57 protein-coding genes (2 of these 57 only partly in view) are annotated in these 55,753 nt (G+C 64.0%); 17 read left to right on the plus strand and 40 right to left on the minus strand.

Annotation, left to right across the window (positions count from 1 at the left end; genetic code table 11):
- The 3 genes from omp10 to AC1D08_RS19730 all read right to left on the minus strand — a co-directional run.
- On the minus strand, nt 1-266 hold the 5' portion of the coding sequence (gene omp10 / locus AC1D08_RS19720) for an outer membrane lipoprotein Omp10 (protein WP_457154080.1). The gene continues 112 nt to the left of window position 1, outside the view; only the first 266 of its 378 coding nucleotides appear in the window; the start codon lies at nt 264-266; its stop codon lies beyond the left edge, outside the window.
- Nucleotides 267-353: 87 nt separating this feature from the next.
- Nucleotides 354-1,799: a homospermidine synthase gene (locus AC1D08_RS19725; RefSeq protein WP_095084565.1), complete on the minus strand. Its 1,446-nt coding sequence runs from the start codon at nt 1,797-1,799 to the stop codon at nt 354-356.
- 184 nt (nt 1,800-1,983) lie between these two features.
- Nucleotides 1,984-2,730 (minus strand): SDR family NAD(P)-dependent oxidoreductase, encoded by a 747-nt coding sequence (locus AC1D08_RS19730; protein ID WP_095084564.1) that lies wholly within the window; start codon nt 2,728-2,730, stop codon nt 1,984-1,986.
- A 108-nt stretch (nt 2,731-2,838) separates the two neighbouring features.
- Here AC1D08_RS19730 and AC1D08_RS19735 point away from each other — a divergent pair, with 108 nt between their 5' ends.
- Nucleotides 2,839-3,717 carry a LysR family transcriptional regulator gene (locus tag AC1D08_RS19735; protein WP_457154081.1) on the plus strand — a complete coding sequence of 293 codons (879 nt, stop codon included), beginning with the start codon at nt 2,839-2,841 and terminating at the stop codon, nt 3,715-3,717.
- Nucleotides 3,718-3,723: 6 nt separating this feature from the next.
- Here AC1D08_RS19735 and AC1D08_RS19740 read toward each other — a convergent pair whose 3' ends face one another.
- The 6 genes from AC1D08_RS19740 to AC1D08_RS19765 all read right to left on the minus strand — a co-directional run bounded on the left by AC1D08_RS19740 (nt 3,724) and on the right by AC1D08_RS19765 (nt 9,876).
- Nucleotides 3,724-4,656 (minus strand): heme-dependent oxidative N-demethylase family protein, encoded by a 933-nt coding sequence (locus AC1D08_RS19740; RefSeq protein WP_477395349.1) that lies wholly within the window; start codon nt 4,654-4,656, stop codon nt 3,724-3,726.
- Entirely contained in the window at nt 4,653-4,940 is a 288-nt protein-coding gene (locus AC1D08_RS19745; protein ID WP_477423789.1) for a YciI family protein, read from the minus strand. Before AC1D08_RS19745 ends, AC1D08_RS19740 begins: the two co-directional genes overlap by 4 nt.
- Before the next feature lie 13 nt (nt 4,941-4,953).
- Entirely contained in the window at nt 4,954-5,616 is a 663-nt protein-coding gene (locus AC1D08_RS19750) for an aminotransferase class IV family protein (RefSeq protein WP_457151439.1), read from the minus strand.
- A complete protein-coding gene (locus tag AC1D08_RS19755) occupies nt 5,565-6,710 on the minus strand; it encodes an aminodeoxychorismate synthase component I (RefSeq protein WP_457151438.1) in 1,146 nt (381 codons plus the stop codon). Before AC1D08_RS19755 ends, AC1D08_RS19750 begins: the two co-directional genes overlap by 52 nt.
- Nucleotides 6,711-6,913: 203 nt before the next feature.
- Nucleotides 6,914-7,669, minus strand: coding sequence for a proton-conducting membrane transporter (locus tag AC1D08_RS19760; protein WP_457151437.1), 756 nt, complete (start codon nt 7,667-7,669; stop codon nt 6,914-6,916).
- A gap of 374 nt (nt 7,670-8,043) precedes the next feature.
- Nucleotides 8,044-9,876, minus strand: a complete 1,833-nt coding sequence (locus tag AC1D08_RS19765; RefSeq protein ID WP_457151441.1) for a M3 family oligoendopeptidase — start codon at nt 9,874-9,876, stop codon at nt 8,044-8,046.
- A 178-nt stretch (nt 9,877-10,054) separates the two neighbouring features.
- On the opposite strand from AC1D08_RS19765, the gene AC1D08_RS19770 reads away from it, so the two are divergent.
- The 3 genes from AC1D08_RS19770 to AC1D08_RS19780 all read left to right on the plus strand — a co-directional run bounded on the left by AC1D08_RS19770 (nt 10,055) and on the right by AC1D08_RS19780 (nt 14,324).
- Nucleotides 10,055-11,596, plus strand: coding sequence for a sigma-54-dependent transcriptional regulator (locus AC1D08_RS19770; protein WP_457151436.1), 1,542 nt, complete (start codon nt 10,055-10,057; stop codon nt 11,594-11,596).
- A gap of 493 nt (nt 11,597-12,089) precedes the next feature.
- Nucleotides 12,090-13,949 (plus strand): peptidoglycan L,D-endopeptidase MepK, encoded by a 1,860-nt coding sequence (locus AC1D08_RS19775; RefSeq protein ID WP_457151435.1) that lies wholly within the window; start codon nt 12,090-12,092, stop codon nt 13,947-13,949.
- A gap of 180 nt (nt 13,950-14,129) precedes the next feature.
- A complete protein-coding gene (locus AC1D08_RS19780) occupies nt 14,130-14,324 on the plus strand; it encodes a hypothetical protein (RefSeq protein ID WP_457151434.1) in 195 nt (64 codons plus the stop codon).
- Nucleotides 14,325-14,397: 73 nt separating this feature from the next.
- On the opposite strand, the gene AC1D08_RS19785 is transcribed toward AC1D08_RS19780, so the two are convergent.
- Entirely contained in the window at nt 14,398-15,036 is a 639-nt protein-coding gene (locus tag AC1D08_RS19785; RefSeq protein ID WP_457151433.1) for a 2-dehydro-3-deoxy-phosphogluconate aldolase, read from the minus strand.
- A 189-nt stretch (nt 15,037-15,225) separates the two neighbouring features.
- On the opposite strand from AC1D08_RS19785, the gene trhO reads away from it, so the two are divergent.
- The 3 genes from trhO to AC1D08_RS19800 all read left to right on the plus strand — a co-directional run bounded on the left by trhO (nt 15,226) and on the right by AC1D08_RS19800 (nt 18,094).
- Nucleotides 15,226-16,155, plus strand: a complete 930-nt coding sequence (gene trhO / locus AC1D08_RS19790; RefSeq protein WP_457151432.1) for an oxygen-dependent tRNA uridine(34) hydroxylase TrhO — start codon at nt 15,226-15,228, stop codon at nt 16,153-16,155.
- Nucleotides 16,156-16,285: 130 nt separating this feature from the next.
- Nucleotides 16,286-17,023, plus strand: a complete 738-nt coding sequence (locus tag AC1D08_RS19795) for a tellurite resistance TerB family protein (RefSeq protein WP_457151431.1) — start codon at nt 16,286-16,288, stop codon at nt 17,021-17,023.
- A gap of 315 nt (nt 17,024-17,338) precedes the next feature.
- Entirely contained in the window at nt 17,339-18,094 is a 756-nt protein-coding gene (locus tag AC1D08_RS19800) for an SDR family oxidoreductase (RefSeq protein ID WP_095084551.1), read from the plus strand.
- A gap of 33 nt (nt 18,095-18,127) precedes the next feature.
- Here the strand turns inward: AC1D08_RS19800 and AC1D08_RS19805 are convergent, their stop codons facing one another.
- Both AC1D08_RS19805 and AC1D08_RS19810 read right to left on the minus strand, forming a co-directional pair.
- Nucleotides 18,128-18,502, minus strand: coding sequence for a YciI family protein (locus tag AC1D08_RS19805; RefSeq protein WP_457151430.1), 375 nt, complete (start codon nt 18,500-18,502; stop codon nt 18,128-18,130).
- 52 nt (nt 18,503-18,554) lie between these two features.
- Nucleotides 18,555-19,739, minus strand: a complete 1,185-nt coding sequence (locus tag AC1D08_RS19810) for a pyridoxal phosphate-dependent aminotransferase (RefSeq protein WP_477423793.1) — start codon at nt 19,737-19,739, stop codon at nt 18,555-18,557.
- An 83-nt stretch (nt 19,740-19,822) separates the two neighbouring features.
- Between AC1D08_RS19810 and AC1D08_RS19815 the strand changes: the two genes are divergently transcribed.
- From AC1D08_RS19815 to denD, 4 genes are all read left to right on the plus strand, one after another.
- Nucleotides 19,823-20,509: a GNAT family N-acetyltransferase gene (locus AC1D08_RS19815; RefSeq protein WP_457151428.1), complete on the plus strand. Its 687-nt coding sequence runs from the start codon at nt 19,823-19,825 to the stop codon at nt 20,507-20,509.
- Between the two features lie 30 nt (nt 20,510-20,539).
- Nucleotides 20,540-21,520, plus strand: a complete 981-nt coding sequence (locus AC1D08_RS19820) for a cation diffusion facilitator family transporter (RefSeq protein ID WP_457151427.1) — start codon at nt 20,540-20,542, stop codon at nt 21,518-21,520.
- A gap of 83 nt (nt 21,521-21,603) precedes the next feature.
- Nucleotides 21,604-21,816, plus strand: coding sequence for a hypothetical protein (locus tag AC1D08_RS19825; protein ID WP_457151440.1), 213 nt, complete (start codon nt 21,604-21,606; stop codon nt 21,814-21,816).
- 11 nt (nt 21,817-21,827) lie between these two features.
- Entirely contained in the window at nt 21,828-22,805 is a 978-nt protein-coding gene (gene denD, locus AC1D08_RS19830) for a D-erythronate dehydrogenase (protein ID WP_457151426.1), read from the plus strand.
- A gap of 25 nt (nt 22,806-22,830) precedes the next feature.
- Here denD and AC1D08_RS19835 read toward each other — a convergent pair whose 3' ends face one another.
- From AC1D08_RS19835 to AC1D08_RS19850, 4 genes are all read right to left on the minus strand, one after another.
- A complete protein-coding gene (locus AC1D08_RS19835) occupies nt 22,831-24,072 on the minus strand; it encodes a nickel/cobalt transporter (protein ID WP_477423796.1) in 1,242 nt (413 codons plus the stop codon).
- On the minus strand, nt 24,069-24,737 hold the full coding sequence (locus tag AC1D08_RS19840) for a DUF1007 family protein (RefSeq protein WP_457154706.1): 669 nt from the start codon (nt 24,735-24,737) through the stop codon (nt 24,069-24,071). Before AC1D08_RS19840 ends, AC1D08_RS19835 begins: the two co-directional genes overlap by 4 nt.
- Before the next feature lie 112 nt (nt 24,738-24,849).
- A complete protein-coding gene (locus AC1D08_RS19845; protein WP_457154707.1) occupies nt 24,850-25,749 on the minus strand; it encodes a LysR family transcriptional regulator in 900 nt (299 codons plus the stop codon).
- A gap of 2 nt (nt 25,750-25,751) precedes the next feature.
- Entirely contained in the window at nt 25,752-26,948 is a 1,197-nt protein-coding gene (locus AC1D08_RS19850) for an amidase (RefSeq protein ID WP_477423797.1), read from the minus strand.
- Between the two features lie 540 nt (nt 26,949-27,488).
- Between AC1D08_RS19850 and odc2 the strand changes: the two genes are divergently transcribed.
- Both odc2 and AC1D08_RS19860 read left to right on the plus strand, forming a co-directional pair.
- The gene (odc2, locus tag AC1D08_RS19855; protein WP_095084541.1) at nt 27,489-28,622 is read left to right on the plus strand and encodes an ornithine/lysine decarboxylase; all 1,134 of its coding nucleotides are present in this window, start codon (nt 27,489-27,491) and stop codon (nt 28,620-28,622) included.
- Between the two features lie 97 nt (nt 28,623-28,719).
- The gene (locus AC1D08_RS19860) at nt 28,720-29,322 is read left to right on the plus strand and encodes a GNAT family N-acetyltransferase (RefSeq protein WP_477414239.1); all 603 of its coding nucleotides are present in this window, start codon (nt 28,720-28,722) and stop codon (nt 29,320-29,322) included.
- Between the two features lie 90 nt (nt 29,323-29,412).
- Here the strand turns inward: AC1D08_RS19860 and AC1D08_RS19865 are convergent, their stop codons facing one another.
- The 6 genes from AC1D08_RS19865 to AC1D08_RS19890 form a co-directional block, all read right to left on the minus strand.
- Nucleotides 29,413-29,697 carry an SCP2 sterol-binding domain-containing protein gene (locus AC1D08_RS19865; protein ID WP_095084978.1) on the minus strand — a complete coding sequence of 95 codons (285 nt, stop codon included), beginning with the start codon at nt 29,695-29,697 and terminating at the stop codon, nt 29,413-29,415.
- A gap of 185 nt (nt 29,698-29,882) precedes the next feature.
- On the minus strand, nt 29,883-30,398 hold the full coding sequence (locus AC1D08_RS19870; protein ID WP_095084540.1) for a hypothetical protein: 516 nt from the start codon (nt 30,396-30,398) through the stop codon (nt 29,883-29,885).
- A 67-nt stretch (nt 30,399-30,465) separates the two neighbouring features.
- Entirely contained in the window at nt 30,466-30,891 is a 426-nt protein-coding gene (locus AC1D08_RS19875; protein WP_095084539.1) for a hypothetical protein, read from the minus strand.
- 97 nt (nt 30,892-30,988) lie between these two features.
- Complete coding sequence (locus AC1D08_RS19880; protein WP_457153235.1) at nt 30,989-31,597, minus strand: rod-binding protein; 609 nt, start codon at nt 31,595-31,597, stop codon at nt 30,989-30,991.
- A gap of 220 nt (nt 31,598-31,817) precedes the next feature.
- The gene (locus AC1D08_RS19885) at nt 31,818-32,258 is read right to left on the minus strand and encodes a lipid-binding SYLF domain-containing protein (protein WP_457153236.1); all 441 of its coding nucleotides are present in this window, start codon (nt 32,256-32,258) and stop codon (nt 31,818-31,820) included.
- Nucleotides 32,259-32,409: 151 nt separating this feature from the next.
- On the minus strand, nt 32,410-34,389 hold the full coding sequence (locus tag AC1D08_RS19890; RefSeq protein WP_457153237.1) for a BTAD domain-containing putative transcriptional regulator: 1,980 nt from the start codon (nt 34,387-34,389) through the stop codon (nt 32,410-32,412).
- 225 nt (nt 34,390-34,614) lie between these two features.
- On the opposite strand from AC1D08_RS19890, the gene AC1D08_RS19895 reads away from it, so the two are divergent.
- Both AC1D08_RS19895 and AC1D08_RS19900 read left to right on the plus strand, forming a co-directional pair.
- Nucleotides 34,615-35,613: a DMT family transporter gene (locus AC1D08_RS19895; RefSeq protein ID WP_477423799.1), complete on the plus strand. Its 999-nt coding sequence runs from the start codon at nt 34,615-34,617 to the stop codon at nt 35,611-35,613.
- 136 nt (nt 35,614-35,749) lie between these two features.
- The gene (locus AC1D08_RS19900) at nt 35,750-36,529 is read left to right on the plus strand and encodes a DUF1194 domain-containing protein (protein WP_457150824.1); all 780 of its coding nucleotides are present in this window, start codon (nt 35,750-35,752) and stop codon (nt 36,527-36,529) included.
- 58 nt (nt 36,530-36,587) lie between these two features.
- On the opposite strand, the gene AC1D08_RS19905 is transcribed toward AC1D08_RS19900, so the two are convergent.
- Genes AC1D08_RS19905 through flhA form a run of 3 tightly spaced genes read right to left on the minus strand, consistent with a single transcriptional unit; the run spans nt 36,588 to nt 39,810 of the window.
- Nucleotides 36,588-36,971: a hypothetical protein gene (locus AC1D08_RS19905; RefSeq protein WP_457150821.1), complete on the minus strand. Its 384-nt coding sequence runs from the start codon at nt 36,969-36,971 to the stop codon at nt 36,588-36,590.
- A 2-nt stretch (nt 36,972-36,973) separates the two neighbouring features.
- A complete protein-coding gene (gene fliR / locus AC1D08_RS19910; protein WP_457150820.1) occupies nt 36,974-37,726 on the minus strand; it encodes a flagellar biosynthetic protein FliR in 753 nt (250 codons plus the stop codon).
- Nucleotides 37,723-39,810 (minus strand): flagellar biosynthesis protein FlhA, encoded by a 2,088-nt coding sequence (gene flhA / locus AC1D08_RS19915; protein WP_184876557.1) that lies wholly within the window; start codon nt 39,808-39,810, stop codon nt 37,723-37,725. The genes fliR and flhA overlap by 4 nt, the downstream gene beginning before the upstream one ends.
- A 122-nt stretch (nt 39,811-39,932) precedes the next feature.
- On the opposite strand from flhA, the gene AC1D08_RS19920 reads away from it, so the two are divergent.
- On the plus strand, nt 39,933-40,232 hold the full coding sequence (locus tag AC1D08_RS19920) for a putative quinol monooxygenase (RefSeq protein ID WP_457150819.1): 300 nt from the start codon (nt 39,933-39,935) through the stop codon (nt 40,230-40,232).
- Between the two features lie 176 nt (nt 40,233-40,408).
- On the plus strand, nt 40,409-42,190 hold the full coding sequence (locus tag AC1D08_RS19925) for a chloride channel protein (RefSeq protein ID WP_457150818.1): 1,782 nt from the start codon (nt 40,409-40,411) through the stop codon (nt 42,188-42,190).
- Between the two features lie 27 nt (nt 42,191-42,217).
- On the opposite strand, the gene AC1D08_RS19930 is transcribed toward AC1D08_RS19925, so the two are convergent.
- The 15 genes from AC1D08_RS19930 to fliF form a co-directional block, all read right to left on the minus strand.
- A complete protein-coding gene (locus AC1D08_RS19930; protein WP_457150817.1) occupies nt 42,218-43,861 on the minus strand; it encodes an MFS transporter in 1,644 nt (547 codons plus the stop codon).
- 210 nt (nt 43,862-44,071) lie between these two features.
- On the minus strand, nt 44,072-44,338 hold the full coding sequence (gene fliQ, locus AC1D08_RS19935) for a flagellar biosynthesis protein FliQ (RefSeq protein WP_095084529.1): 267 nt from the start codon (nt 44,336-44,338) through the stop codon (nt 44,072-44,074).
- Between the two features lie 22 nt (nt 44,339-44,360).
- Nucleotides 44,361-44,768, minus strand: a complete 408-nt coding sequence (gene flgD, locus AC1D08_RS19940; RefSeq protein WP_095084528.1) for a flagellar hook assembly protein FlgD — start codon at nt 44,766-44,768, stop codon at nt 44,361-44,363.
- Nucleotides 44,768-45,211: a flagellar biosynthesis repressor FlbT gene (gene flbT, locus AC1D08_RS19945; protein WP_457150816.1), complete on the minus strand. Its 444-nt coding sequence runs from the start codon at nt 45,209-45,211 to the stop codon at nt 44,768-44,770. The genes flgD and flbT overlap by 1 nt, the downstream gene beginning before the upstream one ends.
- Complete coding sequence (gene flaF, locus AC1D08_RS19950; protein ID WP_477228045.1) at nt 45,208-45,555, minus strand: flagellar biosynthesis regulator FlaF; 348 nt, start codon at nt 45,553-45,555, stop codon at nt 45,208-45,210. The genes flbT and flaF overlap by 4 nt, the downstream gene beginning before the upstream one ends.
- Nucleotides 45,556-45,586: 31 nt before the next feature.
- Complete coding sequence (locus AC1D08_RS19955) at nt 45,587-46,630, minus strand: flagellar hook-associated family protein (protein WP_457150814.1); 1,044 nt, start codon at nt 46,628-46,630, stop codon at nt 45,587-45,589.
- Between the two features lie 3 nt (nt 46,631-46,633).
- Nucleotides 46,634-48,088, minus strand: a complete 1,455-nt coding sequence (gene flgK, locus AC1D08_RS19960; protein ID WP_477423802.1) for a flagellar hook-associated protein FlgK — start codon at nt 48,086-48,088, stop codon at nt 46,634-46,636.
- Between the two features lie 27 nt (nt 48,089-48,115).
- Nucleotides 48,116-49,372 carry a flagellar hook protein FlgE gene (locus AC1D08_RS19965; RefSeq protein WP_457150812.1) on the minus strand — a complete coding sequence of 419 codons (1,257 nt, stop codon included), beginning with the start codon at nt 49,370-49,372 and terminating at the stop codon, nt 48,116-48,118.
- Nucleotides 49,373-49,472: 100 nt separating this feature from the next.
- Nucleotides 49,473-50,141 (minus strand): response regulator transcription factor, encoded by a 669-nt coding sequence (locus AC1D08_RS19970; RefSeq protein WP_111547800.1) that lies wholly within the window; start codon nt 50,139-50,141, stop codon nt 49,473-49,475.
- A 221-nt stretch (nt 50,142-50,362) separates the two neighbouring features.
- Complete coding sequence (locus AC1D08_RS19975; RefSeq protein WP_457150823.1) at nt 50,363-50,950, minus strand: transglycosylase SLT domain-containing protein; 588 nt, start codon at nt 50,948-50,950, stop codon at nt 50,363-50,365.
- Nucleotides 50,880-52,304 (minus strand): flagellar hook-length control protein FliK, encoded by a 1,425-nt coding sequence (gene fliK, locus AC1D08_RS19980; RefSeq protein ID WP_457150811.1) that lies wholly within the window; start codon nt 52,302-52,304, stop codon nt 50,880-50,882. Before fliK ends, AC1D08_RS19975 begins: the two co-directional genes overlap by 71 nt.
- Complete coding sequence (locus tag AC1D08_RS19985; protein ID WP_457150810.1) at nt 52,301-53,680, minus strand: chemotaxis protein MotC; 1,380 nt, start codon at nt 53,678-53,680, stop codon at nt 52,301-52,303. The genes fliK and AC1D08_RS19985 overlap by 4 nt, the downstream gene beginning before the upstream one ends.
- On the minus strand, nt 53,677-55,077 hold the full coding sequence (locus AC1D08_RS19990; protein WP_457150809.1) for a MotB family protein: 1,401 nt from the start codon (nt 55,075-55,077) through the stop codon (nt 53,677-53,679). The genes AC1D08_RS19985 and AC1D08_RS19990 overlap by 4 nt, the downstream gene beginning before the upstream one ends.
- Complete coding sequence (locus AC1D08_RS19995; RefSeq protein ID WP_457150808.1) at nt 55,074-55,700, minus strand: hypothetical protein; 627 nt, start codon at nt 55,698-55,700, stop codon at nt 55,074-55,076. The genes AC1D08_RS19990 and AC1D08_RS19995 overlap by 4 nt, the downstream gene beginning before the upstream one ends.
- A 3-nt stretch (nt 55,701-55,703) precedes the next feature.
- Nucleotides 55,704-55,753: the 3' portion of a flagellar basal-body MS-ring/collar protein FliF gene (fliF, locus tag AC1D08_RS20000; protein WP_477423805.1), read on the minus strand. Its footprint extends 1,597 nt past the window's final position; the window shows 50 of its 1,647 coding nt (coding positions 1,598-1,647); the start codon falls outside the window, past its right edge — the gene reads right to left on this strand; it ends in the stop codon at nt 55,704-55,706.

The following is a 55,753-nucleotide window of genomic DNA, read 5'->3' on the forward strand; positions in this document are numbered from 1 at the left end:
GTGCCATTGATCTGCACCGACGTGGCGCCGGTCATGGTGTAGCTGCCATCGGCAAGCTTCTGGCCGGTGTCGGTGGCGACGGTCGTGAAGGTGCCGCTGGCGAAGGTCGAAAGGCCGGTGCCCTTGGCGTCGATCCAGGAGCCTTCGACGCCTTTCGGCGAAGCCGCCATCGGCGGTCCATCCGGGCCGCTGGTCGTACAGCCAGCAAGCCCCACTGCAGTGGCTGCCGCAACGCTCATCCAAACAATCTTGCGCGCAATGTTCATTTTAAAAAATCCTCTCCTCAGTCCGCATCCCTTCAATCGCCTGATTTCCGGGCGATTGCAAGGCAACGAGGCATGCTGACGGGGCTGCTATCGGACGAGGATGTTGCGGAATTGCCACGGGTCGCTGCGGTCGAGGTCTTCCGGGAACAGGCCGGGGCGGTTATCGAGCGGCGTCCAGTCGGTGTAGTGGCCTTCGACCGGTCCCAAATATTGCGACTGCACTTCCAGGCAGCGCTTGTAGTCCATCTCGTCGGCCTCGACGATGCCGGCTTCAGGGTTTTCCAGTGCCCAGACCATGCCGGCGAGAACCGCCGAGGTGACCTGCATACCGGTGGCGTTCTGATAGGGCGCCAGCTTGCGCGCGTCGGCCAGCGAAAGATGTGAGCCGTACCAGTAGGCATTCTTGTCGTGGCCGTAGAGCAGCACGCCGAGTTCGTCGACACCATCGACCAATTCGTTCTCGTCGAGCACGTGGTGCACCGGCTGAGGCTTGCCAGCGGCGCCGAACATCTCGTCTAGCGACAGCATCGCGTCATTGCAGGGATGATAGGCATAGTGGCAGGTCGGGCGGTATTGAACCTTGCCCTTCCTGGAGCGCACGGTGAAGAAATCGGCGATCGAGATCGCCTCGTTGTGCGTGACAAGGAGGCCGTATTGCGGCCCTGGCGTCGGGCACCATGAACGCACGCGCGTGTTGGCGCCGGGCTGCTCCAGGTAGATGGCGGCCTTCGAACCGTGCTTGTGCTTCTTGGCGTTCTTCGGCATCCACGTCTCATGCGTGCCCCAGCCGAGCTCGGCAGGCTGCAGGCCCTCGGAAATGAAGCCCTCGACCGACCATGTGTTCCAGAACACAGCCATCGGCTTCGGCTTCTTGGCGCGCTGGGTGTCGCGCTCGGCGATGTGGATGCCCTTGACGCCGGCCTTCTTCATCAGCTTGGCCCAGCCCTCGCGGTCATCCTGCGTAGGCTCAGAAAACTCGAGGCCAAGATCGGTAGCGAGGTTGACCAGCGCCTGCTTGACGAACCACGAGACCATGCCGGGATTGGCGCCGCAGGTGGAGACCGCCGTCGCGCCGCCGGGCTTGTCGTGCTTTTCCTTGATCATCGCTTCGCGCAGCGCGTAGTTGGTGCGGCTGGCATTGTCGGCCTGGGCATCGAAATAGAAACCGAGCCATGGCTCGACGACGGTGTCGATGTAGAGCACGCCGAGCTTGCGGCAGAGCCGCATCAGGTCCACCGAGCCGGTATCGACCGATAGGTTGATGCAAAAGCCCTGGCCGCCGCCATTGGTCAGAAGCGGCGTCAAAAGCTTCTTGTAGTTCTTCTCGGTCACTGCGTCCTGGACGAAGGCGATGCCGCGCTCGTCGAGCAGCTTGCGGTCGGTGTCGCGTGGGTCGAGGACCGTCATGCGCGACTTGTCGAACGTGAAATGGCGTTCGATGAGCGGCAGCGTCCCCCGTCCGATCGAGCCGAAGCCGATCATCACCACAGGGCCGGTGATCTCACCATAAACGGGCCAGTTTTCATTCGCCATTTTATCGAGCACTCCTCAAAAAACACTCCGGAACAGCCGCTTGGCCGCGGCGCGACAAACCATAGATCATTGTCACAATAAAGGGAAAAGCAGCGAAACGCCTGGGAACGCCGCTGTGGAAGTGCTCGGCGATGCCACCGGGAGGCCATGGCCGCCCGATGGCGGATGTTAAGCCGGCGTCGTATCAGCGAGCGCCGCCGGACGCGTTGATGCGTTCGCCGGTCAGCCACGCCGCCTCGTCCGAGGCGAGGAAGGCCACCGTCGGGGCGATGTCGTCCGGCTTGCCGAAGCGCTGGCCAAGGGGGACGCCAGCGATCAGCATATTGCCGAAATCGGTGCCAACCATACCTTCGGTCATTTCGGTATGGGTATAGCCAGGCGCCACGATGTTGACACGGATGTTGCGGGCTCCGAGTTCTCTCGACAGGCTAAGCGTCAGCGTATCGATCGCCGCTTTGCTGGCCGAATACAGGCTGGTGTTTGGCACCGGGTTCCAGCTCGAGATCGTGCCGATGTTGACGATGCTGCCGCCGGTCTCGGGGAAGTGGCGCATGGCAGCCTTTGTGGTCAGGATCGTGCCCAGTACGTTGGTGTCGAAGAGCCGCCGATAATCCGCCTCGCTGGCTTCCTCGAAAGTGCCAAAGCTGGCGGTCGCGGCGTTGTTGATCAGAATGCTTGGCTTGCCGAATGCGATCTCGGCGGCCTCGAACATCTTCTCGACTTCGGCGGCCTCGGCCACGTCACCCCGAACCGCAGTCGCCTTGCCACCGGCAGCGACGATCTCCTTGACCGTGCGTTCTGCAGCCTCACGGCTGGAGGCGTAGTTAACCACGACGGCGGCGCCTTCCGCCGCCAGCCGTTTGGCGATGCCCGCACCGATGCCTCGCGCGGCGCCGGTGACGATGGCGACCTTGTTGTTGAGCTTGCCCATTTTGGTTCTCCGAATGGATGGATGGATTTGACAATCGACCAATTGGCCATTCCTGGATGGGTCAGGTAGAGTGAGTAATGCCATATAACTAATTCCAAGGTGGAATAGATGGACAGGCTCATGGTGATGAACACCTTCATAAGGGTCATCGAAACCGGCTCGTTCTCGGCGGCCGCGCGGCATTTGCGCGTCGGGCAGCCTGCCGTCTCGAAGGCCATCGCGCAGCTCGAGGAACGGCTCGGCGTTCGCCTGCTGTCGCGCACCACCCGAGGTCTCTCGCCGACCGATGCGGGCCTCAGCTTCTATGAAGGCGCCAAGCGCGCGGTCGACGAGGCCGACGAAGCAGAGAACGCGGCGCGTGGCACTGCGGCGGCGCTCACCGGGTTGCTGCGCATCGGTACGTCGGTAACCTTCGGTCGCCTGCATATCGTTCCGAGGCTGAAAGCCTTCCTGGACGCTCACCCGAGGCTCGACGTCGAGGTGGCGATGGACGACAGGAACGTCGACCTCGTCGAGGAAGGGGTGGATGTCATGCTGCGACTGGGTGAAAGCTTCGCCCCCGCTCAAATCGGGCGCAAGATCGCCACCTGTCGTCGCCTCGTGGTGGCGGCGCCCTCCTACCTGGCACGCGAGGGCGAACCCATCGCGCCCGATGAGCTGTCGCGGCACGAGGCGATCCTTTTCGTCCGAGCAGGCACTTCCAATCGCTGGACATTCCGGCGAGGCGCCGAAGAGGTTTCGCTTGCCGGCCAAGGGCGGCTGCGCGTGACTTCCGCCGAAGGGATACGTGAGGCAGTACTTGCCGGCATCGGCTTCACGGTCGGCTCCGAATGGATGTTCGACGCGGAACTGCGCAGCGGTGCGGTTCGGCCGATCCTGGTCGACTGGGCGCTGCCGCCCGTTGAATTGTGGGCGCTGTTTCCGGCCGGACGCAAGGCCAGCGTCAGGGCAAGGGCGTTCGTTGATTTTCTGGCGTGCAGCCTGTAGCCGGCTTCAGCCGGCCATTGTCTTCAATCGTTCGATCAGCCGGTCGCGGTCCGATGTCAGGCCCTTGTAGTCGAGCTGGTCGAGATCGAGCGCTTCGAGCTGGGCGGCAAAGGACAGTGCGAGCGTCGCCCGGTCCGGGTGCCGATCCAGCACGGCGAGCGGGTCGAGGTGGATGCGGATGGTGAACAGGATGTCGCGCGAGGACGGCAGCTTGCGCAACGTCTGACGCTCCACGCGGATGAAGGCGTGCGCCCTGACGTCACCATCGGGGAAGCGTGTCGGCCGGTTGGTGGCGCGGTCGATGCGCTCGACATTGGACAGCGGATGATAGAGCGCATTGTCGGCCTGGATCGACCAGTTGAAGCGCTCGACTGCCTGGCCCTGGAGGCCGTCGAACATGCGGTTGATCAGCTCGGCTGGGCGGGTACCCGGACCGAAGCCCGGCACCGGCGCGTGGATATCCTGCAGCGGCCGGCCGAACTTCTCGACCAGCAGCCAGGATGAGGGAAAGCACAACGAACCGGCGACGAGCCGCCAGCCGTTGTCGCTACGGCGCATCAGGATCAGGTCTTCCTGGACCAACAGCGAGGCGGCGACGAGCGGTGCGCCGTCGAGACCGGCGGGGATGGCGAAATGGCTCTCCATGCCCACGACTTCGATGCCCGCGTCGGTGCGCCGATAGGTATCGGGAAATCTGTCCGGCAGATGCGTGCCGAGCAATTCCAGCACTTCCTGCTGAGCGTCCCGCGTGCCGTCCTCCTCGACGAAAACCCGCTCGGGGATCTCGGCATAGAGCCGGCGCTTCTCGGCGAGATACGGCAGCAGAAGGTCGTCGACCTCGATCCAGTCTGCCGGATCGAGCGGCTTCAGGCCGATGCTGAAGAGTTTCGACGAGCCGTCATAGGGCGTATGGGTGGGCAGCGCCCCGGCCAAGCTCATACTTCCCTGAAATCGTCCAGGACGGCGGTGGTCAGCCTCGCTAGGAATTCGGTGACATCATAGTCGGCTGCGTTGGCCATGGCGAAGGGATCCGCTGCCAGCCTGGCGTCGAGCACTTCGCGCGGGCATTGCGCGATGATGATGCCGCCGGTTCTCGGTTTCTTCGGGCCGGAGGCGACGAAGATGCCGTCCGCATAGCAGGCCTTCAGCCATTCGATATGGGCCGCCTGCAAGCGGTCGATCTCGGTCAGCGGCACCTTGTAGTTCAGCGAAACGACGAACATAGCATTCTCCCGGTCACGCCAGCTTGGCGGGAATCAAGCCGCGCAGCGAATTGCCGACAAAGATCGTCTTGGCCGACTGCAGATCGCCGTAGCTGTAGATCGCTTCGCGGGCGCGGCCTTCATCCAGAAGCTCGGCGCGCAGTACGCCAGGCAGCAAGCCGCAGTCGAGCCGCGGCGTCGCCAGCATACCATCGCCTAGATCGGCGAATAGGTTGGTGATGGTGCCTTCGCAGATCTCGCCGCGCTCATTGGCCAGCAGCACCTCGTCGGCCTGGGTGATGAGATATTCGGCGCGGGCATGCGTGTAGAGCTGCCGCCGGCTGGTCTTGTGGCGCAGCAGCGTGTCGTGCGAATCGAGCCTTGTGCGCGCCAGCCGCAGCGTCCAGACCTTGTCGGCGGCGAGCGGTTCATAGGGCTGTGCCGAGGCGGTCGCTTCGCCGTCGCGCGACAAAGCCAGGCGGGTGCGCAACGCTATGCCGGATCCGCTGACCGCATTGCCCAGCACGTCGCCGATCCTTTGCGGGTCGCAGACGAAGCCGAGTTCAGCTGCCGAGCCATAGAGGCGAGCAAGGTGGCGATCGAAGCGCAGGAAGCCCGAGCCGGGTTGCCAGCGCATGGTCTCGATCAGCTGGAAGTCGGCGGTGTTCCCGTCGCGAAGCGCGCTTTCAGCAGACACTCCTGATACTCCTCCTCAGCCGTCGAATCGAAGACGACGCCGCCGCCGACATTGTAGACGGCCTCGCCGCCGGAAAAGAGCGAGATGGTGCGGATCGCCACGGAAAAGCGCATCGTGCCGCCGGGTGCGATCCAGCCGATGGCGCCGCAATAGGCGTCGCGCGGCGTGCCTTCCAGATCGTGCAGGATTTCCATGGCACGGATTTTTGGCGCGCCGGTGATCGAGCCGCACGGAAACAGCGCCGCGAACACCTGGCGGATGCTGAGACCCGGCAGCAGTTTTGCCCTGACGTCGCTCACCATCTGGTGGACTGTCGGATAGGTCTCGATGCGGAACAATGCCGGCACGTCCAGCGTGCCGACCTCGCTGATCAGCGAGATATCGTTGCGCAGGAGATCGACGATCATCCGGTTTTCGGCCTGGTTCTTCTCATCGTTGCGCAGGAAAATCTTCTGCCGCTCGTCCTCAGCCTTGGTGGCGCCGCGCGGTGCGGTGCCCTTCATCGGATGCGTCTCGATCATGCCTGCGGCGTCGATCTCGAAGAACAGTTCGGGCGAACGCGACAGCACGATGGGATCACCGAGCGAGACCAGCGCGCCATATTTCACCGGCTGGCGTTCGGTCAGCGCATCGAAGGCGGCGAGCGGGTCGCCCGACCATTGGGCATGAATGGGAAAGGTCAGGTTGCCCTGGTAGCAGTCGCCTTGCCTGATGTGCTGGTGCAGCCGCGAGAACCGCTTCTCGTAATCATCGAGCGACCATGTCGCCCGCGCGTCGAAGATCGGGCCATTGGTCGCCGCTGCGTTGCGGGGCGGCACCGCCTCTTCGACCGGCGCATCGAAAACCCCAAGGCAAACGAGTGGTGTGCGGCGCCCTTTCGGCAGCAAGGGAACCAGCTTCGGTTCGAGCAGATAACCCGCTTCATAGGAAAAATAGCCGGCCAACCATTTGCCGGCGTCGTGCGCCGCCTGCGCCGCCGCCAGCGCCGGGAGGAAGTCCTTTGCCTCATGCGCCACGATAATGTCGGCCGGCCGGTCGAAGACGAGCTCGCGCGCGCTTTCGTCATTGCGGAAAATTGCGGCGGGCAGGGACATGGGACTCGGATGCTGCGCTCAATGAAGCCGTCGACCGCTCTATATGGGGGGCCGCTCGCGCGCAATCGAGGGAACGGCACGCTGCCCCTCAAAGCCGACCTTCTGGGCCGACCTCCGGGGTCAACCTCTGGGTCGATATTGCGGCCAAAAGCAAACGGCGGCGCCTCGGGCACCGCCGTTTGTAACGATCCTGCTCTCGCCGATCAGGTGTTGCTTGCGGTTCCCGCTGTTGGAAACTGCTTGGCGAATTCCGTCTCGTCGCCGGCGGCAAGCAGCTTGGCCTGTTCGATCCAGCGTTCGCGCGCGATGCGGCCGTCGAAGTTCATGACATCCTCGATCCGCTTGATATCGGCGGCTGTCCAGGCGGCGATCTGGGCGAAGCTGGTGACACCTTGTGCCTTGAGTAGCTTCTCGTTGACCGGGCCGATGCCGATCAGCCGGCGCAGATTGTCGGGCTTGCCCGCTGCTGGCTTGGCTGCTGGCTGGGCCGCCGTGGCTTTCGCCGGTGCTGCCGCTTTTGGCGCGGCGCTCGCCTTTGAAGCGCTGGCCTTGGGGGCGCTGGACTTCGGTGCGCTGGACTTGGCGGCGCCGGGTGCTGCCTTGGCCGCCGCGGGCTTCTTTGGCGCCGCTTTGGCCGCCGCCGGCGCCGATTTGGCCGCGGCTGGCGTCGACATCAGGGCAGCCGGCGCCGGGCTCGCGGCCTTTGCCGCGCCGGTTCCTGCGGCTGGCGTCGCCGGCGCTTCGCGCAGCCGGCGCTCAAGGTCGGTGCGGGTCTTGCCGCATGCATCGAGCTCACCGGTCAAGCGGTCGTTGTCGGCGCGCAGCCTGTCGCGCTCGCTGCGCGTGCGGTCGAGGTCGCCGCGCAAGCTGTCGAGTTCACCGCGCAGGCGTCCCCAGAGGAACCAGCCCACCAACACGCCTACCAGGAACGCCAGGAGCATGTAGAAAAAAGTGCCCATTGTCTCTCTCTCCAATCAGATCCGTCTGCCGTGGCATGGGTTCATGACCTTCGGCGAAAGGACTAGTCGATGGTGGTTCCGCGGTTCGCAGAACAGCCGGCTTCGGTTGGAGCTGTCGGCGATCGGCTTTGCCTGCCATGGCCAACGGCCGTTGTCGCGTTCGCCAAGGCGCCGCGGCCGGCTGAGACTTCCCTCGCCGATCGGCATGCGCTCCGGCTGAGCTTGGAAGGAAGGCTATCATAGGGCTTGTGGAAAGCTATCGGAAAACTTCCATGGAGAGTACTTCAAGAACGGATATTTGGGCCAAGAATAGGCCGTCCCAGTATGCGTCCCGGCTAGACTGTTTTGCGAGCAGATGAGACCTACGGGCGCGTTCAAGCGTCGAGTGTTTCCAGCTCGTCGATCAGGCCGCTGATGACGCCAAGCCCGATCTGCCAGAAGGCGGGATCGGTGGCATCAAGGCCGAAGGGCGCCAGGAGCTCGGAATGATGCTTGGTGCCGCCGGCGCGCAGCATTTCGAAATACTTGTCCTGGAAGCCGCGCTCGGCATTTTGGTAAACCGCGTAAAGCGAATTCACCAGGCAGTCGCCGAAAGCATAGGCATAGACGTAGAAGGGCGAATGGATGAAGTGCGGGATGTAGGTCCAGAAAACCTCGTAGCCTTCGCGCAACTTGATCGCCGGCCCGAGGCTTTCGGCCTGCACTTCCAGCCAGAACTGCCCGAGCCTGTCGGAGGTCAGTTCGCCATTCCTGCGCTCGGCATGCACTTTGCGCTCGAATTCGTAGAAGGCGATCTGGCGCACGACCGTGTTGATCATGTCCTCGACCTTCTGGGCGAGCATGGCCTTGCGCTCGCGCCTGTCGGTGGTCTGGTCGAGCAGCGAGCGGAAGGTCAGCATCTCGCCGAAGACGGATGCCGTCTCGGCGAGCGTCAGCGGCGTCGAGGCCATCAGCGCACCCTGGCCGCTGGCCAGCACCTGATGCACGCCGTGGCCAAGCTCATGCGCAAGCGTCATCACATCGCGCGGCTTGCCCATGTAGTTGAGCAGGACATAGGGATGCGCCGACGGCACGGTCGGGTGCGCGAAGGCGCCGGGCGACTTGCCCGGACGCACCGGCGCGTCGATCCAGTTGCGGTCGAAGAAGGTTCGCGCGATTTCCGCCATGTCGGGCGAAAAGCGCTGATAGGCGGAGAGCACGGTGTTCCTGGCCTCGTCCCAGCCGATAATCGCCTGCGGCGTATCCGGCAACGGTGCATTGCGGTCCCAGTGGTTCATCACCTCCATGCCCAGCCAGCGCGCCTTCATCTGGTAATAGCGGTGCGACAGGCGCGGATAGGCGTCGCGAACGGCGGATGCCAGGGCATCGACCACCCCGCGCTCGACGCGGTTGGCGAGGTGGCGTGAATCGGCGATGTCCTCGAAGCCGCGCCAGCGGTCGGAAATCTCCTTGTCCTTGGTCAGCGTGTTGGTGATCAGCGTGAAGGTTCGCAAATTCTTGCGGAAGGTCGCTGCCAGCGCCTCGGACGCCTGCCGGCGCACGTCGCCGTCGGCATCCTGCAAGCGGTTCAGCGCCGGCTCGAGCGTCAATTCCTCGCCGTCTATATCGAAGCGAAGGTCGGTCATCGTCTCGTCGAACAACCGGTTCCAGGCACCGCGTCCGGTGATCGATTTCTCATGGAAAAGCTGCTCGACGCGGTCTTCGAGCTGGTAGGGCTTGTCCTTGCGCAGATCGAGCACCCAGGGCCGGTAGTGGCCGAATGCGGGATCGCCGGCAAGCGCGCCTTCGATCGCGCCGTCATCGATCAGGTTGAGTTCGAGCGCGAAGAACAGAAGGTGCGCGCTGGCGTCGGTCATCTTCTCCTGGATGTCGCCATAGAGCTTGGCGCGCTGCGGGTCGGCGGTGTTTCCGGCATAGACCAGCCCGGCATAGGAGACGATGCGGCCAATTAGTTCCTCCAGGGCCTCGTAGGCGACAAGCGCCTCGCCCAGCCTGCCGGCGCTGCCACGCTCGGCCTCGGCGGCCAGCGTACCCTTCCAGCGGGTCTCGAAGCTGATCGCGTCGGCTGCGGCCTTGGCGATGTCGCGCTTCAGTTCCGGCGCCTCCATGCCGGCATAGAGATCGGCAAGGTTCCATTCCGGCAGGTCGCCAAGCTCGGCGGCGCCCTGACCGGAGGCTGGCGCCGTTAGCCGCCGAGCAGAAACCATGTGCCCAGAAACCATGTGCATCGCCGATACCTTCCGTGGCCGAGGTTCAAAGGGGAAACGAGAAGCCGGTCAAATCCTAAGGAATTCATTCACCGGGTTTTTTGAAACCTTATTTAGAACCCTGTGCCAAGATGGTCCACAGGGCAGAATTCCTCGGGCGGGCATAGTCGTACCAGTCATGACAGGTTCCATACTCATAGTCGATGACGATCCCGTGCAGCGCCGGCTGCTCGAAGCAGCCGTGACGCGGTTCGGCCATGCGGCAACCGTCGTCGACGGCGGCGCGGCCGCACTCGATGTCCTCGACGGGCCCGGCGCCCGCCAAGTTTCGGTGGTCATCCTCGATCTGGTCATGCCCGGTCTCGACGGCATCGGCGTGCTTAAGGCGATGCGCGAGCGCGACATAAATGTCCCGACGATCGTGCAGACCGCCCAGGGCGGCATCGAGACCGTGGTTTCGGCAATGCGTCACGGCGCCTTCGATTTCGTCGTCAAGCCGGCCTCTCCCGACAGGCTGCAGGCGTCGATCGCCAATGCGCTCAAGGTCGAGGCGGTCGAGGGCGAGGTCAAGCGTACGTCGCGCCGGCGTGGCGGGCTTTTGACCTTCAAGGACATGGTCACGCACAGCCCGGCCATGGACAGGGTGATCCGCCTCGGCCAGAAGGCGGCGGCATCCAACATCCCGATCCTGATCGAGGGCGAGTCCGGCGTCGGCAAGGAACTGGTGGCGCGCGCCATCCAGGGCAGCGGCGACCGCCGCTCGAAACCCTTCGTCACCGTCAATTGCGGCGCCATTCCCGACAATCTGGTCGAATCGATCCTGTTCGGCCATGAGAAGGGCTCGTTCACCGGCGCCACCGAGAAGCACACCGGCAAGTTCGTCGAGGCGCATTCGGGAACGCTGTTTCTCGACGAGATCGGCGACCTGCCGCTCGACGTGCAGGTCAAGCTGCTGCGCGCCGTGCAGGACGGCGAGGTCGACCCGGTCGGCGGACGCTCGACCGTCAGGGTCGACATCAGGCTGATTTCGGCGACGCACCGCAACCTCCTGCAGCAGGTCAAGGACGGCAAGTTTCGGGAGGATCTGTTCTATCGGCTGAACGTCTACCCGATCTTCGTGCCGCCGCTGCGCGACCGCCGCGACGACATCCCCTATCTGGTCAAGCATTTCATGGAGAAGGTGGCGCCAGCCGACCCGCGTCATCGCCTGCAAGGGATTTCTGCTGCGGCCCTTGCTGTGCTGCAGGCCTATGACTGGCCGGGAAACATCCGGCAGCTCGAAAATGCCGTCTTCCGGGCCTCGGTGCTTTGCGAAGGCGATGTGCTGACCACCGAGGACTTCCCGCAGATCCGGGCGCAGGTGGAAGGCACGGTCAATCTCGACGCCGACGGCGTTTCGCCGTCTGCGTCCTTGCCGCTGGACACGGAGCCGGGCGAGGAGGAAGTCTCGTCAGGCGAGGCTGTCTTGGCGATTGAGCCCGATCCGCTGGCCAGGCTGCAGCCTCGCTTCGGCACGTTGCGGGCGCTCGACGAACGCGGCAATGTGCGCGCTCTGGCCGATGTCGAACTCGAGATGATCAAGCTCGCCATCGACCACTATAACGGCCAGATGAGCGAAGTCGCCCGCCGCCTCGGCATCGGCCGCTCGACGCTTTACCGGAAGCTCAAGGAATACGGCATCGACCCGGAGACCGGCCGCGTCGACCGGCTCGCTTCCTAGGTGTGTTGAGAATCAGGTGATGCCAGCCTGACCTCAATCTCGACACACCCTGGAGCGCATAATCTCTCCCGAAAACCAGTTTCCACCATCGCTTTGCCGAGCTTCGGTTCGGGATTCATGCTTCGGACGCAAGGCCGGAGCCAGCTTCCAATGCCAGAATCCGCCCTATATCGGGTTTCGGCGGGAATGTGGCAGGCCTATGGACAGGCCTGTTCACGCATTAAGGCTAGCGGTAACAGATCGTGTTTCGAGCAAAGGCGGAAACATGATCTAAACCAGCGGTTTACCAAGAAAACCGGTGAACAATTTTTGACGGGATATCGCCACGGTGTTACCGCATTTTGGCTTCAATAAGCGATGATTAACCATTAGGATCGATATTCGGATGTGATAACGACACATCCGTTTGGACAAATCCGGGGACAAACGGCAGCCTGCAGGGCCTTTTGATTTGAACAGAATCGAACGACACACAAACGGGCGGCACCATCACGTGAGCGTCTGGCCGAAATGGCTGGCGGCGTTGATTGTCGCATTTGGTTTTGTTGCCGCGGCTGCAACTGGCGCCAGCGCCGAAACACGTTCGCTGAAGCTCTATCACCTCCATACGCACGAGAAGGCCGAGATCGTCTACAAGCGCAATGGCCGCTACGTTCCGGAGGGTCTGAGGAAGATCAACATCATCCTGCGCGACTGGCGCCGCAACGAGCCGACCAAGATGGATCCGCGCCTGCTGGATCTGGTCTGGGAAGCCTATCGGGAAAGCGGTGCCACGGACTACATCCAGGTCGTCTGCGGTTATCGCTCGCCGTCGACGAACTCGATGCTGCGCAGCCGCAGCAGAGGCGTCGCCGAGAAGAGCCAGCATATGCTCGGCAAGGCGATGGACTTCTACATTCCCGGCGTGCCGCTGAAGAAGCTGCGCAACATCGGCCTCAAGATGCAGGGTGGCGGCGTCGGCTACTATCCGACATCCGGTTCGCCGTTCGTCCATATGGATGTCGGCAATGTGCGTCACTGGCCCGGGATCAGCCGGCAGGAGCTGGTGAGCCTGTTCCCCAATGGCAAGACGCTGCATGTGCCGAGCGACGGCAGGCCGCTGCCAGGCTTTGAGCAGGCGCTCGCCTCCTACAAGGCGCGCAAGGGTGCAGGCGCGCCGGCCATCGAACTGGCCAGCGCCGGCGGCAGCAGCAAGAAATCAGGTGGGTTCCTGTCGGCTTTCTTTGGCGGCGGCGGCGACGACGAGGCCGACGACAGCGCCGATGTCGAGACCGCTTCGGCGGCACCTCCGCCCAAGGCTAGAAATCTGCAGCCGGCCGCGACAGCCAAGACCAGCAACCTCCCGGGCATCGCCATCGTGGCGCCGGAGAATGCCAAGCGCGCGGAGATTCCGCAGGTGGCCGAGGAGCAGGCTCCGGAGCCGGAAAAGGATACGCCGGAGACGATCATCGCGGCGCTGCCGGCCCGCAGCATTCCGCTGCCTGATTTTGCACCGCGGCCGAAGGCTGATGTCGGTGCCCAGTCGCCTGAGAACGTTCCTTTCGCCATGGCGGATGCGACAGCGACCTCGGATGCGGCAACCACCACCGAGCAGGCCGTGGCGACAGCACATGCGCCGGCGAACGTGCCTTTCGGCATGGCCGATCCGTCGGCCGCTCCGGCCCCGGCCCCCGCACAGGTCGCCGTCAACAACGTACCGTTGCCGACATGGCGCCCCGACGATTCGCTGCCGGCCGCTCTGGCGCCGCCGCCCAGCAAGGACGTGCTGATGGCGCTGGCGGATACGGCTGAGCGCGGCAGCGCCGCGACCGACGCCCTCTCGGCGCTGCCCAGCGCGCGGCCCGACGTAGCAAGGCCGGACGAGGTGAAGGCCGTGCTCGACGAGGCCAATGCCCGGGCCGGTGCTGCGGCCGACGCGTACCAGGTCGCTTCCTTGTCCTTGTCCCAGGCGCGTTCGGCTTTCAACGATCCGTCGGGCGCCGATGCCGCATCGCCGCGTGAGGCTGTCGTTGCCCGCCCGGCCGGCACCGATCCGGCCGCCGCGATCGGCGCTGGCGTCAAGACGACCCGCAAGGAATCGAGAGCCACCGCCCGCGACTTGAAGCCTGGTCCCAAGGCCATGGTGGTTGCCGCCGCGCCGCAGGCCGCCCGCTGGGCGCTGACCAGCGGCGAACATGTCGCCACCGTTTCAAGCGCCACGACAGCACCGGGCTACGCCTACAGCATCGTGCATACGCCGCCGAGCGAGGTCTACACGGCTGGCTTCCAGTCGGGCGACCAGATGGCCGATGCCAACCGCTTCACCGGCAACGCAGTCAAGTTCCTGTCGGTCGCCCGCTTCCAGACCAAGTAAGCGACCAGTCGATCAACAAAGCCGCGTCGGGCAACCCGCGCGGCTTTTTTGTTGCGCAGGCGGGGCCAATGGCGCCGCCGCCATTGGCCGCGATCACGCCGGTCTGACATTGCCGTGAGCTTGGAACTTGCTCAGTCCTTCAAGGGTTTCTCCCCTGTTCGTTCAAACCCGGGGATATCCATGAAGAACATTCTACTGGCATCGGTCATTGCTTTGGCAACTGCTTCAGCGGCCATCGCTCCCACGCAGGCAGAGACCGTTGTCGTGAAGACCCACGACCATATGCACATGATGAGGAAGCACTGCCGGACCAAGGTGGTCACGCATTGGGCTCACCACCGCAGGGTGGTGGAAAAGATCAGGGTCTGCAACTGATCGGCACGAAACTCAATCGGCAGAACCCGGTCGACGCAAGTCGGCCGGGTTTTTCATGCCGAGACAAAAAGCCCTATTTTGCCAGCTTGCTCGCCGCGCGTGCGAGAGCCTCGATCTCGTCCCACTTACCGGCCTTGACCATGTCGTCAGGCGCCACCCAGGAGCCGCCGACGCAGACGACGTTGGGCAGGCTGAGATACTCGGCCGCGTTCTTGCCGGTGATGCCGCCGGTCGGACAGAATTTCACATCGGCGAGCGGCGAGGCGAAGGCCTTCAGCGATGCGATGCCGCCCGACTGCTCGGCCGGGAAGAATTTGAGGAAACGCAGGCCGGCTTCCCGAGCGGCCATGATCTCGCCAGGCGTGATTGCGCCGGGCAGCAGCGGAACGTCGCTGTCGGCCGCTGCCGCCAGAAGCTCGCGGGTGATGCCGGGGCTGACGATGAAGCGCGAGCCCGCTGCCGCCGCCTCTTCGAACTGTCGCGCATTGAGAATGGTGCCGGCGCCGACGATGGCGTCCTTGACCTCAGCCGCGACCCGCCGGATCGCTTCCAGTGCATCGGCGGTCCTGAGCGTGATCTCGATCGCCGGCAGGCCGCCACGCGCCAGAGCGCGGGCCAGCGGCACGGCATCATCGACATTGGCGATCTTCAGCACCGGGATGACCGGCTGGCCGTTGAGGAGCGACAGGAGTTTTTCGGTCTTGCTGGGCATCTGTCTCTCCGTATCGTGGGACAATTCAACCGATTAGCAGACGGGTGTTTTTCTGTCCATGAAACGAAGCGTGTCGCGATGTCACGCGCCGTGGGGCGACGATAGCGGCCATTGCCATCAAAACGATGACGGGCTGACGAAGCCGGTGCGCCTTGAATCGGCTGCCATGAGCGTCTAGTTGGCTTGGCAATGACATTGTCCACGCCGACTGGCCCCATCCGTGTCGCCGCGCTCTACCGGTTTGCCCGGCTCGACGCCTTCGACGAATTGCGTGCGCTGCTCGCCGCTTTCTGTTGCGGGCGTGGCATCAAGGGCACCTTGCTTCTTGCGCGCGAGGGCATCAACGGCACCGTCGCCGGCAGCGAGACGGCGATCGCCGAACTCATCGATTATCTCGAAGCCATCGACGGGCTCGCCGGCCTCGAGGTCAAATACAGCAGCGCAGCAGAAACGCCGTTCCACCGCATGAAGGTGCGGTTGAAGCGCGAGATCGTCACCATGGGTGTCGGCGACATCGACCCGGCGACGAGCGCCGGCACCTATGTCGCGCCGGCCGACTGGAACGCGCTGATTTCCGAGCCCGATACAATCGTCATCGACACGCGCAACGCCTATGAGGTGTCGATCGGCACGTTCAAGGGCGCGGTCGATCCGGCAACGGCAAGCTTTCGCGAGTTCCCGGCCTGGGTGGAAGCAAACAGGGCGGAACTCGAGGGCCGCAAGGTGGCGATGTTCTGCACCGGCGGCATACGCTGCGAAAAGGCGACGGCCTACGTCAAGTCGCTCGGTTTCGAGGATGTCTTCCACCTCAAGGGCGGCATCCTCAAATACCTGGAGGAGGTTCCGGCCGAACAGAGCCTGTGGCAAGGCGAGTGCTTCGTGTTCGACGAACGCGTTTCGGTGTCGCACGGCCTTGCCGAGGGCGACGCCGAACTCTGCCGCGCCTGCCGCCATCCGCTGACGCCGGGCGACCTGACGTCACCGAAGTTCGCCACCGGCGTATCATGTCCGCATTGTTTCGATGCGCGTTCCGACGAGGACCGCCAGCGCTACGCCGAGCGTCAGCGTCAGGTCGAACTTGCGCAAGTACGGGGCCGGGGCCGGCATATCGGATCCTGATCCGGGCTTCGGCCACTCGCCGCCAGGGATCTGTCCCGAAGGATCCGTCATTGTAATGTCAAAGTGCGGGGCCTACCTCTTCGGCGTTCGAAACCTGCCCGTTCGGCCGGGCAAATCCTGGAGGCATTGAATGTTCGATCCCAAGAAGCTTCTCGACGATCTGCTCGGCTCGCAAATCCCCGGCACCAGCGGCACCGTCCGTGACAAGGCGGGCCAGGCCGTGCAGATGGCCAAGGACAACCCGCTGGCCGCTGGCGCGCTCGCTGCAGTGCTGCTCGGGACCGGTGCCGGCCGCGAGGTGACAGGCGCCGCCGTGAAGCTTGGCGGACTGGCCGCGATCGGCGGCCTCGCCTACAAGGCCTACCAGAACTACAAGGCCGGCAACGCGCCGGCGGAAGCGCCCGCGACCGGCGAACCGGAATTGCTGCCGCCGCCCAAGGACACCGCTTTCCACCCGTCGCAGGCGCCGCAAGGCGAGGACGAATTCACGCTGACCCTGGTTCGGGCGATGATCTCGGCGGCCAAGGCCGACGGTCATATCGACGGCGACGAACGCCAGAAGATCGCCGGCAAGCTCAGCCTAGCCGGCATAGGCTCCGATGCCGAGAAATTCCTGATGAAGGAGCTGGAGAGCCCGCTTGACCTCGACATGCTGGTAGCCGGCGCCAAGACCGATGCGCAGAAGCTCGAACTCTACACCGCGTCGCGCCTGACCATCGATCCCGACACCCGCGCCGAGCGCGGCTATCTCGATCTGCTTGCCGGCCGGCTTGGCCTGCCGGATGCGCTGGTCGATCACGTCGAGGCGACGGTTTCGGCAGCCAAGGTGCCGGCCAAGGCAGGGACTTCGCCCAATCCGCGCTGGTAGCCCAAATCGGCACAGATCGCCTTTCCGGGGTTAACCCTCCATTAACTCAGGAAGCGCATGATTCTACACAGTCGGACCGGGTTTTTCCTCCTCCCAAGCCCGGTTCAGATCAGGGCGGTCGCCAATGACCGCCCTTTTTGTCGGGCCCTGTCCGTTCGTTTGAGCAGATCTTCTCCGAAAACCCGATTCCATTTTTCGAGACCGGCCCTGGTGGTTCGGCTTGCCATCGCTGCCGTCATTTGCGATGCCTTCTCTCCTGAGGACAAATCCCGAAAATTAGTCGTGCACACGCAGCGCCGCTGGAGGACAACAGCCATGACCGAGCAAAGAACCGCTATCGTCACCGGTGCCGGCACGGGCATCGGCAAGAGCGTCGCCACGGCGCTGCTCAAGGCCGGCTGGAACACGGTGTTCTGCGGACGCCGCAAATCCGTGCTGGATGCCGCCGTCGCCGAGGCCGGGCCGACCGAGGCCAAGGCATTGGCGGTTGCCTGCGACATCAGCAAGGCCGGCGAGGTCGATGATCTGTTCGAGACGGTGGCGGAGGCCTTCGGCCGCGTCGACCTGCTCTTCAACAATGCCGGCATGGGCTACAAATCGACGCCGATCGACGAGATCCCGGTCGAGGTGTGGAACGATATCGTCGGCGTCAATCTCACCGGTTCGTTCCTGTGCGCCCGCGCCGCCTTCGGCGCTATGCGTAAGCAACGGCCGATGGGTGGCCGCATCATCAACAACGGCTCGGTGTCGGCCTACGCGCCGCGCCCGGGCTCGGTGCCCTACACGGCGACCAAGCATGCTATCACCGGCCTGACCAAGACGCTGGCGCTAGACGGCCGGCCCTATGACATCGCCTGCGGCCAGATCGACATCGGCAATGCGCTGACCGACATGGCGCAGCCGATGACGGTCGGCGTGCCGCAGGCCAACGGCTCGATCGCTGCCGAAGCGGTGATGGACGTGCAGCGCGTCGCCGACGCCGTCGTCCACATGGCCAGCCTGCCGCTCGACGCCAATGTGCTGTTCATGACGGTGATGGCCACCAAGATGCCGTTTGTGGGGCGTGGGTGAGCAACGGACGCTGGCAGGGCCTCCGCCGCCGGCTCATTTGCCCGCCAGCGGCGCGCCGGGCTTGAAAAGCAGAATGGGCCTGATCTCGTAGACGGCGGTCGGATTGACACGGCGAAGGTCGCGGGCGATCGCGATGGCCTCGTCTCGCGTGGCGCAGTCGACGACATAGAGGCCGAGCAATTGTTCCTTGGTCTCGGCGAAAGGGCCGTCGATGACCACGCCGTCACCCGGGCCGCGCAGGGTGAAGGCATCCTGCGTCGCTCCCAGACGCGCGGACGGTCCTAGCGTGCCTTCCTCATGAAGCCGGGTGTTGATCTTCAGCAGGTCGGCCATCAGCGCCGCATCTTCCCGCGGCGTCAACGCCTTGATCGCATCTTCTACGTGATAGGCGAGGATTGCGTAGAACATCCGATGTCACTTTCTCCGGTCGGGGATATCGATGGACAGCGCGGGCTGAACCTCACTTCGCCAGGAACGTTCCGATCCGCTCCAGCGCCCGCAAAATGTTCTCCTCGGAGTTGGCGTAGGAGAGCCTGATGTAGCCCTCGCCGAGAATACCGAAATCGGGACCGCCGATCAGCGCCACGCCGGCCTCGTCGAGCAGCGCCGAGGCGAGCTTTTTTGCCTTCCAGCCGGTCTTCGACACGTTGGGGAAGGCATAGAAGGCACCCTTGGGCGTGATGCAGGAGATGTTGGGCAAGCCATTCAGCCCCTCGACCACGATCTTGCGGCGACGGTCGAAGGCGCGCATCATCTTGTCGACATCGTCCTGCGGGCCGTCGATGGCGGCAATGCCGGCGAACTGGCTCGGCGCGTTGACGCAGGACCAGCAATTGACCGCCAGCTTGCGCACCTTGTCGTAGAGATGGGCGCCCTTGTCGCCATTCGGCCAGATCGACCAGCCCATGCGCCAGCCGGTCATCGCCCAGGTCTTCGACCAGCCGTTGAGCACGATCAGCCGGTCGCGGATCTCGGGAAAGCCGAGCAGCGAGCAATGCGTCTCGCCGTCATAGGTCATGACGTCGTAGATCTCGTCGGAGAGGATTGCGACGTCGGGGTGCTTCTCCAGCCCCTTGACCAGTTTCTCGATCTCGGCGCGCGGCGTGACACCGCCGGTCGGGTTGGCCGGCGAGTTGAGGATCAAGAGCCTGGTCTTCGAGGTGATCAGCGCCAGCGTCTCCTCGGCGGAGAAGGCAAAGCCGTTCTCCTCGCGCATCGGCACCGGGATCGGTGCCGCGCCGGTGAATTCGATCATCGAGCGGTAGATGGGAAAGCCGGGATCGGGATAGAGGATCTCGGCGCCAGGCTCGCCGAACATCAGGATCGCGGCGAACATGGTCGGCTTGCCGCCGGGCAGGATCATCACCGTTTCAGGCGATATCTCGACGCCGGTGGTGGTCAGCGTGCGCCGCACCACCGCCTCGCGCGTCGCCAGCAGGCCATTGGCCGGCGTGTAGCCGTGGTGGCCGTCACGCAGCGCCTTGATCGCCGCCTCGACGATGTGCTGCGGCGTCTTGAAGTCCGGCTGGCCGATGCCGAGGTTGACGATGTCGCGGCCTTGGCTCGCAAGTGCTGTCGCCCGCGCGAGCACGGCGAAGGCGTTTTCCTCGCCCAGACGGTCGAAGGCCGAAATCGTGTGGAGCATTTTTCCCGTCCGTGTGGTTCTTACTGTTGGCGTGCGTTTTTGTGAGCCTTGGCCGGCAAAAGTCAAACGGATTGGAGCATTCGGTGTCGGAAAATCTCAAAGATTGGCAACCGCGTCCGCGGCCCGAGCGCAAGGCCATCGACGGCCGCACCGTCCGGCTCGAACCGCTGAGCGCCGCAAAACATGGCGACGGTCTGTATGAAGCGTCTTCCGTGTCCGACGTCGATGGCCGCTTCGCCTGGCTGCCCGATTATCCGCCGGAAACCCGTGCCGCCTTCCAGCCATGGCTGGACAAGGTCGAGGTCAGCGAAGATCCGCTGTTCTTCACCGTCATCGACAAGGCCAGCGGCAAGGTCGCCGGACGCCAGACGCTGATGCGCATCGATCCTGCCTATGGCGTCATCGAGATCGGCAACATCTATTGGGGACCGCTCATCTCGCGCAAGCCCGGGGCGACCGAAGCGCAGTTCCTGTTCATGAAATACATCTTCGACGAGCTCGGCTATCGTCGTTACGAGTGGAAGTGCAACAACCGCAACGGGCCATCGAAGCGGGCGGCCGAACGGTTCGGCTTCAAGTTCGAGGGCATTTTCCGCCAGCATCTCATCGTCAAGGGTGAAAACCGCGATACGGCATGGTATTCGATCATCGACAAGGAGTGGCCGGCCCTGCGTCAAGCCTATGAAGCATGGCTCGACCCGGCCAATTTCGATGGCGACGGCCAGCAGAAGCGACGGCTTGAGGATTTTCGCGCCGAATTTGGCGCGTGAACTGAATTCGGCGCGCAACGGGAGTTGCCATTGGCACATACCCATTCCGACGATCACAGCGGGCACGATCACGGCGCCGGCCACGTGCATGGCTCGACCGACAAGAAACGGGTCCTGATCGCAGCCTGCCTGACCGGCGGCTTCATGGTCGCCGAGGCGCTCGGCGGCCTTCTTACCGGGTCGCTGGCACTGCTGGCGGACGCCGGCCACATGCTCGCCGATGCGATCGCGCTCGGCCTTGCCTGGTATGCATTTCATCTTGCCGGCCGGCCGGCGACCGGCCGTCTCACCTATGGCTTCGGCCGGGTCAAGACTCTGGTCGCCTACACCAACGGCATCGCCATCTTCGTCATTGCGCTGTGGATCGTCTACGAGGCGTGGGGGCGCCTGCTGGCGCCGACACCGGTGCTCGGCGGACCGATGCTTGTCGTGGCGGTCCTCGGCCTGCTGGTCAATATCGGTTCCTTCCTCGTGCTGCACGGCGGCGACCGCGAAAGCCTGAACATGCGCGGCGCCATGCTGCATGTGCTCGGCGACCTACTCGGCTCGGCAGCGGCGATCGTTGCCGCGCTGGTGATCCTGGCGACCGGCTGGACACCGATCGACCCGATCCTGTCGGTCCTGGTCTCGCTGCTGATCCTGTCAACGGCATGGTCGCTGATGCGCGCCGCCGCCCATGTCCTGCTCGAGGGCGTGCCGCCGAGCCTCGACCGCGATCTGATCGCCAGGGATATCGAGGCGACGGTCCAGGGAGTGCGTGAAGTGCACCACATGCATGTCTGGTCGCTCGACGGAACGAGCAACATGGCGACACTGCATGCCTGCCTTAACGAAGGCGTCGATGCCTACCAGGCGGTGAGCACCATCAAGAAGCGGCTTGCCAGCAAGCACGGCATCAGCCATGCCACCGTGGAACCGGAATTCGGACAGTGCGCCGACGATGGCGACGACCACGATCATGATCACGAGCATGATGCGGCCGCGCATCACGACCATCATCACCAGGCCTGATCGATTGATATCGATTGGTCCTGCCCCAGGAGTCCCAAAGCCTTGAAAACCAGCTTGATGAAGACCCGCTGCCCGGGTGCAGCATAATGGACCGCGACACGAGGAATGCAGCCATCGCGGCAGCGTGGATCATGCTTCTGTTCGGTATCGCCGCCTTCTATCTGCCGACCGTGATGCTGGCGCTTGGCAGTTTCTCGACCGTGCTGGCCGGTGCCTTTGGCATCATCTTCGTGCTGGCGTTTTTCTCGGTGTTCTGGCTGCGGGCCCGCAACCAGCGCAAAAACCAGGGTAAATAAGGGATTTCGACATGCGTATTCTGATCACTGGCGCCGCGGGCATGGTCGGCCGCAAGCTCATTGCCCGGCTGGCCAAGGACGGCACGCTGCGCGGCCGCAAGATCGCAGCACTCGACCTGCACGACATCGTGCCGCCGCAGGCACCTAGCATTGACGGCGTCAGCGTCACCACCCACACCGGCGATCTCGCCGAGGCGGGTGCCACTGGGCGCCTGGTCGCGTCGCGCCCCGATGTCGTCTTCCATCTCGCCGGTATCGTGTCGGGCGAGGCGGAGGCGAATTTCGATCTCGGCTACCGCGTCAATCTCGACGGCACGCGGGCGCTGTTCGATGCCATTCGCCTGGCGGGCTTTGCACCGCGCGTCGTCTTCACCTCGTCGATCGCGGTGTTCGGCGCGCCGTTTCCGGATGTCATCCCGGATGAATTCCATCCGACGCCGCTGACCTCCTACGGCACCCAGAAGCAGATGAGCGAAGCGCTGCTCGCCGATTATTCCAGGCGCGGCTTCTTCGACGGCATCGGCATCCGGCTGCCAACCATCTGCGTGCGGCCAGGCAAGCCGAACAAGGCAGCCTCCAGCTTTTTCTCCGGCATCATCCGCGAACCGTTGAGCGGCCATGAGGCGATCCTGCCGGTGCCGCGCTCGGTCATGCACACCCATGCCAGCCCGCGCTCGGCGGTCAATTTCCTGATCCATGCGGCGGAGATCGACGGCAACGCTGTCGGGCCGCGCCGCAATTTGACGATGCCCGGCGTCGCAGTCACAGTCGGCGAGCAGATCGAGGCACTGGACCGCATCGCCGGATCGAAGGTGGTGAAGCTGATCCGCGAGGAGCCGGACGAGACGATCTGGGCGATCGTCAAGGGCTGGCCGACGCGGTTCGAAGCGCGGCGGTCAAGGGAGCTCGGCTTCAGCGCCGAGAAGAGCTTTGACGAGATTGTCCGCGCGCATATCGAGGATGAGCTGGGCGGCAAGATCGCGGGTTAAACCCGGAGCGTCGCCAACCGCAACATCATCCACCCGTCGCCAGGCTCGCCGACAGCAGCAACAGCCCAAACAGGAAGACGAACGCCGCGCCACCGATCTCGACGATCGAGTGGATGCGGTTGCCCATGCGGCCGTCGCCGGCGAAATACACCGCCCAGTTCTTGGCGGTCACTGCAAGGGTGGCCAGCGCCGACACAGTGATGGCGGTACCCAGCGACATCGCCAGCACTGACAGCAGGCCACCGAGCCAGAGTCCGTTGAGAAGTGCAAAGCTCAGGACGATCAGCGCGCCGGAACAGGGGCGGATGCCGACAGCCGCCACTGCCGACCAGGCCGTGCGCCAGTCGAAGCGGTCGCCAGACAGCAGCGCCGGATCGGGCGCATGCGAATGGCCGCAGGTGTCGCAGACGTCGCCGGCCGCGTGATCGTGATGAGCATGGTCGTGTGCGCCATGGTCATGCGCACCGTGCTCGTGATGATCGTGCGAATGCGCATGGTCGTGATCGTCATGCACGTGCAGCGCATGCGAATGGGCATGCGCCGAATGGTCATGGTCAGCATGCGAATGCCCCGCATGCGAATGCCCTGCATGCGAATGACCGCCATGCGAATGACCACCATGCGAGTGGCCGGCATGCGAATGACCCGCATGGGAATGACCGGCGTGAGCCGCCGACAGGCTATAGGCGGGGCCTCTGCCAAACAGGCGCAGGACGGAGGGGCCGAGCTTGCGCCACAGCAGCCAGGCACCGAACAGGGTGACGAAAACAAAGCTCATGATTTCCATGAACCAGGCCGCATCGGTCATCGAGACGGCGGTGCCGCGCAGGACGAAATAGGCGACCGCCATCACTGCGACCGCGGTCAGGCCCTGCAGCAGTGCCGAGACGAAGGACAACAGGATGCCGCGCCGCAGCGCCACTTCATTGGCCACCATGTAGGACGAGATCACCGCCTTGCCGTGACCGGGGCCGGCGGCGTGGAAAATGCCGTAGGCGAAGGACAGGCCGATAAGCACCCACAGCTTGCTGCCGTCCTGGCGCATCGCCTTCATCGCCGTCGCCAGTGCGCGGTAAAATTCCTGCTGCCTCAGATTGATCCACATCAGGATGTGGGCGAATGGGCCGGTGGTGGGCGCCATGCCGTCATTGACGCCGATGCCGAGCGAACTCTGGGCATGGGCGGAACTGGCGAAATGCATCATGACAAAGGTGATGGCCAACAGGCCGAATGCCAAACGCAGGGACGGTTTCGTCACCGGCTTCATCCTTCTGGCTGACAGTTCAGTTCGAGCTTGGTGGCGAAGATCTTGCTCATGTCGGTGCCTGTCGGATCGTTGAAGAAGGCATCGGTCAGGGTCTTCTGGTTTTCGGCGATCGCCTCGTCCGGATCGGGACGGATAACCTTGCTGGTGCAGTTCGACGGCAGGCCTTCAACCGTGATGTTGCGGTCCTCGGTGAAATCGATCGCCGTGTAGAAGGTCGGATCGTAGACGCCGATGTCGATCTTGCCGTTGAGCTTGATCGGCTCCTTCGGCTCGGACTCGAACAGGATGATCAGCTGGTCATTGTCGAAATTGGCCATCAGATGCGGCGGCGGCGTCATCGCCACGTCCTTGCCGTCGACAGTGACGAGCTGGAAGTAGTTGAACTCCGCAAGCGAGGCGTGGACAGTGTCGGCAACCTCCTTCAGCTCCTTGTCGTCGAGCTTCAGGTCGGAGTTCTTGTCGAACTCCATCATCACCGTCGAGGAAAACAGATCGTCGAAGCGCCAGAGATGGCGCAGCGCCTTCACACTTTGGTGATCCGGGGAGAGGATCACGTCAAGGCGAGCCTCGGCGAAGACATGGGGATGCACATAAGCCGGTCCGGTGGCGGCAAAGGTCGCCGCCAAGGCCGAAGCCAGCATGATTGCGTGCCGTTTCAGGTGCATTCTCGGTCGCGATTCCATCGGCCTCGGAGAGATGTCGAGGAGTTACCAGAAAGGGGGCGAAATTGGGACCGCTGGTGGGTGTCGCCCAAAAGCGGGCAGCGGCTTGGAACGGTCAGGCAGCCTCACGCGTCCTGAACCACTGCACCAAAAAGTCGACGAAAACGCGGACCTTGGCCGGCAGGTAGCGGCGGTGCGGATAGACGGCGAAAATACCGCCGCCCGACAGGATGCGGTCATCGAGCACCGTCACCAGCCGCCCGCTTTCGAGATCGGGCGCGGCGATGAAATCCGGCAGGACGGAAAATCCAAGCCCCGCCAGGGCCGCCGCCCGCGCCGTCATCGGGCTGTTGACCTCGATAGGACCCGACACCGCGACGCTCACCGGATCGCCATTCTCGCCCTTGAACGGCCAGTTGTTCAGTCCACGGCCATTGGTGTCGACGATGCAGGGCATGCGGCCGAGATCCTGCGGCCGGGTCGGCATGCCGTGCTTGGCGATCAGTTCGGGAGAGGCGCACAGCCTTATCGAAAACGGCGCCAGCCGCCTGGCGATCAGCGACGAGTTCTCCAGCCGCGAGATGCGCACCGCGAGATCGAAGCCTTCCTCGACAAGGTCGACGAAACGGTCGTCGAGCTGGATGTCGAGCACGATGTCGGGATATTGCTTGGCGAAGTCGATCAGCGACTGGCCGATCGGCGCATCGGCGAAGGTGCGCGGCGCTGACAGCTTGATCCGGCCACGCACGTCGCCGGAGGATTCGCGCACTGCATCGGCCAGGCTGTCGACCTCGCGCACGATCTCGGAGGCGCGCCGGTAATAGGTGTGGCCGGCCTCGGTCATCGAGAACTGCCTTGTGGTGCGGTTGAGCAGCAGCGCACCGAGCTCGTCCTCCAGCTCGCGCACATATTTCGACAGCAATGCCTTGGAGCGGCCGATCTTGCGCGCCGCCGCCGAAAAGCCCTCGGCCTCGACCACATCGATGAAGGCACGCATGCGGGTCAGTGTGTCCATGGTCAGGCCTTTCGCGCGGCGTCGAGAAGTTTCCGGCCGAGCCGTATCAGGGCAATGTCGCTGCCGGAAGGGCCAAGCAGCGACAGGCCGAACGGCGCGCCGGCGACCGAGCCGATGGGCAAGGTGATTTGCGGAAAACCCGACAGGCCGGCCAGGCACAGAAGCCGCAGCGCCTGCTCGCGATAGGCCTGGAACTGCTCCGGCGTGCTGTCTACGTAGGGCGCCGGGCCAGGCACCGTCGGCAGGACAAGGAAGCCGTCCTTGCCGAGCAGGGCGCTCAGTTCGGCGCTGAAGGTCAGCCGGCGCACCGTCTCGGCCTGTGCCGTTCGGTCGTCGACGGCGCGGCCAAAGCCGAAACGTTCATCGACGCCGGGGCCGAGGTCGCGCTCGCCACTGGTGATCCATGCGCCATGCACCGCCCAGGCTTCCCTGGCCTGCAGCCGGCGAAAGCACCAGTAGAGTTCATCCGGAGACGAGGCGAAGGGCGCCGCCGGGGTCGCAGGCGTGCCGAAAACCTTGCTCGCCAGCGCCTTCATCCCAGCATATTCGGCAAGTGCCGGGCGGGAGACCAGTCTATCCAGCCAATCCAGCGCCAGCGGGCGCTCCAACGCTTGCTGGTGCGGGTCGCGGCCCAGCAGCAGCTTGCCCACTGTCTCGTAGGTCTCGATATCGTCGGCGAACCAGCCGAACGTGTCGAAGCTCGGCGCCAGCTTCATCGCGCCGTCGAGCGAAATGCGGCCATGCGTGGTGCGCAGCCCAATCAACCCGCAAAAGCTCGCCGGCGCGCGGATAGAGCCGCCGGTGTCGGAGCCGGTGGCGATATCGGCCAGCCTGCCTGCCACAGCCGCAGCCGACCCCGATGACGAGCCGCCGGTGACGCGGTCGGGCGCTGCCGGGTTCACCGGAAACGGAAAATGCGCATTCTGACCGAACAGCGCGAAGGCAAGTTCGTCGGTCTGGGTCTTGCCGACGAAGCGCGCGCCGGCATCGAGAATCATCTGGACGGCCGGCGCGGTGCGCGAGGCGGCGTCGCTTTCGGAGAATTTCTGCAAATTGCCGCAACCGGTGCGGTAGCCGGCGACGTCGTAGATGTCCTTGACGGCCAGCCGCAAGCCGGCCAGCGGTCCTAGCTCGGCATGTGCCACCGGCATCTGGCGAACGTCGAGAAAGGCGTTGAGGGGGCCGTGCGTGCCTGGCATCGTTCGATATCCGGATACGATTGCACCAACATTGTTCGATGCCAGAAATTTTACAACCTTGGATGCGATTTTTATTGATTGTGAAAGCCGACGCTCTTATATCGCGCTTGCCCAAAGTCGCACGTGCCTGTGGGTGTCCGCCGATCCTCGAATGGTGAGGGAAATCGGTAAGGTAACTGGAGCCAACCCCTCCAGTCGGTTTAGCGGCCAACCGCCAGACCGAGGACACCTTGAAGCAACGACGGTGCGGGCCTTTCTGGTGTTCTGCCGGTTGTCCAAAGACCGGGGTTACTGAAGAGGCACACCTTCATTGCCGGCAGTGCGGACGGGTCTCCCATCCAAGCCAAGGCAGACAAAGCGAACCGAGGCCGGGCAAGGCCAAGGTTCACCGCCGCGAGACGGCGTTTCATGGTTCCGGGGTCTCCACCGGCTGGTTCCATGGATTTCCGTCCCGCCTTTGTCCACCGCGTGTTCGCGAGGCCGACAGCCCGCGTCCCGCAGCCTTATTGCGCGCCGAAAGGCGCTGATGGAGAGACCCCGATGGCTACCCAGCGTATCCTTGACTTCCTCGCCACCCGACGTCCGACCGGCCCCTGCCTCGTCGTCGACCTCGATGTCGTGCGCGACAATTTCCGCGCCTTCGAGAAGGCGCTGCCCGATTCCAAGATCTACTATGCGGTGAAAGCAAATCCGGCGCCGGAAATCCTGCGCCTCCTTGCTGCGATGGGCTCGTCCTTCGACACCGCTTCCGTTGCCGAAGTCGAGATGGCGATGGACGCCGGTGCGCCGGCGGACCGCATCTCCTTCGGCAACACCATCAAGAAGGAGCGTGACATCGCACGCGCCTACCAGCTCGGCATCCGCCTGTTCGCGGTCGACTGCGTCGAAGAGGTCGAGAAGATCGCCCGCGTCGCTCCCGGCGCGCGCGTGTTCTGCCGCGTGCTGACCGATGGCGAGGGCGCCGAGTGGCCGCTGTCGCGCAAGTTCGGCTGCGTGCCGGCGATGGCCGTCGACGTGCTGCGCCATGCCAAGGGGCTCGGCCTCGACGCCTATGGCGTGTCGTTCCATGTCGGCTCGCAGCAGACCGACCTGACCGCCTGGGATCGTGCGCTGGCCGACGCCAAGACGGTGTTCGCGACGCTGGCCGAGGAAGGCATCGTGCTCAAGATGGTCAATATGGGCGGCGGCTTCCCGACGCGCTACCTGCGTGACGTGCCGGCGGCCAAGGCCTATGGCCAGGCGATCTTCTCGGCGCTGCGCAAGCATTTCGGCAATGCCATTCCGGAAACCATCATCGAGCCGGGCCGCGGCATGGTCGGCAATGCCGGCGTAATCAAGTCGGAAGTCGTGCTGATCTCGAAGAAGGCCGCCAACGACAATGTGCGCTGGGTGTTCCTCGACATCGGCAAGTTCGGCGGTTTGGCCGAGACGATGGACGAGGCGATCCGCTACCCGATCGTCACCGCGCATGACGGCACGGAGACCGCGCCTTGCGTGCTCGCCGGCCCGACATGCGATTCCGCCGACGTGATGTACGAGAAGACGCCTTATCCGTTGCCCTTGTCGCTGACCATCGGCGACGAGGTGCTGATCGAAGGCACCGGCGCCTACACGACCACCTACTCGGCGGTCGCCTTCAACGGCTTCGAGCCTCTCCGATCCTACGTGATCTGACGGTTCGCAAGAGCCGCTCAGATCATCCCAGGTGGGCGTCTGGCGTCCACCCGGGCTCGCCTGTGGGACAGATCTCCGCTCGCTAGGGATTGCGGAAATGGACATTGCAAATTTCATCGATGAGGGCGTCTGGCCGATCTCCCCCCTTGTGGGGGAGAGTGCCCGCGCCATTGCCATCGTCGCCGAAACCTCAGCCGACGTTGCAGCGCGCGAAGCGCTGCTAGACGACGCCATGGGTCCGATGCGCAGGAAGAAGTCTTCGGAGAAGCTGCGGCGCGGCCGCCGGCCCTCGGAAGGCCTGGCCTTCGTCGCTCGTGATGCATCCGGCGCCGTCGCCGGCACCGTGCGGCTGTGGGATGTCAGGCTGGGCGAGGGCGGTCCGGCAGCGCTGTTGCTTGGTCCGCTCGCCGTCGAACCGTCGCTCAAGAGTGCCGGCATCGGCTCGGCGCTGATGCGTCATGCCATCGCCGAGGCGGCGCGGCTTGGCCATGCGGCGATCCTGCTGGTCGGCGACGCGCCCTATTACGGACGCTTCGGGTTTTCGGCCGTCAGGACCGGTTCGCTCGCCATGCCCGGCCCTTATGAGCGGCACCGCCTTTTGGCGCTGGAACTGGTCGACGGCGCGCTTGACGGCGTACACGGCACGCTGAAGGCGGCGGGGCGCAAGCTGAAGGCGCAGCAGCTGACGTCGGCGGCCTGAGCTGCAAGGGCTGCCCGAAGCGGCCACTCGGCTGCGGCTCAAAACAAAAACGCCGCCCATCGGGCGGCGTTTTGTGCGGCTCACAAGCGGTCAGCCGATCAGCTGGCTGAGCGCCATGGCGACGGTCATGTCGCCTTCGACCTTTATCTTGCCGGTCATGAAAGCCATGGTCGGGTTCAGGTCGCCCGATATCAGCGAATCCAGATCGTCGAGCGAGAGCTTGATGGTGCAATCGGCGGGTCCGTCAGTGGTTGAAATGGTTGTGCCATCGATGACGATGACGCCATCGGCGCCGGTGTCGAATTTCACCGAACGATCGAATCCGCTGCTCGCCACGCGCGACTTGATCTTCTCTGCAATCTCCTGAACGCTCACGCTGTTCTCCTTGTCTGTTGCATCTGTCGCGCAGCGGCGCTCGAAGCTCCATGCCGCGCGCTTTCGCGATCACGGTCGCATATAGCTTTGGGTTGACGTTTACGTCAACGCGGATTCCGGTGGCTGGTTCCTATCGCCGCAGCGGATGACGTCTCGGCGAGAGGCGCAACGGCGAGCCGGGCAGCTCAATGTTCCTTGAATGCCTTGGTCATTTCCGCCGCTGTCTCGCTTTTCTTGCGGCGCAGCCAGTTGTCGCGGATTTCGTCCTTGCTCAGGAAATTGACCTGATCGATCAGAACTTCATGCACCAAAGTGGCGCCGACACGGGTGTTGACGGTATCGCGGATCGCGGCGCGGAAGGCATCGAGGTCGATCGTCGCCTTATTGGTGAAGTCGATCTGCGGATTGGAATAGAGGTAGGTATAGACCTGGTCCGTGATGAGCGCTTCCGCTGGAATGGACAGCTTCTTTATCTGCTCGGGCTCGACCGTGTAGACAAGCTTGGTCAGGAAATAGCCGCCGATCTGGGAATCGCGGATCAGCGGTACCGAAATGATGTCGGTCTTGACGTAGTCCAGGCCACCCAGCATCGGCTTCGGTGTCTCGCCGACACCACGCTCGCCGGCTGCCTGGAACGAATAGAACACGGCGCCCAACGTGGCGGCGCAGATCCAGACGGCGATGGCGATGACCTTGAGCATCAGGCCTTGTCATTTCCTGGCGATGGGAAAGCGGCACTATCTTTTTGCCTGGGCATTGTGTTCGACATCATGCCTTCATCCAGCCGAACTCGCCGGCGGAATAGGTGCCGTCGGTTTCCGCGCGCTGGATGGCGTGCCGCAGCAGGCTGGCAACCTCGTTGACCGCGCTGAGGTGAGCCAGGATCGCCGCCTCGTTCTTGGCCAGCTTCTGGCGCAGCCGGGTCAGGCCCTCGCGGTGCTGTTCGAGGAATTCGGCTTCGCTGCCGCCCCGCATGGCGCGCGTCAGTTCGTAGAGATAGCGGCTCTTGCGGGCGTTCGACGCCTTGAGATCATAGTTGGTCGCGTTGCGGATGCCGGCCGTCTCTTCCTCGACCACTTCCTCGATGCGGCCGATGATGGCGGCAAGGTTGCCCGGCCGGGCGAACGGGATCGGCGCTTCCGACGCGGTCGTGCGTGCTGGCAGGTTGGCGGTGAATTCCGAAAAGTCGGCCATGAGAATCCCGGTCTGGTTAGATTGAACTCGGATACGCACTGTCTCAGTGTTTTGGCATGATCCTTCCCAAAACCGGCTGCCGGTTTCGGGGGCATTCCTAGATCTTGATGTCTGTCTTGATGGCGGTGTCGTCACCGGCGATCGACCGGGCCGCCTTGCGTTGCAATTCGTGGACCAGCGAGGTCGACAGGCTGTTCTGTTGATCGATCTCGGTCTTTTCCGGCCCGCCCGATACCGGACCGACCGGCACGACGCGCTTGCCTTCGAGATAGTGGTCGGCGAGCATCGACTTGGCGATGCCGATGCCGCCGCGTTCGGCCATCACGTCGGCCACCCGCTCGGCAAGCTGCGATTTCCACATGTCGCCGGCGAGGCCCTTGCCGTAGACGCCTTCGGTGTCCTTGGGCAGCATGTTCTGGATGAAGGTCTGCAGCACCATCGCCTCGAACTTCTTGAACTTCTTGGCCGGGTCGGTCGTCGCGGCCTTGTCGGCGGTGGCCCGCGACAGGATCGAGCCGGCATCGACCGAAGCGGCGGTGTCGACCGAAAAAGTCCCGGCAGCACCGCCGGCGCGCTTGGTCAGCGCGGCACGGGCGGCCTCGATGTCCGTCGGGTCGATGGCTCGGGCCACATCCATAACGATGTCGCTGGGTGGAGAAATCGCCAAGAAAGTCCGCCTTTTATCGGTTTTCCTTAGCCAGACCATGCCTCAACAAGCTTGTGGCAGGCTTGCGCGGCAGTCGGGGGTGGAACGCAGGCATGTTTCTTGGTCCCGTCGCCAACTGCGGACATCGCCAAGCCACCATTCGGACGTCGCGTTTTTGGCCGAAAGCGGAACGTCGGCTCCCTAAATGACATGGCTGGAAAGCCTACCGCTGTATGCAGCGTAGTGGACCGACCGCAGGGACGCCGAACGGAGCGACGTCCTACTTCACCGTAATGGCCATACCGCTGAGATCGGCGTTGACCTGCATGCCTACCTGCTTGCCGGTGAGCTCGAGTTGGGCGCCCTTGTCGTTGGTCATGACGATCACCTGGGCCCCTTTGCCGAGCGCACCGCCACCGCCCGCCGCCCCATAGACCCCCGTTACATCCCGGACGCGGCGAATGTGGCGAACGGTACCTTGGAAGTAGGTCTTGGAAACCCCGAAGGCGAGGCCGCCCGAGATGCCGCCGACAGAGACGGGATAGCGGCGGCCATGGAATGTCAGCGTGCCTTCGCCTCCAGAGCCACCCACAAAGAATGCAGCCTTATAGACGGAGAACCGGATCGTGCCGCTGTCGGCATGCGCGGCGCTGGCGAGGCCTACTCCCGCAGTGGCGATGGCGGCAAACGCGACTGAACGAAACGTGGACGACATGTTCATGATGAGAACTCCTTAAGATCGCCGCTTACCCAGCGGGCACGTCAGCGTCGTATCAGAGGTGAACAGTCTGGCCCGTCATTTGTTCCAAGCACGCGGGCTGAATCCGGCTGCGAGATGGCCGCCACGATCCCGGTCGCGTAGCCAGGTTCCACTAGGAAGCAGGAAGGCCAGCCCTCGACAGCATTTCAAGGAATCTCGCGTGATGATGATCCTTCACATAGCGTGGCACAAAGCCGGGGCAGACATTACCGAGGTTGAGATGAGGAAGCTGTGACAGGCAATGATGGATGGCCCGTGTCGCTTCTTCGTTGTTTCCGGTTGCCGAAGCGGCCGCGGCCCAATAAAGGGCGCCACGAACGAAGCCCGGCTTTGTCCTGACCACTTTGCGAGCGACTTCGAGCGCCCGCCGGTCGTCTCCGCCGGCGAACAGTGCCACAGCCAGGCCATGGTGACGCCAGAAGTCGATGACGTCATACGTGCCGAGCCGGATCGCCTCGTTGGCCTCACGCACTGCTTCACTTACCTGTCCGCGCAACGCAAAGAGCATCGAAATATCGCCGTGGCCACTCGGATAGCTTGGGTTGAGGCTGATCGCATGTTGGCATTCGGCGATCGCCTCGTCGATTCGGCCGGAACTTTCGAGAGCGAATGACAGGATGCAGCGGGCAATTTCGTCGTCGGGCACTGCCCGTACCGCTGCTTCCGCAAGCTCAACCGCACGCTCGATCTGCCCTGGCTCGCGAGGCAGCGCGCCAAACGCCACGCCCATAGAAATTACAATCGAAAGCGTCCGCTGTGCACGGGCGTTGTCGGGGCCCACCGAAACCGCCTTCTCGGCAAGCTCTATCCCGACCAACAGTGAGTCCCGGGTCATCTCAAAATATTTCATGAGAGCTTCGTTCACCAACCTGCGCACTTCAGGGGCGCCCGGCGGGCTCTTGTCGCGAACCTTCCAATTGGTCAGTTGAAGTTCGAGGATCACAGCCAGCACAACCGACTGTGCGATCCGGTCCTGGAATTCGAGCGCGTTCTCCGAGTGGCCGTCGAACTTCTGGGCCCAGACATTATGGCCGCTGCCAGCATCGACAAGCTGGACGTTCACCCTCAGCCCGTTGCCGGATCGCTGGATGCTGCCGCTGAGCATGTATCGCGCCCGGAGCATTCCGGGCGTTTGGGGTTCATCGCCGCTCTTGTCCTTGGACGGAAGCGCGGAGAGCACGACATAGTCGGCCACCTCGGAGAGGGCCGTGGTTATGTCCTGGACGAGCCCCCTGGCGAAAAAGTCGTCGCCTCGCTTTCCGGTCAGGTTGACGAAGTCGGCAACGCTGATGGAGGGGCGCCCGGGGCGCTGGCCGGCCGGAGCACCATTTGTCGGTTGCAGATTTGACGTCGTGTCGGCGGCAGATAGCAGGGATTGCCAAAGCGCCCGCGTCTCAGGGCTGGTTTCAACGCCGAACTCCTTCTTCACCATGCTCCTGCAAGCCTCATATGTCCTTATCGCCCTGTCGCGCTGGCCACACGCGGCGAGCAATTCCATCTTGAGCCGATAGGACTCCTCCCGCGTCGGTTCCATGGCCAGAACTCGATCCGCCAGGGCGAGTCCGGCCTCTGTGTCCACGAGGCGGGCGAGTTTTTCGAAGGACTCAAGCGCGCGGCCCAGCAGCCTGTCGCGTTCAGCCGCCGCCCAGTCGTCGAAAGCGTTGCTTCCCAGATAAACCCCATCAAGAAACGGTCCGGTGTAGTGCGCCAGAGCCGTCTCGAGTTCCGGCGCGGAACGCGCGGAGAGCCCGGATTCAAACTCGTCGACGTCAACTCGAACCGCATCCGGCCTGAGGGCGATCAACTCCCTCCGAGAATGGACGATATCCACCCCCGCCCGTGATAGATCCCGGCGTAGAACGCTGAGGGTTTGCCGCAGGCTGTTGCGCGAGTGTTCGCTGTCGCTATCGCCCCATAGCAGATCAGCCAGCCTTTCCCTTGTCGCCGCCATGCCCGGGCAGCGGGCCAGATAGGCAATGATCGCGGGGCCCCGCTTCCCGGTCAACCAGAGCGGACCGACAGTTTCCTTTTCAATCCGGAACCCGCCGAAGAGTGAGATTTTGCTTGCGGCGACGCTGTCCTCACTTTGCATTTTCTTAACAGGGTCCCAGCCTGACGAAATCCTAACTCAAAACTAACGCTTCGCAACCGGTAGAACCACGCATTCAAGCGCTCCTGTGACGGTAGATCAATTAAGGCATCGCTTAAGTAGGGGCAGCTGAACGAAACGTCGGTCGTGGCGGACCGAACCGGGCGCCCTGAAGTGGTTGGAGCCATCGCAAACCCGCGACGGGCTTTAGTCCGAGGGATGCGGTGTATGTCCAAGCTTAGGGCCAATTTGCTGCTGCTGCTTGCCGCTGCCCTATGGGGCTTGGGCAATGTCGCGCAAAAGACAGTGCTTGTTCATCTCGACGCGCTGAGTGCCGTCGGCCTGCGCTGCCTCATCGGTGGGCTGCTTGTGCTGCCCTTTGTCTTGACCGAAAGGCGACTGCCGGCCGGGCCGGGCCATTTCTCCAGCCTGGCCAGGGTGGGTGCGCTGTTTGCCATCTCCATCACGCTTCAGCAGCTTTGCTATCTCGGCGCCACTGTCACAAATGCAAGCTTCCTGGTGAGCACCGCAACCGTGATGACACCACTGGCCGCCTGGCTGCTCATCGGCGAACGTCCGACAGCGAGTCTTGCCGCCGCCGCCGGGCTGACAATGGTCGGTGCCCTGCTTTTGTCCGGCGGGTTCGCCAGTCTCAGCAGCGGCGATCTCACCGCCATCCTGTCGGCTGCCTGCTATGCGCTCTGGATGGTCGAGCTCGGCCGGCACATGCAGACCCATGCGCGGCCGTTCACCGCGGCGGCGACACAGTTCCTCGGCGCCGCCGCCTTCGCCCTGCCGCTCGGGGCAATGCGAGGCAACCTTTCACTGGCCGCGGTATTTGCAGCCGGCCCGGAACTGGCGGTCCTCGGCGTGTTCTCCACCGCGATCGCTTTCGGCATACAGATTGCCGCACAGCGCTTTACCTCCGCTAGCCATGCCGCCGTGATCGTCAGTGCCGAAAGCGTCTTCGGGGCTCTAGGCGCGGCGATCTTGCTCGGTGAGCGGAACTCACCCGCAGGCGCACTGGGTGCCGCGATCATTCTCGGTGCGATCCTGTCCGTCGCAATGTCGAACCGAACGCCGCGGGCGCGCGCGCCCCTGCTGACCGGCCCGATTCCGCCCTTCCACGTGGCCCCTGCCTTTGCCGCGGCGCCTGCGGCCTGGGCGGGCCATCGTCCCGCTGCCAATTCAGATCCAATGGAGGAACGTGATGAGCCTAAGCGGTGATGCGAACGTGTTGCCGAGCGGACCGCCGCTCAACACAGGGCCCATGGTCTCGGTCGGCGGCCGGACCTGTCGCAAGGGCACTGTAATGGTGGCGCTGGCAAGCTTTCTGGCACGGGCGATACGCAGCGGCATTCTGATGCAGACGGTCAGAGCGCTGGCAAAGCGGGCCAGCTGTTATTTGAGAGTGGGGGGAACGCTTGTCGCTTCGGTGTTTTGGGGGCTGCAGGCACATGCCGCCAATGTTGATGTTGCTGTCGTATTCGCAGTCGATTACTCGTCTTCGATTGATCCGGAGATTGCTGACCTGCAGCGGGAGGGACATGCCGCAGCGCTCACTTCGCCCGAGATCATCGCGGCCATCACCCGAAATTATGTTGGCTGCATCGGCGTGGCCTACTTTGAATGGTCGAGCCCCGGGCACACACGCATGGTGCTGCCATGGACAAGCATCTGCGGGCTGGAAGATGCCAAGGCGGCTGCGTCGGTGATCAACAAGAGAGGCGATACCGGCAATATTCGCAGAGGGCGAAGCGGAACATCCGTTTCCTCGGCCATCGACGTCGGAAGTCTTCTGCTCGACCAGTTTCCTGGAAAGGCGGCCAAGAAAGTGATCGACATCTCTTCCAATGGTGAGAACAACGACGGACTTCCTGTTCAGCCGAGCAGGCTGAACGCCATTGCCAAGGGATACACGATCAACGCGATCGCCATTCCAACGGAAGATGAGAATCCCGACCAACCATTGGCATCCTATTTTGCCAAATTCGTCATTGGCGGATCCCAAGCTTTTGTCATAACGCCGAAGGGGCCAAACGACTACACTATGGCTCTTCGCCGCAAGCTGGTCACTGAAGTTAGCCTGAACGTCGACCGGCAATTCCCGCAGCAGGCGGATGGGCGCTCTTCGCAACCGTAATTCCTGACATTGAGCGGATTAGTCTGACAGATTTGGGCCAACTATCAGCACCCAGGCGCTACTCTGCGGTCCGCTTCTGCGCGATCAGGTCGAGGCGCTCGCGGTCGGAGCGTTCGCGCTCGTCGCGGTTGCGCACGTCCTTGTAGGCGCGCTCGACCATGTTGGTGCGGGCGGTTGCCGCGGCGATGAGGCTGGCTTCCTGCCTGGCGCTTTCGAGGCTCGCCTCCTGGCGTCCGACCGCGCTGGCAATGCGGCGATGATAGAGATCGGGAAACACGCCTGAGAGGGAATCGGCCCGGTCGAAATGCCCGACCAAATCCCGGGCTTCGGTCTCGGCGGCGCCGGCCGCGGCAAGGAAGGTGGCGTGACGGGTTTCGTGCAGCGCCTTCAGCTGCTCCTGCACCTTGACCAGTTTCTTCAGCCGGTCCCTGCGCGTGCTCATGGCTATCGTGCCAATGTCAGGTCGACAAAGCCGGCGACGAACAGCGACAGCATGGTGCCGACGGCAAAGTAGAAGATGATCATGCCGCCGGCGATGATGAAGGGCTGCGAGATGAAATAGATCGGGATCTGCGGGGTCAGCTTGTTGACGAAGCCGATCGTCAGATTGACCAGAATGGCATAAGCGACAAACGGACTGCCGAGCCGGATGACCAGGAAGAACGTGTCCGATACCGTGTCGGTGACATCGACGAGTGCGGCCTGCGGGTTGAAGAAGATGTTGACCGGCGCCACCGTGTAGGAGGTCACCAGCGCGCGCACGATCTCATGGTCGAAATCAAAGACGAACAGCATCAACAGGGCTGAGAACGAGATGATGGCGGCAAGGGCTGCCTGCGGCTCCGGCTCCTCGATCGCCGGTCCGCCGGTGCCGCCATAGCCGATCAGCATGGCGATGGCCGAGCCCATGAAGCGCAAGGCTTCCATGTAAAGCCTGGTCATGGCGCCGATCAGCCCACCGACCAGGAGTTCCGAGATGATCATCGGCACCAAAATTTGCGGTCGCGGATCGACGAAGGGAAAGATGCGGTCCCACAGGAAGGCGAGCAGGCCGCCGGTGGCGGCGACCGCGACGAACAGCCTGACCTGGACCGGGACGCGGGCGCTGGACAGGCCGGGCATCAGCATGAAGCACGCGCCGATGCGGCAGAAGGCGAGGAACGCCGCGATGAGGACGCCTTGCGAGAGAACGCTCACGATATGGTCCCGAGCACCCTGATCTCGACGCCCTTGGCGATTTCGACGTGGCTGAGCACCGGCAGCGTGGTGAACAGCCGCTCGATGATCATGCGCACATAGGGGCGGGCGTCGGGCGCGGTGACCAGCACGAAGCGCTCGCCGGCTTCCAGATGTTTCTTGATCGCCTTGGTCGCGTCCTGGCCGAACTCTTCCAGCTGGCGCGGATCGATGTCGAACTCGCGCACCTCGCCCTTGGCGTCGCGCTTGAGGCTCTGGTGAAAGGCGAGGTCCCAGCGATTGCCGAGGCGCAGCACCTTGAGCACGCCGCCTTCCGAGAGGTCGCCGCAGATCTGCTGCGCCATGCGGATGCGGACATGCTCGACGATCTGCTCGGTACGGCGCACATGCGGCGCGATCTCGGCGATCGCCTCGATGATCAGATGCAGATTGCGGATCGAGACCCGCTCGGCGAGCAGCAGCTTAAGCACCGCCTGCAAGCCGGGATAGGAGATGTGCGTGGTGCAGATCTCGTCGGCGAGCTTGCGGTACTCCTGGTCCTGCCGTTCGAGCAGCGCCTTCATGTCCTTGTAGGACAGAAGCTGCGGCAGGTTGTTGCGGATGACCTCGGAAAGATGGGTGAGCAGAACCGACATGTTGTCGGCGAAGGTGTAGTTCTCGCGCTTCAGGTCTTCGGCGAAGGTTTCGACCACGGAATAGGCGCGCATGCCGAAGGCCGGCTCGCGGATTTCCTCGCCCGGTATTTCGGGAATGTCGCGGTTGCCGAGCAGCACCATGATCTCGCCGACGCGCATCTGGTATTCGGCCACCACGGTGCCGTGCACCTTGATCTGGTAGCTCTTCGGCGGGATGGCGAAATCGTCGGCAACCCGCACTTCCGGCACCACGAAGCCGTATTGCGTGGCGAATTTCTTGCGCATCTTGGACATGCGGAAAACCAGTTCCTGATGCGACACCAGCAACCGCGTCGACAGCTGCTTGCCGATCAGCAGTTCGATCTCGGCGGTGGCGAGCGACGCCTTGACCGAGTTCTTTTCCTCTTCGACCTTGGTCGCCTTCTCCTGGTCCTTGATCGCTTCGGCGGCGGCGACCGCGCGGTTGTGGCGCATCGGGATGATGTAGCCGAGGCCGGCCATGCCGGCGGCCAGCGCAAAGAACGGAAACAGCGGCAGGCCGGGCATCAGGCCGAGCAGCACCAGCAGCGATGCCGCCACATAGAGCGCGCGCGGATGGGCGCCGAGCTGGCCGAACACCGCCTGGTTGGTCGAACCGCGCGTGCCGCCCTTGGACACCAAAAGGCCGGCGGCCAAGGAAACGATCAGCGCCGGGATCTGGGTGACGAGGCCGTCGCCGACGGACAGCTTGATGAACACGTCGGCGGCTTCGCCCATGCCCATGCCGTGCCTGATATAGCCGATGGCGATACCGCCGACGATGTTGATGGCGGTGATGATGAGGCCGGCGATGGCGTCGCCGCGGACGAATTTCGAGGCGCCGTCCATCGAGCCGAAGAAGGAGGATTCTTCCTCCAGCTCGCGGCGCCGCAGCTGCGCCGTCTTGTCGTCGATCATGCCGGCGGAGAGATCGGCGTCGATCGACATCTGCTTGCCGGGGATGGCGTCGAGGGTGAAGCGGGCGCCGACTTCGGCGATACGGGTGGCGCCCTTGGTGATGACGATGAAGTTCACCACGATCAGGATCATGAAGACGATGAGGCCGATGACGAAGTCGCTGGCCATCACCAGCTTGGAGAAGCCGGCGATGACATATCCGGCCGCGTGCGTGCCTTCATTGCCATGCGACAGGATCATGCGCGTGGTGGCGATGTTGAGCGACAGCCGCAGCATGGTGGCGATGAGCAGAACGGTCGGGAACGACGAGAAATCGAGCGGTCGCTGGATCCACAGTGCCACCATCAGGATCAGCACCGAAAGCGCGATCGAGAAGGCGAGGCCGATGTCGATGAGAAAGGCTGGGATCGGCAGGAACAGCACGGCCAGGATGATGACGATGCCGATGGCGAAGAAGACGTCGCGGCCGTTCTTGGCCACTGCGCCGGGCTGGATGCTTTCGCTGATCGCCATGTCGTCCCCAAAATGCCAAGCCTGCCAGCACGGCAGCCTTGTGAGCCTAACCGGCCAAGCTTGCGCGAGGGTGGGAGACTGGCTACTGGGCTCTCGACCGCCGCTTCCAAAAAGGAAATCCCATGCTCCTGATCATCGGCACCATCCGCTTGCCGCCGGAAAAGCTCGGGGAAGCGAAGCCCGCGATGGAGCGCATGGTCTCGACCAGCCGCGCCGAGCCCGGTTGCCTCGAATATTCCTATGCGCAGGACGTGTTCGATGCCGGGCTCATCCGGGTCACGGAAGTCTGGAGCGACAGGACAGCGCTCGATGCGCATTTCCGCTCGCCGCACCTTGCGGACTGGCGTGCAAGCTGGCCGGCACTTGGCATCGGCGAGCGCAACCTCGTGCTCTATGAGGCCGGCGATCCCAAACCGACCTGATCGATCTGTCAGGCAACGGCAGCCGTTCGCGTTCCACCAGATCCCACCGCCGCCGCGACTAGTCGCCCGATGCCACAATGGCGCCTTGTCTGTCGCCAATGTGGTTGCCATGCCGTGTCGCCGGGCGTATCAGGCGGGCTTTCCACTGCCTTTTCCGATATCGGCGAGCCGCCCCGGTGCTTTCCAGAAACAACAGCGAAGTCTACGCCCGCCGGCTCCGCGCGGTGCTGATCAGATCGGTGCCGCTGCTCGAGGCGCGGGGCATCGCCGTGGTCATCCTGGCCGGTGTCGTCGGGGTGATGGCAGGCATGCTCGTCACGGCGATGAGCGAGATCGTGCAGGACCTCCACGGGCTGCTGTTCGGCGTCCAGCCCGGTGGCCGGCTTTCAGGCATGTTCTCGCTCGCCAACCCGATGCAGGCGCTGATACCGGCGATCGGCGGCATCCTGCTCGGGCTGACGGTGATCTGGCTCAGACTGCGCAAATTCCGCACGCCGATCGACCCGATCGAAGCCAACGCGCTCTATGGCGGGCGCATGTCGCTCACCGACACCTTCATCATCGCCGGCCAGACGATGATCTCCAGCGGTTTCGGCGCCTCGGTCGGCCTGGAAGCCGGCTACACGCAGGTCGGGTCCGGCCTGGCGTCGCGGCTGGCGGGCCTCTTTCGGCTGCGCCGCAACGATGTCCGCATCCTGGTCGGATGTGGCGCCGCCGGCGCCATAGCAGCCGCCTTCGACGCACCACTGACCGGCGCCTTCTATGGTTTCGAACTGGTCATCGGCATCTATTCGGTCGCCAATGTCGCGCCTGTCATGACCGCCGCGATCTCAGCCTCGCTGACGGCGGAAGTGTTTGGCGGGGTGCCGTTTCCGCTCGAGCTTTCGGGCCTGCCGGCGCTGACCGCCAGCCAGTACGTGCCGTTCCTGCTGCTCGGCCTGCTCGGCGGTGCGGCCTCGATCGCCATCATGCATCTGGTGACGCTCATCGAACGCGGTTTTGCCAGGCTGTCGATCGATGCGTCGCTGCGCCCCGTCATTGGCGGTGTCATTGTCGGGCTGCTCGGCCTCATCACGCCGCAAGTCCTGTCCAGCGGCCACGGCGCGCTGCATCGCGAATTCGCGATGAACTACGGTCTGGCCGTGGTGGCCAGCGTCTTCGTGTTGAAACTGGCGGCGTCCGCCATCTCCTTGGGCTCGGGCTTTCGCGGCGGGCTGTTCTTCGCCTCGCTGTTCCTCGGTGCGCTGCTTGGCAAGGCGTTTGCCGGTGTGATGGCGCTGGTCTCGCCGGCCACCGGCATCGACCCCGCTGTTGCCGCCGTCGTCGGCATGACGTCGCTCGCCGTCGGCGTCGTCGGCGGTCCGCTGACGATGACCTTCCTGGCGCTGGAATCGACCCGCGACCTGACGCTGACCGGTGTCGTGCTGGCGGCTTCGATCATGTCGGCGATCCTGGTGCGCGAGACCTTCGGCTACTCCTTCTCGACATGGCGCTTCCATCTGCGCGGCGAGACCATCCGCAGCGCCCACGACGTCGGCTGGATGCGCAGCCTCACCGTCGGCTCGATGATGCGCAAGGACATCAAAACCATCCATGCCTCGACGACGCTGGCGGCCTTCCGCAATCAAGTGCCGCTCGGTTCGGCCCAGCGCGTCATTGCCGTCGACGCGGGCGATCACTATGTCGGCGTGCTGATCGTGGCCGAGCTGCACAGCGATCCTTCCGATGGCGAGGTGGCGGTGCGCGATCTTGCCAAGTACAAGGACGCCGTGCTGGTGCCGAGCATGAACGTGCAGTCCGCCGCCGAGACCTTCCAGCGCGCCGGCGCTGAAGAGCTCGCCGTGGTCGAGGATTTCGCTGACCGCATCGTGCTGGGACTGTTGACCGAAGGCCATCTGATGCGGCGCTATGCCGAGGAACTCGACAAGGCGCGCAGGGACCTGTCGGGCGAAGGGTAGTGCACGTCGCCCAAAGGTGGGGCCCGGTTAGTGCTCGATCGGTCCCTTGGCCATCACGAGCGCGGTGCCCGCAGTCGTCGGGCGCTCGATCATGCGGCGCACGCGGGGCAGTTCGTCGCCGCTGTGCAGCGCCCGCAAGCGGTCGCCGATGATGGCGTCGGCGTGGGTGATGCGTCCATTGTGGCGCACATATTCGAGCCAGGTCGGCGTATGATAATGCTCGATCCAGATCGCCGGATTTTCGAGGTCGCGTGCCAGCGTCCAGTTGCGGGCGCCGTCACGGCGGCGGATGCGGCCGCGTTCGGCCATGGTGGCGAGGAACTCCGGCACGTCCTCGTCGCGGATGATGTATTCGATCATGATGGCGATCGGACCGCTGCGCGGCTTGAGGTCGAGAGCAAGGTGCGGCTCCTTGAAGCGGTTGAGCGGATCGAGGTTGAGCACCTGCTGCTGCGGCAGCGGCAGCAACAAGCCGATGGCACCGCCGGCCAGCATGGCGATGCTTGCCGCGATCAGCGCGGTTTCGGCGCCATGCGCATCGGCGACGACGCCCCAGATCCAGCTGCCGAGCGCGATGCCGCCGAAGGTCGCGGTCTGATAGACCGACAGGACCCGGCCGACCACCCAGCGCGGTGTCGCCATCTGCACGGTGACGTTGAAATGCGAAAGGGCGATCACCCAGCAGGCACCGCCGACAAGCAGGCCGAGCGACGTCTGCCAGGCGTGATGGCTGACGGCGGCATTGAAGGCGCAGGCGGCAAAGCCGGCGAAGGCTGAGCGCACCATCGTCTCGCTGGACAGCAGCTGCCGTAGCCGCACGCTGATCAGCGCGCCGCCGACCGCGCCGATGCCGAAAGCGCCGAGCATGATGCCGTAGGTCAGGGCATCGCCCTTGACGACATCGCGCGCCACCAGCGGCAAGAGCGCCAGCACCGCGCCGGCGCTGAAGCCGAAAGCGGCGCCCCTGACAAGCACCTTGCCGATGTTGGGCGACATGGCGACGTAGCGCAGGCCGGCGCCCATGGCCGCGCCCAGCGACTCGCGCGGCAAGGTCGAGACCGGCAGGTCCGGCTTCCAGCGCGCCAGCACGACGATCAGGCCGATATAGCTCACCGCGTTGGCCGCGAAGGCCGCCGCCGCGCCGGCGGCGGCGACGATGATGCCGCCGATCGCCGGGCCGACGCTGCGGGTCAGGTTGAAGCCCATCGAGTTGAGCGCGACGGCGGCCGGCACCTTGTTGCGGGGCACGATGTCGCCGACTGAGGCCTGCCAGGACGGGCTGTTGAGTGCGGTGCCGCTGTCGATCAGGAAGGTGAAGGCCAGCAGCGTCCACGGCGTCATCAGGCCGGCATAGGTGAACAGGGTCAGAAGCACCGAGACGACCAGCATGAAGGTCTGGGCGATCAGCATCACCTTGCGCCGGTCGAAACTGTCGGCGATGGCGCCGGCGACGAGCGCAAACAGCATGATCGGCAAGGTGGTCGAAGCCTGGACCAGGGCCACCTGATAGGACGAAGTGGCGATCGTCGTCATCATCCAGGCGGCGCCGACGCCCTGGATCAGGCCACCGAAATTCGAGACGAGACTTGCGGCCCATACGGCGCGGAAAATGCCGTGCCGGAAAGGCGCCAGCGCCGAAGCGCTCTCGCTTTCCGGCTTTTCGTCAATCATCGGTAGGTCCCTGCCATGTCGTGCCTGCTCGTCAGACGATCCGTTTGCTCAGATCATTTGCCGAAAGTAGGGCATGGCGGTTGAAAGGGCGAACACCTTTCGAAAAAGGTCATGGTCCAACAATGGGATAGAGGCAGTCCACGTCTCCATCCGCAGCGGTCGCGGATCCCGATGGTTCGGCACGGACCGGCGCGGCTTTCGTCGACTTGCTCAGAATCCGTTCTGGATGCGCTCGAAGATGACGTTGGTGAAGGCCGATATCTGGCTGCCGATGAAGGGGCCGGTCAGCGCCACCACCAGCATGATGGCGACGATCTTCGGCACGAAGGTCAAGGTGATCTCCTGGACCTGCGTCAGCGCCTGGATGAGGGCGATGCCGATGCCGACCGCCATGGCGACCAGCACCACCGGAGCGGACGCAGTGAGCACCGTCCACACCGCGTACTGGACGATGTCGAGAGCGTCGGCCTCGTTCATGGGACTGGCCCTGCCGGAAGCGTCAGCTCGCTGCCTTGATCGAGACGCCCGGGCCGACCGCGACCTCGGTGCCGTTCTGCAGCACGGCGATGAGGCCGCTGCTGGCGAGGCGCACCGACGCCACCGTGCCCGTCGTCTTGCCGTCGGCTGAGGTTATCGAGCGCCCGATCAGCGCATCGGCCTGCGACAGCGCCGAGGACGACATGATCTGGTCGAGCTTGGTGTTGGTCTGCACCGATTGTTCGACCTGCGAGAAGGTGGCGAGCTGGGCTACATACTGCGTCGAATCCATCGGCTTGGTCGGATCCTGGTTCTTCATCTCGGCGATCAGAAGCTTCAGGAACGACTGGTAGTCGACCGCCGTCTTCGAGGTCTGCTGGCTGGCCTGGTTGGCGCCGGTCGGTATCGTCGTCGTCATGTCCACGTTCATCAGTATCGTGCTCCCACAGCTAACGGGCGCGCGGCACCCGGAACATAGTCATTGTCGCCAAGCGCGCGGCGTTCGAGCGGATAGAGCGCGCGGATGGCCTTCAGCGCCTCGTAGATATGATCCTCGCCGACCATGCGGTCGATCTGTTTCAGTCCAGCGCAGATCTGGGCGTCCTCGAAGCTTGCCAGCAGCAGCGGCAGCGAACGCCGGAACATGTCGCGCGCCTCGGCCGCGCCGGCCGGATTCATCAGCATGACCTGCAGGATGAAATACAGCTGCTTGAGCGGCGTCGAGGCGTCTTCGGCCTGGATCACATGGCTTTCGAGCAGGAACTGCACGTCGTTCATCAATTCGACGGTGACCTTGCGGTCGACGCGGATGACGGCGCCGTTGATGTAGATCTTCTCGTTCGGCTTCAGCGATATCTTCAACGTGTTGGTCATTGAATGCCGTCCCTGATGATCTGGGACACCTCGATCAGCCCTTCGAAATTGTTGGTGCGGCCTTGGCGAATGTCCTCTGCCTCGCGCAGCAGCCACAGGCCGATGGAGATGAGGTTGGCGCGCAGTTCCTTGGGCAGGGCGTTGTCGCTGGAGCCGAGATCTTCGACGAAGGCGGTCCAGACGCGGTTGGTGAAATGCAGCGCCTCGACCGCTTCCATCGAGCCGAGGCCGGCGGCGGCCGCCGCCGACAGCATGTCGATCGAACGGGTCAGGAGCTCCCGCTCGCGGTCCTTTGCGTCGGCGACGGAGGTGCTCTGGATATCGGCGTAGGAGAATTGGTACATCGGTGGGGCTCTACCGTTCCGTTAAGCGTTGTCAGGTCAGGTAATTCAACAGGCTGAGCTGCTGCAGGCGCGCGGTCAGTGCGAAGGACGTTTCGATGTGCTGTGTCAGGTCGGCAACTCGGGTCGCGGCCTCGGCCGGATCGACGCCTTCCAGATCGAGAATGTGCCGTTCGAAAAGGTCGACCTGCGTTTTCATGCGGTCGTTCGCATCGGAAACCCGCTTCTGGACGATGCCGGTCTCGGACTGAATCTGGCCAATACCGCTCAGCGCTTCGCCGACCAGTGCCGTGGAGCGGCTGACGACCTTGTTCTTCGCGGCCTGGCTGATGTTGCTGGACATCAGGCTGGAGACCATGGCCGCCGCCATGGCGAGCTTCTGGATGCCGTCGCTGTTGGCGCTGGTCGAAGTCGGGGTGGTTTCGTTCAGGGCGATTCGGCTGACGATCTGCTGGTCGGTGGCGTTCGACCAGTTGCCTTGCCAGCCCGCGCCCATGAATTGCGGCACGACGTCGTTGGTGATGAAGTCGTCCATCTGGGTAGCGGTGATGTTGGCCGCTGCAGGGTCATCCTGGGTGAAACCGAAATTGGCAACGAAGGCGGCATCGAAGGCCGCCTTGGCGGGCGAGCCGGCCGCGGTGAAGTCGTTGATCGGCTTGACGTCGGTGTTGGTGCCGGCAAACAGGTACTCGCCATTGACGCTGGTGTTGAGGATCGAGGTCAGCTGCTGGATGGTCGCCTTGCCCGAGGCTTGGGTGAGACTGTTGGAAGAATCGCTCGATGACGCGGTGGTCAGGGCGGACAGAAAGGACTGCGCCGCGGTCGAGAGCTGGCTAAGAGAGGTCTGCGTCGAAGACAAGCGGGAGCCGACCAGGCCGTTGGAGTCGATGATGACGTTGAGGCGGTCGAGATCGCGCGAGAAGGTGACGGACTGCGCGGTGCGCGCTCCGAGAGCCAGGCCGACATCGGCGACCCTGCCGGTCGAGGACTCTTTCGTGGCTTTGACAAGCTCCGCCTGCATGCGCATCTGCTGGGAGCGCATGGCGTTCGATATGGCGGCTGACGAGACTGAAGTCATGGATTATCCCACCGCGTTGAGCAAGGCCGTCATCATGTCGTCGACGGTTTTCATCATCCGGGCCGATGCCTGATAGGTGTGTTCGAGGTCGAGCAGCAGGGACATTTCCTGGTCGACATTGACGCCGGTCGCGTTGGACAGCGCCTCGGCGCTGCGCGATGCCAGTGCTTCCTTGGCGTCGGAGGCGGTCGATGCCTGCTGGCGCACGCCCTCGAACCAGCCGATCGAGTTGGCCGCGTAGTCGGAAACGCTGGACGTTGCCGAAACCCCGGCGGCCGGGTCGAAGGCCATAGGTTTGTCGAGCCGGTCGCCATAGGCAACTAGAAGGTCGGAATAGGAGGCGCCGCCGCCGGTGTTGGCGACATAAGCGGCACCATTGGCACCGCCATCGCGCAGCAGCGTCGGATTGCCGCCGGCGCTTGGGTCCATCGCCGCATTGACGCTGATCGATCCGGCAAGGCCGTTGACCAACGTGCCGGCTGCCGGCACCGCCGGCGCACCGGACCAGGTGAACAGGCCGGCGGCATTGGGCAGCGCAGGCGCGGTTTCGGCAAAAGCCGTGATCAGGCCGCGCGCGGTTTCGTCGAGCTGGCTCTGCATGGTCGAGGCGACACTGTCGCGCAATTGCAGCAGGCCAGCGAGCTTGCCGCTGGCGCTGGTGTTGCCGCCGGCTCCCGCCGAGATCGGCACATTGTCGATATAGACCGCGTTGCCGGCGGCACCGGCGGTGTAGCCGGCCGACGGCGCGAAGCTGACCGTGCGCGGAATGGTTTCGAACAGCGTCGTGCCGTCGCCAGTGGTGACGACCATGTCATTGTCGCCGCGCGTGAAGGTCGAGACCGGGATATAGTCCGAGATCTTCTTCAAAAGCGCGTCGCGCTGGTCGAGCGCATCGGAGACATCGGTGCCGGAACGGGTTCCGGAAATGACAGCGGTGTTGGCATCCTGGAACTGGCTGAGCAGCGAGTTGAGGTCGTCGACCGCCGTGGCGATCTGGCCGTCGGTCTGGGTGCGGAAATCCTGGATCGCCGTGGAGCCCTCGTTCAGGGATCGCACGACCTGCCTGGCGGCATCGACGACGCTGGCGCCGAGATTCTGGTTGGACGGCGAGGTGGCATAGAGCTGCAGCGCCTGCTGCAGATTGCCGATCGCGGTCGAGGGCGAGGACGCATTGTCGACGCCATTGACCGATACCCCCAGCTGATCCATGCCGCTGTAGAGCGCGTTCTGGCCGCTCCAGGCCGACAGCGCGCTGAGGTTCTGGCGGAACAGCAGGTCGTTGGCGGCGCGCCGGATATCAACCGAACGCGCGCCCGGCGCCGTGCTTGTGACGACGGCCTGGCGGCGCGAATAGTCCTGATTGTCGGCGTCGGCGACATTGCGCGAGACGACGCTGGTCTGCCGCGCGGTGTTCATAAGCGCCGATTGGGCGATGCTCAGTGCAGTGGACAACGACATGCGGGTCTTTCACGGGGAGTGCCCGTTTTATCTCTTCAGGTTGACAAGGACGTCCATCAGATCGGAACCGGTCTGGAAGACTTTCGAATTGGCGGTGTAGCTGCGCTGTGCCGCGATCATATTGGTCAGTTCTTCGGCGATATCGACGTTGGAATTCTCGAGTGCGCCGGAGATGATGGAGCCGGCCTTGCCCTCATTGGCAAAGCCGATACGGACCGCGCCGGATTCGGTGCCCTGTGCGTAGACGTTGCCGGGCAGCGCGTTGAGCTGGTCCGGGCTCTGCACGTCGGCCAGCGGGATCTTGTAGAGCGCCTTGGTGGAGCCGTCCTTGTACTGCGCCGAGATGGTGCCGTCCTTGCTGATCTGGATCTTGTCGATGGTGCTCGGTGCGTTGCCGTTCACCTGGGCATCGGAAACGGTGAATCCGGCGCCGAGCTGGGTCAATGCCGACAGGTCCAGCGAAAAGGCGGCGCCATTGGGCACCGTCAGGCTGACGCTGTTGACGGCACCGGTGAGCTTGCCCGTGGTGGTGTCGAAGGTCAGGTTGGCCGAGCCCAATGCGCCGCCGGTGTAAGGGAACGACGTCCCGGCGGTGGCCTTCGACTGATCGAAGACCGCCACCTGCCAGGTGCCGGCGCCGGTGTTGGTGAAATAGACGTCGAGCAGCTTCTTGTTGCCGAGATTGTCGTAGGCGACCATCGAGGATTTCGACGTGTACTGCGCGCCCGCCGCGTTGGTGGTGGGCAGATTGCCGGCGGCGACCGGCGTCGCGCCTGCCGGCAGGTTGCCGCTGTAGGTACCCTGGGTGCTCGGCGTTGCCGTCATCCCCTGGTCGGAGATGAGCACCGGGGTCAGTCCCTCGAAGCCGTTCACCGTTGCCGCCGGCACGCCGTTTGCGTAGCTGTAAGCCATCAGCTGGAAGCCGGCCGCGTTGACCAGCCTGCCCTCCGCATCCGGTACGAAGGCGCCGGCTCGGGTCAGGAAAGGTGTTCCGCTCGGATCTTGAACGACGAAGAAACCGTCGCCGTTGACGGCAAGGTCGGAGACCGAGGTCGTGTATTGAAGCACGCCTGGATCGCTGACCGCCTGCCGGATCGTCGTGGTGACGCCGCCGGAATTGTAGGCGCCGCCCGTGCTCGGCATGACCAGCGACGAAAATTCGGCGGAGGACCGCTTGTAGCCGGTGGTGTCGGAATTGGCGATGTTGTCGGCCGTGGTGGACAGCCGGTTTGCCTGTGCATTCATGCCGGAAACGCCGGTCCGCATCATTCCGTAGAGGCTCATCGAAACGTCTCCCCAATGTGGATGCCGCTGGCTCCAATGCGGATGCCACTGGCTACGAGGCTACGCATCCTGTCTTGCGCGAGGCTGGCGCGGGGCTGCATCAGAAGACGAGCCGGTAGCCAAGGAAGCGCTTGGAATCGATCGGGTCGGTGCCCAGCTTCTCGCGCAGCTTCTTGCGCAATTTGCTGATGTGGCTTTCGACCACGTTCTCCTCGACCTCTTCGTCGAAGATGCCGTAGATGGCGTTGAAAACCTGGGTCTTTGTGACCCGGCGGCCGCGATTGCTGGCCAAATATTCGAGGATGCGTCGCTCGCGGCGCGGCAAGGGCAAAGGCTGGCCGTCGATCTCGGGATCGCGGCCATCCATGAAGATGCGCATGGCGCCAATCTCGGTGTAGGCGACATCTTCCTGGGCGCGGCGGCGGATGGCGGTGATGCGGGCGAGGATCTCGCGGATGTGGACGGGCTTGCGAATGACGTCGTCCACGCCGCTCTCGAACAACCGCAGCGTGTTTTCCAGCGAGTGCTGTTCGCTCAAGGCGATGACCGGTGCGCCGGTGCGGTCGCGGATCTGACGGGGAGAGATCGAGCCTTCGCGGCAGTCGCCGATCAGGAAGGCTCGAACCGACCTCAGGTCGGTATCCGCCGCCGAGCTTACCCACTCGCCGAACTCGCCCGGCGCGAAGCCCGCGCAGGCGACACCCTCACGGTCGAAAAGTGAATTGTATCCCTCTGTTACGAGCTCGCGCTCGTCAACGATTACAATCATCGGCCCGCCTCCGAATCAAATCATTTGCCCCGTGAGAAAAGGCGTATCCGCTGGCGAGAATCCTGAACAACCGTCATTTCTTGTAGCTAGTTTCTTGGGAGTCTGGAATCGCGCCGGTTGCATTAGCCTGCAACCAGATATGCTTTCGGCGGCAAGTTCCGGCCAAGTCAAAGCGACAACCCGGGACGGCGCGAACGGCGTATTGGATGCCGAAGATACGCCTACGGGTTGCAGAAGCCGCGGGCGTTCGCGGTCCATTTTCCAAAGCCGGTGGCGACCATGTTGGCAATGACGCGGCAGACATAGATCTTCTGCGCCGGATCGTTGTCGGGACCGGCATGATAGCGGGCGACTGCCATCGACCAGGTCTCGTGACGGGCATGGAGGCTGGCCAGGAAGCGCGCCGCATAGTCGACGTTCTGACGCGGATCGAGCATGTCCTCGACGCTGCGGAAATGCGACGCGTGGTAGTGATGGTTGATCTGCATGCAGCCCAGATCGATGAGCGTCTTGCCTTCGCGCCGGGCGTTGGCGAAGGCGGCAAGGGCCTCGGTCCGGCTTCTCGGAAAGACCGCTTTTCCTTCTATATTCAAAGCGTTGGGCTGAAGGCTGCCCTTGTTTCCGGTCTCCGTCAGGCCCACGGCATAGAGGATGCCGGCCGGCACGCCATAGCGGTCGGCGGCACGCAGGATCTCCGGCTCGCAAGGGTTGGTGGCGGCAGCGGCAGCGCCTGCCGCGCTAGATAAACATATCGCCGCCAGCGCGCTCGCGAGAAGGTGAAGTGCCGCGGCCGTAGTCCTGCGCGTCATCATTTCGGTTTCCTGAGGATTGCTGACCCGGGTGCTGACCACCCGCTCCACCATTGCCGCTGCCCGGGTTTCCAGGTTGGAAGGATGATGGATCGCGGCCCGACGCGCTCGGCAAAGGGGCGGTCGCATCGGTGCGGGTTGCAGCAGGAACCGCTACCGAAGGTTGCAGGATCGTAACCTTGTCAACCTCGAAGCCGAGCCCGCGCAGCGATTTGGCGATGGCCTCGCTGTCGGCGGACAAACGACGATAAGCGTCGTGTGTTGCGGGCTTCAATTCAATCGAAAGTTGTTCTCCCGAGAGGCGAAGGTTGGCCGTCACCATGCCGAGTTCGGCGGGGTGAAGTTCGATCTTCAACACATGTGTCGGAACGGCAACAGGGCTGCCCAGCTGGGTGGCCGCGGATGAGGCTGGAAGGGCCTTTTGCGGGCCGCCATCGGCGGCTATGGCGTTGACCACATTGAGGGCTGCCTGGCTGATGGGACTTTGCGGTGGCGCCGGGAAGCTCTGTTGCGACACGACGTCGATGCGTGTGGCGGACAGGGATTGTTTTCCGGCTTCGGGCCGTAACGAGGACTGGACATCCTCGATGCTTTTCATCACCGGCGCGGTGTGTTTCGATTGCACGCCGGGCACATCGGTGGTTGTGGCGTCCGGCAGCTTCTGGGCTGTTACGACGGTGTCACGCTTCAGCGTGCTGGAGGCAATGCCGGCAGCACCCAGCGGCTGGCCGTCAAGCTCTGTCAAAGGCCCGTCGACGATCGACACCTGCTCAGGCTTCGACTTGGTTTCGACGATTTCGTTTCCGGCCGTGGACTTCGACCGATAGGTTTTTGGGAGCGGAGCCTGCGCGTTGAGCGCCGGGTCCGTTGGGCTCTCGCCGTTAGCCGCGTCGCGCCCGCTTGCCTTGGTCGATGTCGAGAAATGGCGCAGGTCATGGAAAGCGATCAGCAGCGGCAGATGGTCCTGAAGCGGCACGGCATCCGCGTCAGGCGCCGTCTCTTCGGCGTCGGCATCGTCCTTGTGCGACTTCGCTTCCAAATCGTCCTTGGCTTCCAAATCGTCCTCGCCGCTCTTCACGGCCGGCAACTTGGCCGAGACGATCTTTCCGGGATCGGCCGGTGTCGGCTCGGCCTTGCCGCCATGCCCGGCAAGGTTGGCGGCGAGCTTGCCCCAGCGCTGCTCGCGCGATCCCGCCTCGGTCGTCGGATGCCGTTCCGGGCGGCCCGGACTGGCCTCGCCATGCAGGATTTTGCCAAAGCCTGCGTTGTCCTTCTTGCCGTTCGCCGCCGGTTGCTCCGATGTTGCGCGCGCGTTGGCAAATCCTGGCAAGGCCGAGCCGAGGCTGGTGGTCATTTGGGGGCGGCTCCAAGCATCTGGTCGATCAGGTCGAGCTGTCGACGTGTTTTGTTCATGGCGGCATCGGTCGGGTCGGTGGGCTCGGGACTGGCCGCGGGCGATGGCGCTGACGCCTGCACGACGGTCGCCGCATCGGCAGGTGCAACCGCAGCCGCCGGCGTTTCCGGAACACTGGCGACCGGTCCGCCGGAGGCTGCAGTGACAGCAGGTTGCTCGGCGATGGCGCCTTCGACGGGTGGCAGCCCGCTGGCGTCGGCGCCTTGCGCCGCGACGGTTTCAGGCGCTGGCGGCCGCTCGGCCGCGACAACTGGCCTTTCCTCGGGGAGGGGGGCGGGCGGTGCGACGACTTCGCCGGCGATGGCCTGGGCGGCGTCGAGCAAGGCGCGGTCGCCTTCCGACAGCTTGCTGCGGTCGATCTTGCCGAGTTTGGCGCGGACGTCTTCGATGGTGCCCGAGGTCACGGTGGAAAGACTGGCGTAAAGCAGGGCGCGCGGATCGTCCAGGTTGGTGTTGCCGTCGCGACCCTGCTCGGCTCGCGCCGAAGCGAAGGCCGACAGGTCGTTCAGACCGTCGATTGCGGCACGGCGGGCGATGCGCAGATAGATCACCTTCTCACGCTCGGGATCCATCATCGAGGTGATGTCGGCCAGCTTGTCCTGGCTGATCGACATGTGCAGCGCGATGACGCCGGAGACGAAGGAGTCGGCGAACTGGCTGGCATAGGGCGAATAGAGGTAGCGCTCGACATACTGGGTCGACGCGCGTGCGAAGCGTGCCGCGTCACCCTGCGCACCCGCAATGCCGACCGAACGGCGCAGTGCTGCTTCCTCGACCAGCGTGCCGGGGCTGAGCAATCTTGCCTCGTCGAGCAAACCGAGCGCCGCAGCCGGCTGGTCGCCGGCAAGCAGCGAGCCTTTTACCAGGGCAAGGAAAGCGCCGAGGTCGGGAGGCAGCGTCATCGGATCGATCGGCTTCAACGCTTCGATCGCCTCGCCGGGCCGGCCATTGAGATAGTCGATCACCCCTTTGGCCACGGCAAGGCTTTGTGGGTCCGTCGTGGCGCGCGACGTGGCGGCCTCGACAGTCACCGGATTGCCGCCGCTCATGCCGTAGACAAGCAGGGCGCGAAAGTTCTTGGGATCCTTGAAATCCTCGGCGTCCGCCGTGCGCAGGCGCGCATCCACCATCTCGAGCAGCTTGGCCTGCATCGGCAGGGCGGCATGATCGCCAGCGGCGATGCGGTCCTGGATGAGCTGCAACGAGCGCACCAGCTGATACGGCTGCAACGCGTCCTGGGCGAAGCCGGCTGACGGATATCCGCCGGCCAGCAGCAACAGGCCAATCAACCGGCTGGTGACGGCCGCCCGCCTCATCCGCCGGCCGCCATCAGGATCTCGATGCGGCGGTTCACAGCCGCCAATGGATTCGCCGGGTCCTTCGGCTGGCGGTCGGCGAAACCGGCGACCTCTGTGATACGGCGTTCATCCACGCCACCGCGCACGAGCATGTAGTAAGCGGAATGCGCGCGCGCCGTCGACAGCCGCCAATTGTCGTAGCTGTCGCTGCGGAATGGCCGTGCATCGGTGTGGCCGTTGATGCTGATGGTGCCCTTCTGGCTGTTGACGATGCGGCCGATCTTTTCCATCGCCAGCACCAGTTCGCGGCGCGGCAGCGCCGAGCCGACCTCGAACATGCCGAAGTCGAGCTGGTCGGTGATCGAGATGACGACGCCCTTGTCGGTGGCTTCCACCGAGACGCCGTCATGCAGCTTGTCGCCGGGCTTGAAGGCATCGGCCAACTGCCGCTTGACGTCGGCCGCAGCCTTGATGGCGGCGGCGGTCGGCGCCTTCTCCCCGGTGTCGGGCTTGGCGGCCTCTTGCGCCTTGGCCTCGGCCTTGGCTGCGTCCGCGGCTTTGGTGTCGTCTGGTTTGGTCTCGCCCGGCTTCGCGTCGCCCGGCTTCGCGTCGCTTGGCTTCGTGCCTGTTGGCTTGGTGTCGCCGGCCTTCGTCGTTGCCGCGTCGGGGCTCGCGGCTTGCTTGCCGGTCGTGTCCACTGCCGGCGTTTCGAGCGGTGCGGCCGCGACTGGTGGCACGGCCTTGACCTTGGGCACTTGCGTTTCGGCAACCTTGTCACCGGGCTTCAGCGCATCGCCCTCGATTTTGGCACGCTGGGCGCTGGCTTCGGCGCCGGGCGCCGCCACCTGCTGCGACCAGAAATCAGGCTCGAAGGGATCGCGATAGGAGGCGCCGCCGGAAGCGCCGGTCGCCGGGCCGGCAGCTTGGGCGCCGCCATCGCCCTTCTGGCTGACATTCTGCATGACGCCGGTATCGGTGGCGATTTCCGACAGCACCGCGTAGGGGTCGGCGAACAGATGCTCGTCGGAGTGTTCCGCCTGCGGCAGTTCCTGCTTCTCCTGTTTGCGGTCCGCGGAGCCATCGCCGTCCTGGCCGGCCTTGTTGGTCGCCTTCTGTGGGTTGTCGGCCGTCGTCCCCATCGCGCGCGGACCGTCGCCGAGATCCTCCAGACCCTTGCGGCTCGAATTGCGGTCGACCAGCTTGACCGGGTTGAAATAGCTGGCGACGGCTGCCTTGGTCTGCTCGTTGGCGGCATTGATCAGCCACATGACCAGGAAGAAGCACATCATCGCCGTCATGAAGTCGGCGAAGGCGATCTTCCAGACGCCGCCATGGTGGGCATCGTCATGGTCGTCGTGACCTCGACGAACGATGATGATCTCCTGGTGAACCTGTCCGGCATCGGCGACGCTCATGCCAGGACCTCGGAAAGGGTCGTCGACCATTCGGCCATGCGTGTCTCGAACACCGCCTCGTCGATGGCGACCGTGAGATCGAAGCCTGGTGTCTCGGTGAAGTCGAGATTGGCGGCGCGGGGCCCGAGCGATGCCTTCAGCGTTTCGAACAGCGAGAGCGGGCCGCGCACGGCGATGCGCACCGCTTCGGCATCGCCGACCGCCTCGCGTATGGCGCCGGCAAGGGCCTCGATCGAGCGTTTCTGCAGATCGTCGCTGACGATGCCGCCGATCATGCGGGCGACGGTGGCCGCGACCAGCCCGGTCACGCGTGCCTCCATGGCATCGATGCGCAACGAGACCGCCTTGCCGACATCGTCGCCGAGGCTTTCGAGAAATACCCTTGCTTCCTCGGCATTGGCCTGGCGTTCGGCTTCGAGCGCGGCTTCATGGGCAATCGACAGGCGTGCCTCGAGCGCCGCCTCGGCCTGGGCAACCGCTTCCGCGATCAGCGTGCCGATATCGGCTTGCGGTGCCGGCGCGTCTGGCTTGTGTTCGGGATCGGCCGCGGCCCGGGGCTGACCGACACGTTGCGTGCGGGTACCGAAATCAGGCAGAAGGTCGAAAAGGGCTACGGAGGGCATGGTTTAAGCCGCGACTTCCTGAGCGGCCCATTTGCGCAGGATCTGCGCGGTGC

It is taken from the genome of Mesorhizobium sp. P2_E6 (genome assembly GCF_056403835.1).

Coding starts and splice junctions, on each gene's coding strand:
- AC1D08_RS19920 (WP_457150819.1), top strand. CDS start 39,933: ATGCTCCTGATCATCGGCACCATCCGCTTGCCGCCGGAAAAGCTCGGG.
- AC1D08_RS19760 (WP_457151437.1), bottom strand. CDS start 7,669: ATGGGCACTTTTTTCTACATGCTCCTGGCGTTCCTGGTAGGCGTGTTG.
- AC1D08_RS19905 (WP_457150821.1), bottom strand. CDS start 36,971: ATGAGCACGCGCAGGGACCGGCTGAAGAAACTGGTCAAGGTGCAGGAG.
- fliQ (WP_095084529.1), bottom strand. CDS start 44,338: ATGAACGAGGCCGACGCTCTCGACATCGTCCAGTACGCGGTGTGGACG.
- flgD (WP_095084528.1), bottom strand. CDS start 44,768: ATGAACGTGGACATGACGACGACGATACCGACCGGCGCCAACCAGGCC.
- AC1D08_RS19890 (WP_457153237.1), bottom strand. CDS start 34,389: ATGCAAAGTGAGGACAGCGTCGCCGCAAGCAAAATCTCACTCTTCGGC.
- flbT (WP_457150816.1), bottom strand. CDS start 45,211: ATGACCAACACGTTGAAGATATCGCTGAAGCCGAACGAGAAGATCTAC.
- flaF (WP_477228045.1), bottom strand. CDS start 45,555: ATGTACCAATTCTCCTACGCCGATATCCAGAGCACCTCCGTCGCCGAC.
- AC1D08_RS19970 (WP_111547800.1), bottom strand. CDS start 50,141: ATGATTGTAATCGTTGACGAGCGCGAGCTCGTAACAGAGGGATACAAT.
- AC1D08_RS19930 (WP_457150817.1), bottom strand. CDS start 43,861: ATGATTGACGAAAAGCCGGAAAGCGAGAGCGCTTCGGCGCTGGCGCCT.
- AC1D08_RS19835 (WP_477423796.1), bottom strand. CDS start 24,072: ATGAAGCCGGTGACGAAACCGTCCCTGCGTTTGGCATTCGGCCTGTTG.
- denD (WP_457151426.1), top strand. CDS start 21,828: ATGCGTATTCTGATCACTGGCGCCGCGGGCATGGTCGGCCGCAAGCTC.
- AC1D08_RS19860 (WP_477414239.1), top strand. CDS start 28,720: ATGGACATTGCAAATTTCATCGATGAGGGCGTCTGGCCGATCTCCCCC.
- AC1D08_RS19895 (WP_477423799.1), top strand. CDS start 34,615: ATGTCCAAGCTTAGGGCCAATTTGCTGCTGCTGCTTGCCGCTGCCCTA.
- AC1D08_RS19785 (WP_457151433.1), bottom strand. CDS start 15,036: ATGCCCAGCAAGACCGAAAAACTCCTGTCGCTCCTCAACGGCCAGCCG.
- odc2 (WP_095084541.1), top strand. CDS start 27,489: ATGGCTACCCAGCGTATCCTTGACTTCCTCGCCACCCGACGTCCGACC.
- trhO (WP_457151432.1), top strand. CDS start 15,226: ATGACATTGTCCACGCCGACTGGCCCCATCCGTGTCGCCGCGCTCTAC.
- AC1D08_RS19805 (WP_457151430.1), bottom strand. CDS start 18,502: ATGTTCTACGCAATCCTCGCCTATCACGTAGAAGATGCGATCAAGGCG.
- AC1D08_RS19850 (WP_477423797.1), bottom strand. CDS start 26,948: ATGCCAGGCACGCACGGCCCCCTCAACGCCTTTCTCGACGTTCGCCAG.
- AC1D08_RS19795 (WP_457151431.1), top strand. CDS start 16,286: ATGTTCGATCCCAAGAAGCTTCTCGACGATCTGCTCGGCTCGCAAATC.
- AC1D08_RS19780 (WP_457151434.1), top strand. CDS start 14,130: ATGAAGAACATTCTACTGGCATCGGTCATTGCTTTGGCAACTGCTTCA.
- AC1D08_RS19745 (WP_477423789.1), bottom strand. CDS start 4,940: ATGTTCGTCGTTTCGCTGAACTACAAGGTGCCGCTGACCGAGATCGAC.
- flhA (WP_184876557.1), bottom strand. CDS start 39,810: ATGGCGATCAGCGAAAGCATCCAGCCCGGCGCAGTGGCCAAGAACGGC.
- AC1D08_RS19870 (WP_095084540.1), bottom strand. CDS start 30,398: ATGCTCAAGGTCATCGCCATCGCCGTCTGGATCTGCGCCGCCACGTTG.
- AC1D08_RS19995 (WP_457150808.1), bottom strand. CDS start 55,700: ATGCCCTCCGTAGCCCTTTTCGACCTTCTGCCTGATTTCGGTACCCGC.
- flgK (WP_477423802.1), bottom strand. CDS start 48,088: ATGTCGTTGTCCACTGCACTGAGCATCGCCCAATCGGCGCTTATGAAC.
- AC1D08_RS19840 (WP_457154706.1), bottom strand. CDS start 24,737: ATGCACCTGAAACGGCACGCAATCATGCTGGCTTCGGCCTTGGCGGCG.
- AC1D08_RS19975 (WP_457150823.1), bottom strand. CDS start 50,950: ATGACGCGCAGGACTACGGCCGCGGCACTTCACCTTCTCGCGAGCGCG.
- AC1D08_RS19885 (WP_457153236.1), bottom strand. CDS start 32,258: ATGAACATGTCGTCCACGTTTCGTTCAGTCGCGTTTGCCGCCATCGCC.
- AC1D08_RS19725 (WP_095084565.1), bottom strand. CDS start 1,799: ATGGCGAATGAAAACTGGCCCGTTTATGGTGAGATCACCGGCCCTGTG.
- AC1D08_RS19900 (WP_457150824.1), top strand. CDS start 35,750: ATGCAGACGGTCAGAGCGCTGGCAAAGCGGGCCAGCTGTTATTTGAGA.
- AC1D08_RS19965 (WP_457150812.1), bottom strand. CDS start 49,372: ATGAGCCTCTACGGAATGATGCGGACCGGCGTTTCCGGCATGAATGCA.
- AC1D08_RS19735 (WP_457154081.1), top strand. CDS start 2,839: ATGGACAGGCTCATGGTGATGAACACCTTCATAAGGGTCATCGAAACC.
- AC1D08_RS19880 (WP_457153235.1), bottom strand. CDS start 31,597: ATGGTCTGGCTAAGGAAAACCGATAAAAGGCGGACTTTCTTGGCGATT.
- AC1D08_RS19765 (WP_457151441.1), bottom strand. CDS start 9,876: ATGGTTTCTGCTCGGCGGCTAACGGCGCCAGCCTCCGGTCAGGGCGCC.
- fliK (WP_457150811.1), bottom strand. CDS start 52,304: ATGACCACCAGCCTCGGCTCGGCCTTGCCAGGATTTGCCAACGCGCGC.
- AC1D08_RS19800 (WP_095084551.1), top strand. CDS start 17,339: ATGACCGAGCAAAGAACCGCTATCGTCACCGGTGCCGGCACGGGCATC.
- AC1D08_RS19845 (WP_457154707.1), bottom strand. CDS start 25,749: ATGGACACACTGACCCGCATGCGTGCCTTCATCGATGTGGTCGAGGCC.
- AC1D08_RS19740 (WP_477395349.1), bottom strand. CDS start 4,656: ATGAGCTTGGCCGGGGCGCTGCCCACCCATACGCCCTATGACGGCTCG.
- AC1D08_RS19770 (WP_457151436.1), top strand. CDS start 10,055: ATGACAGGTTCCATACTCATAGTCGATGACGATCCCGTGCAGCGCCGG.
- AC1D08_RS19985 (WP_457150810.1), bottom strand. CDS start 53,680: ATGAGGCGGGCGGCCGTCACCAGCCGGTTGATTGGCCTGTTGCTGCTG.
- AC1D08_RS19755 (WP_457151438.1), bottom strand. CDS start 6,710: ATGTCCCTGCCCGCCGCAATTTTCCGCAATGACGAAAGCGCGCGCGAG.
- AC1D08_RS19875 (WP_095084539.1), bottom strand. CDS start 30,891: ATGGCCGACTTTTCGGAATTCACCGCCAACCTGCCAGCACGCACGACC.
- AC1D08_RS19955 (WP_457150814.1), bottom strand. CDS start 46,630: ATGACTTCAGTCTCGTCAGCCGCCATATCGAACGCCATGCGCTCCCAG.
- AC1D08_RS19990 (WP_457150809.1), bottom strand. CDS start 55,077: ATGAGCGTCGCCGATGCCGGACAGGTTCACCAGGAGATCATCATCGTT.
- AC1D08_RS19810 (WP_477423793.1), bottom strand. CDS start 19,739: ATGCTCCACACGATTTCGGCCTTCGACCGTCTGGGCGAGGAAAACGCC.
- AC1D08_RS19730 (WP_095084564.1), bottom strand. CDS start 2,730: ATGGGCAAGCTCAACAACAAGGTCGCCATCGTCACCGGCGCCGCGCGA.